The organism is Aeromonas sp. S13(2024) (genome assembly GCF_041402405.1).
GTDB lineage: Bacteria > Pseudomonadota > Gammaproteobacteria > Enterobacterales > Aeromonadaceae > Aeromonas > Aeromonas veronii.
The window spans coordinates 1-57671 of record NZ_JBGLRA010000008.1 but is presented as its reverse complement, the minus strand read 5'-3'; the positions used below and the strand labels follow the sequence as shown (position 1 = coordinate 57671).

The 57671-nt window shown below is 59.7% G+C and carries 51 protein-coding genes and 1 pseudogene (1 of these 52 running past the window's edge); 23 read left to right on the top strand and 29 right to left on the bottom strand.

Translation table 11 applies throughout. The features are described from left to right. From ACB042_RS12310 to ACB042_RS12240, 15 genes are all read left to right on the top strand, one after another. A protein-coding gene (locus ACB042_RS12310; protein WP_005344917.1) for an NADH-quinone oxidoreductase subunit B family protein crosses the window boundary here: on the top strand, positions 1 to 295 show its 3' end. It extends 380 nt beyond the left edge of the window; only the last 295 of its 675 coding nucleotides appear in the window; the start codon falls outside the window, past its left edge; its stop codon occupies positions 293 to 295. 2 nt (positions 296 to 297) lie between these two features. Beyond that, on the top strand, positions 298 to 2103 hold the full coding sequence (nuoC, locus tag ACB042_RS12305) for an NADH-quinone oxidoreductase subunit C/D (protein ID WP_005337234.1): 1806 nt from the start codon (positions 298 to 300) through the stop codon (positions 2101 to 2103). 80 nt (positions 2104 to 2183) lie between these two features. Further along, entirely contained in the window at positions 2184 to 2726 is a 543-nt protein-coding gene (nuoE, locus tag ACB042_RS12300; RefSeq protein ID WP_005337236.1) for an NADH-quinone oxidoreductase subunit NuoE, read from the top strand. After that, positions 2723 to 4108 (top strand): NADH-quinone oxidoreductase subunit NuoF, encoded by a 1386-nt coding sequence (nuoF, locus tag ACB042_RS12295; RefSeq protein WP_371178492.1) that lies wholly within the window; start codon positions 2723 to 2725, stop codon positions 4106 to 4108. Before nuoE ends, nuoF begins: the two co-directional genes overlap by 4 nt. A 41-nt stretch (positions 4109 to 4149) precedes the next feature. Continuing rightward, positions 4150 to 6906 (top strand): NADH-quinone oxidoreductase subunit NuoG, encoded by a 2757-nt coding sequence (gene nuoG / locus ACB042_RS12290; RefSeq protein WP_371178491.1) that lies wholly within the window; start codon positions 4150 to 4152, stop codon positions 6904 to 6906. Then, positions 6903 to 7871 carry an NADH-quinone oxidoreductase subunit NuoH gene (nuoH, locus tag ACB042_RS12285; RefSeq protein ID WP_193859416.1) on the top strand — a complete coding sequence of 323 codons (969 nt, stop codon included), beginning with the start codon at positions 6903 to 6905 and terminating at the stop codon, positions 7869 to 7871. Before nuoG ends, nuoH begins: the two co-directional genes overlap by 4 nt. A gap of 10 nt (positions 7872 to 7881) precedes the next feature. Beyond that, positions 7882 to 8424: an NADH-quinone oxidoreductase subunit NuoI gene (nuoI, locus tag ACB042_RS12280; protein WP_005337245.1), complete on the top strand. Its 543-nt coding sequence runs from the start codon at positions 7882 to 7884 to the stop codon at positions 8422 to 8424. Between the two features lie 10 nt (positions 8425 to 8434). Continuing rightward, positions 8435 to 8986, top strand: a complete 552-nt coding sequence (nuoJ, locus tag ACB042_RS12275; RefSeq protein ID WP_005337246.1) for an NADH-quinone oxidoreductase subunit J — start codon at positions 8435 to 8437, stop codon at positions 8984 to 8986. Next, on the top strand, positions 8983 to 9291 hold the full coding sequence (gene nuoK, locus ACB042_RS12270) for an NADH-quinone oxidoreductase subunit NuoK (protein ID WP_005337247.1): 309 nt from the start codon (positions 8983 to 8985) through the stop codon (positions 9289 to 9291). Before nuoJ ends, nuoK begins: the two co-directional genes overlap by 4 nt. Then, the gene (gene nuoL / locus ACB042_RS12265; RefSeq protein WP_371178490.1) at positions 9288 to 11135 is read left to right on the top strand and encodes an NADH-quinone oxidoreductase subunit L; all 1848 of its coding nucleotides are present in this window, start codon (positions 9288 to 9290) and stop codon (positions 11133 to 11135) included. Before nuoK ends, nuoL begins: the two co-directional genes overlap by 4 nt. A 98-nt stretch (positions 11136 to 11233) precedes the next feature. Beyond that, positions 11234 to 12778, top strand: a complete 1545-nt coding sequence (nuoM, locus tag ACB042_RS12260) for an NADH-quinone oxidoreductase subunit M (protein WP_371178489.1) — start codon at positions 11234 to 11236, stop codon at positions 12776 to 12778. Beyond that, positions 12775 to 14238 (top strand): NADH-quinone oxidoreductase subunit NuoN, encoded by a 1464-nt coding sequence (gene nuoN / locus ACB042_RS12255; protein WP_069527999.1) that lies wholly within the window; start codon positions 12775 to 12777, stop codon positions 14236 to 14238. The genes nuoM and nuoN overlap by 4 nt, the downstream gene beginning before the upstream one ends. A 232-nt stretch (positions 14239 to 14470) precedes the next feature. Further along, positions 14471 to 15607 carry an FIST signal transduction protein gene (locus ACB042_RS12250; protein ID WP_371178488.1) on the top strand — a complete coding sequence of 379 codons (1137 nt, stop codon included), beginning with the start codon at positions 14471 to 14473 and terminating at the stop codon, positions 15605 to 15607. Next, the gene (locus ACB042_RS12245) at positions 15604 to 17061 is read left to right on the top strand and encodes an HD domain-containing phosphohydrolase (protein ID WP_371178487.1); all 1458 of its coding nucleotides are present in this window, start codon (positions 15604 to 15606) and stop codon (positions 17059 to 17061) included. Before ACB042_RS12250 ends, ACB042_RS12245 begins: the two co-directional genes overlap by 4 nt. A 1-nt stretch (position 17062) precedes the next feature. After that, positions 17063 to 18607, top strand: a complete 1545-nt coding sequence (locus tag ACB042_RS12240; RefSeq protein ID WP_371178486.1) for an HD domain-containing phosphohydrolase — start codon at positions 17063 to 17065, stop codon at positions 18605 to 18607. 64 nt (positions 18608 to 18671) lie between these two features. On the opposite strand, the gene purL is transcribed toward ACB042_RS12240, so the two are convergent. Continuing rightward, positions 18672 to 22595, bottom strand: coding sequence for a phosphoribosylformylglycinamidine synthase (purL, locus tag ACB042_RS12235; protein WP_371178485.1), 3924 nt, complete (start codon positions 22593 to 22595; stop codon positions 18672 to 18674). A 149-nt stretch (positions 22596 to 22744) separates the two neighbouring features. On the opposite strand from purL, the gene mltF reads away from it, so the two are divergent. Then, the gene (gene mltF, locus ACB042_RS12230) at positions 22745 to 24229 is read left to right on the top strand and encodes a membrane-bound lytic murein transglycosylase MltF (protein ID WP_005344877.1); all 1485 of its coding nucleotides are present in this window, start codon (positions 22745 to 22747) and stop codon (positions 24227 to 24229) included. Positions 24230 to 24602: 373 nt separating this feature from the next. Here the strand turns inward: mltF and ACB042_RS12225 are convergent, their stop codons facing one another. The 20 genes from ACB042_RS12225 to trmJ form a co-directional block, all read right to left on the bottom strand. After that, positions 24603 to 24827, bottom strand: coding sequence for a zinc ribbon domain-containing protein (locus ACB042_RS12225; RefSeq protein ID WP_005344872.1), 225 nt, complete (start codon positions 24825 to 24827; stop codon positions 24603 to 24605). 123 nt (positions 24828 to 24950) lie between these two features. After that, complete coding sequence (der, locus tag ACB042_RS12220; protein ID WP_005333794.1) at positions 24951 to 26447, bottom strand: ribosome biogenesis GTPase Der; 1497 nt, start codon at positions 26445 to 26447, stop codon at positions 24951 to 24953. Positions 26448 to 26521: 74 nt separating this feature from the next. Continuing rightward, positions 26522 to 27706: an outer membrane protein assembly factor BamB gene (gene bamB / locus ACB042_RS12215; RefSeq protein ID WP_005333796.1), complete on the bottom strand. Its 1185-nt coding sequence runs from the start codon at positions 27704 to 27706 to the stop codon at positions 26522 to 26524. Continuing rightward, complete coding sequence (locus ACB042_RS12210) at positions 27699 to 28349, bottom strand: tetratricopeptide repeat protein (protein ID WP_021229680.1); 651 nt, start codon at positions 28347 to 28349, stop codon at positions 27699 to 27701. Before ACB042_RS12210 ends, bamB begins: the two co-directional genes overlap by 8 nt. Before the next feature lie 3 nt (positions 28350 to 28352). Next, complete coding sequence (gene hisS / locus ACB042_RS12205) at positions 28353 to 29630, bottom strand: histidine--tRNA ligase (protein ID WP_005351051.1); 1278 nt, start codon at positions 29628 to 29630, stop codon at positions 28353 to 28355. Between the two features lie 138 nt (positions 29631 to 29768). Beyond that, positions 29769 to 30884 carry a flavodoxin-dependent (E)-4-hydroxy-3-methylbut-2-enyl-diphosphate synthase gene (gene ispG, locus ACB042_RS12200; protein WP_005333801.1) on the bottom strand — a complete coding sequence of 372 codons (1116 nt, stop codon included), beginning with the start codon at positions 30882 to 30884 and terminating at the stop codon, positions 29769 to 29771. 10 nt (positions 30885 to 30894) lie between these two features. Next, a complete protein-coding gene (gene rodZ, locus ACB042_RS12195; protein WP_042080125.1) occupies positions 30895 to 31863 on the bottom strand; it encodes a cytoskeleton protein RodZ in 969 nt (322 codons plus the stop codon). Continuing rightward, positions 31853 to 32644, bottom strand: coding sequence for a PilW family type IVa pilus biogenesis/stability lipoprotein TapF (tapF, locus tag ACB042_RS12190; protein WP_085943024.1), 792 nt, complete (start codon positions 32642 to 32644; stop codon positions 31853 to 31855). The genes rodZ and tapF overlap by 11 nt, the downstream gene beginning before the upstream one ends. A gap of 11 nt (positions 32645 to 32655) precedes the next feature. After that, positions 32656 to 33759, bottom strand: coding sequence for a bifunctional tRNA (adenosine(37)-C2)-methyltransferase TrmG/ribosomal RNA large subunit methyltransferase RlmN (locus ACB042_RS12185; RefSeq protein WP_005344856.1), 1104 nt, complete (start codon positions 33757 to 33759; stop codon positions 32656 to 32658). 167 nt (positions 33760 to 33926) lie between these two features. Further along, the gene (gene ndk, locus ACB042_RS12180; RefSeq protein ID WP_005333805.1) at positions 33927 to 34355 is read right to left on the bottom strand and encodes a nucleoside-diphosphate kinase; all 429 of its coding nucleotides are present in this window, start codon (positions 34353 to 34355) and stop codon (positions 33927 to 33929) included. A gap of 267 nt (positions 34356 to 34622) precedes the next feature. Beyond that, positions 34623 to 35906 carry an aminopeptidase PepB gene (gene pepB, locus ACB042_RS12175; protein ID WP_335874584.1) on the bottom strand — a complete coding sequence of 428 codons (1284 nt, stop codon included), beginning with the start codon at positions 35904 to 35906 and terminating at the stop codon, positions 34623 to 34625. Next, a complete protein-coding gene (pepB, locus tag ACB042_RS12170; RefSeq protein WP_371178484.1) occupies positions 35903 to 37207 on the bottom strand; it encodes an aminopeptidase PepB in 1305 nt (434 codons plus the stop codon). Before pepB (ACB042_RS12170) ends, pepB (ACB042_RS12175) begins: the two co-directional genes overlap by 4 nt. 173 nt (positions 37208 to 37380) lie before the next feature. Beyond that, a complete protein-coding gene (gene fdx / locus ACB042_RS12165) occupies positions 37381 to 37719 on the bottom strand; it encodes an ISC system 2Fe-2S type ferredoxin (protein WP_005333808.1) in 339 nt (112 codons plus the stop codon). Between the two features lies 1 nt (position 37720). Further along, positions 37721 to 39568 (bottom strand): Fe-S protein assembly chaperone HscA, encoded by a 1848-nt coding sequence (gene hscA, locus ACB042_RS12160; protein ID WP_371178483.1) that lies wholly within the window; start codon positions 39566 to 39568, stop codon positions 37721 to 37723. 28 nt (positions 39569 to 39596) lie between these two features. After that, a complete protein-coding gene (gene hscB / locus ACB042_RS12155) occupies positions 39597 to 40115 on the bottom strand; it encodes a co-chaperone HscB (RefSeq protein WP_042013204.1) in 519 nt (172 codons plus the stop codon). A gap of 118 nt (positions 40116 to 40233) precedes the next feature. Next, positions 40234 to 40557 carry an iron-sulfur cluster assembly protein IscA gene (gene iscA / locus ACB042_RS12150; protein ID WP_371178482.1) on the bottom strand — a complete coding sequence of 108 codons (324 nt, stop codon included), beginning with the start codon at positions 40555 to 40557 and terminating at the stop codon, positions 40234 to 40236. Between the two features lie 15 nt (positions 40558 to 40572). After that, on the bottom strand, positions 40573 to 40956 hold the full coding sequence (gene iscU / locus ACB042_RS12145; RefSeq protein WP_005333813.1) for a Fe-S cluster assembly scaffold IscU: 384 nt from the start codon (positions 40954 to 40956) through the stop codon (positions 40573 to 40575). Positions 40957 to 40997: 41 nt separating this feature from the next. Then, positions 40998 to 42212: an IscS subfamily cysteine desulfurase gene (locus ACB042_RS12140; RefSeq protein ID WP_371178481.1), complete on the bottom strand. Its 1215-nt coding sequence runs from the start codon at positions 42210 to 42212 to the stop codon at positions 40998 to 41000. Positions 42213 to 42265: 53 nt separating this feature from the next. Further along, on the bottom strand, positions 42266 to 42769 hold the full coding sequence (iscR, locus tag ACB042_RS12135) for a Fe-S cluster assembly transcriptional regulator IscR (RefSeq protein ID WP_026035025.1): 504 nt from the start codon (positions 42767 to 42769) through the stop codon (positions 42266 to 42268). Between the two features lie 92 nt (positions 42770 to 42861). After that, positions 42862 to 43584, bottom strand: a complete 723-nt coding sequence (trmJ, locus tag ACB042_RS12130; protein ID WP_005359790.1) for a tRNA (cytosine(32)/uridine(32)-2'-O)-methyltransferase TrmJ — start codon at positions 43582 to 43584, stop codon at positions 42862 to 42864. A 187-nt stretch (positions 43585 to 43771) separates the two neighbouring features. Between trmJ and ACB042_RS12125 the strand changes: the two genes are divergently transcribed. Further along, positions 43772 to 44188, top strand: a complete 417-nt coding sequence (locus tag ACB042_RS12125) for a hypothetical protein (RefSeq protein WP_075115866.1) — start codon at positions 43772 to 43774, stop codon at positions 44186 to 44188. Here ACB042_RS12125 and ACB042_RS12120 read toward each other — a convergent pair. After that, complete coding sequence (locus tag ACB042_RS12120; protein ID WP_042080117.1) at positions 44141 to 44674, bottom strand: SCP2 domain-containing protein; 534 nt, start codon at positions 44672 to 44674, stop codon at positions 44141 to 44143. The two genes, ACB042_RS12125 and ACB042_RS12120, sit on opposite strands and share 48 nt — an antisense overlap. 189 nt (positions 44675 to 44863) lie before the next feature. On the opposite strand from ACB042_RS12120, the gene ACB042_RS12115 reads away from it, so the two are divergent. After that, positions 44864 to 45859: a peptidase U32 family protein gene (locus ACB042_RS12115; protein WP_040066524.1), complete on the top strand. Its 996-nt coding sequence runs from the start codon at positions 44864 to 44866 to the stop codon at positions 45857 to 45859. Positions 45860 to 45870: 11 nt separating this feature from the next. Continuing rightward, positions 45871 to 46743, top strand: coding sequence for a U32 family peptidase (locus ACB042_RS12110; RefSeq protein ID WP_371178480.1), 873 nt, complete (start codon positions 45871 to 45873; stop codon positions 46741 to 46743). Positions 46744 to 46808: 65 nt separating this feature from the next. Here ACB042_RS12110 and nlpI read toward each other — a convergent pair whose 3' ends face one another. The 7 genes from nlpI to queA all read right to left on the bottom strand — a co-directional run bounded on the left by nlpI (position 46809) and on the right by queA (position 53778). Next, positions 46809 to 47753 carry a lipoprotein NlpI gene (gene nlpI / locus ACB042_RS12105; protein ID WP_005351017.1) on the bottom strand — a complete coding sequence of 315 codons (945 nt, stop codon included), beginning with the start codon at positions 47751 to 47753 and terminating at the stop codon, positions 46809 to 46811. Between the two features lie 90 nt (positions 47754 to 47843). Continuing rightward, on the bottom strand, positions 47844 to 48212 hold the full coding sequence (locus ACB042_RS12100; RefSeq protein ID WP_019446086.1) for a rhodanese-like domain-containing protein: 369 nt from the start codon (positions 48210 to 48212) through the stop codon (positions 47844 to 47846). An 84-nt stretch (positions 48213 to 48296) separates the two neighbouring features. After that, positions 48297 to 49244: a protein translocase subunit SecF gene (secF, locus tag ACB042_RS12095; RefSeq protein WP_005337322.1), complete on the bottom strand. Its 948-nt coding sequence runs from the start codon at positions 49242 to 49244 to the stop codon at positions 48297 to 48299. Positions 49245 to 49254: 10 nt separating this feature from the next. Beyond that, positions 49255 to 51108, bottom strand: a complete 1854-nt coding sequence (gene secD / locus ACB042_RS12090) for a protein translocase subunit SecD (protein ID WP_005337324.1) — start codon at positions 51106 to 51108, stop codon at positions 49255 to 49257. An 18-nt stretch (positions 51109 to 51126) separates the two neighbouring features. Further along, the gene (gene yajC / locus ACB042_RS12085; protein ID WP_005337327.1) at positions 51127 to 51462 is read right to left on the bottom strand and encodes a preprotein translocase subunit YajC; all 336 of its coding nucleotides are present in this window, start codon (positions 51460 to 51462) and stop codon (positions 51127 to 51129) included. A 52-nt stretch (positions 51463 to 51514) separates the two neighbouring features. After that, positions 51515 to 52651: a tRNA guanosine(34) transglycosylase Tgt gene (gene tgt / locus ACB042_RS12080; RefSeq protein ID WP_005337329.1), complete on the bottom strand. Its 1137-nt coding sequence runs from the start codon at positions 52649 to 52651 to the stop codon at positions 51515 to 51517. Positions 52652 to 52725: 74 nt separating this feature from the next. Beyond that, a complete protein-coding gene (queA, locus tag ACB042_RS12075) occupies positions 52726 to 53778 on the bottom strand; it encodes a tRNA preQ1(34) S-adenosylmethionine ribosyltransferase-isomerase QueA (protein ID WP_005344678.1) in 1053 nt (350 codons plus the stop codon). 212 nt (positions 53779 to 53990) lie between these two features. Here queA and ACB042_RS12070 point away from each other — a divergent pair, with 212 nt between their 5' ends. The 4 genes and pseudogenes from ACB042_RS12070 to ACB042_RS12055 all read left to right on the top strand — a co-directional run. Beyond that, entirely contained in the window at positions 53991 to 54437 is a 447-nt protein-coding gene (locus ACB042_RS12070) for a CBS domain-containing protein (RefSeq protein WP_013723842.1), read from the top strand. A gap of 705 nt (positions 54438 to 55142) precedes the next feature. Then, complete coding sequence (gene ahpC, locus ACB042_RS12065) at positions 55143 to 55709, top strand: alkyl hydroperoxide reductase subunit C (RefSeq protein ID WP_005337335.1); 567 nt, start codon at positions 55143 to 55145, stop codon at positions 55707 to 55709. A 124-nt stretch (positions 55710 to 55833) separates the two neighbouring features. Next, positions 55834 to 57414: an alkyl hydroperoxide reductase subunit F gene (gene ahpF, locus ACB042_RS12060; RefSeq protein WP_088869229.1), complete on the top strand. Its 1581-nt coding sequence runs from the start codon at positions 55834 to 55836 to the stop codon at positions 57412 to 57414. A 120-nt stretch (positions 57415 to 57534) separates the two neighbouring features. After that, a pseudogene (locus tag ACB042_RS12055) lies at positions 57535 to 57671 on the top strand (IS3 family transposase); the annotation flags it as partial.

Genomic DNA, 57671 nt, shown 5'->3' with positions numbered 1-57671 from the left:
GATCTCCATGGGGGCCTGTGCCAACTCCGGGGGCATGTATGACATCTATTCCGTGGTGCAGGGGGTGGACAAGTTCCTGCCGGTCGACGTCTACATTCCGGGTTGCCCGCCCCGTCCCGAAGCCTTTTTGCAAGCCCTGATGCTGCTGCAGGACTCCATCGGCAAAGAGCGCCGCCCCCTCTCCTGGGTGGTGGGCGATCAGGGGATCTACCGTCCCCAGATGCAGGCCGAAAAAGAGCGCAAGCGCGGCGAACGGATCAATGTGACCAACCTGCGCACGCCGGATGAGATCTGACCATGAAACTGACTCGTGATTTTCCCAGCAATTACGCCATGGCCCAGTGGCAGCCCAGCGACCACAAGGATGCCAAAGTCATTGGCGAACTGTTTGCCCACTTCGGGGCCGAGCACTTCACCGTGCAGACCACACGCACCGGCGTGCCGGTGGTCTGGCTTCCCCGCGAACTGCTGCAGGATGTGATGGGCTTTTTGCGCAAGGTGCCCTCCCCGTTTGTGATGCTGTTTGATCTCAGCGCCACCGACGAGCGGCTGCGCAGCCATCGCGACGGTCTGCCCCAGAGCGATTTCACCGTCTTCTATCACCTCATCTCCATCGACCGTAACGCCGATGTTATGTTGAAAGTGGCGCTGGCAGAAAGTGACCTGCATCTGCCCACCATCACCAACCACTTCCCCAATGCCAACTGGTACGAGCGGGAAGTGTGGGATCTGATGGGCATCACCTTCGATGGCCACCCCCATCTGACCCGCATCATGATGCCCAAGAGCTGGCAGGGTCACCCGCTGCGCAAGGATTACCCGGCGCGCGCCACCGAATTCGATCCCTTCATGCTCGATGCCGCCAAACAGGACATGGAGCAGGAGAACCTGCTGTTCAAACCGGAAGAGTGGGGGCTGGCCCGCGGCAACGAGAACGAGGACTACATGTTCCTCAACCTCGGCCCCAACCACCCCTCTGCTCACGGCGCCTTCCGGCTGGTGTTGCAGCTCGATGGCGAGGAGATCCGCAACTGCGTGCCCGACATCGGCTATCACCATCGCGGTGCCGAGAAGATGGGTGAGCGCCAGTCCTGGCACAGTTACATCCCCTATACCGACCGGGTCGAGTATCTGGGCGGGGTGATGAACAACCTCCCCTATGTGCTGGCGGTCGAGAAGCTGGCCGGCATCAAGGTGCCGCAGCGGGTCGACATGATCCGGGTGATGATGGCAGAGCTGTTCCGCATCCAGAGCCACCTCTTGTTCCTCGGGACCTATATCCAGGACGTGGGGGCCATGACCCCGGTTTTCTTCACCTTCACCGACCGGCAGAAGATCTACACCATCATCGAAGCGATCACCGGTGCCCGCATGCACCCGGCCTGGTTCCGTATCGGCGGTGTGGCCCACGACTTGCCGAAGGGATGGCAACGGCTGGTGCAGGACAACCTGCTGAGCTGGCTGCCCAAGCGGCTGATGGATTACGAAAAAGCGGCGATGCGCAACAGCATTCTTCGCGGTCGAACCATAGGCGTCTCTGCCTACACCACCGAGCAGGCGTTGTCCTGGGGCACCACGGGGGCCGGATTGCGCGCCACCGGCCTCAACTTCGACATACGCAAGTGGCGCCCCTACTCCGGTTACGATCAGTTCGACTTTGAAGTGCCGGTCGGCAGCAATGGCGATGCCTACGACAGAGCCACCGTGCGGATCGAGGAGATCCGCCAGAGCATGTCGATCATCGAACAGTGCATGAAGAACATGCCGGAGGGGCCGTTCAAGGCGGATCATCCCCTCACCACCCCGCCGCCCAAAGAGCGCACCCTGCAGCACATCGAGACCCTGATCAACCACTTCCTGCAAGTGTCTTGGGGCCCGGTGATGCCCGCTGCCGAGTCGTTCCAGATGATTGAGGCGACCAAGGGGGTCAACAGTTACTACCTGACCAGTGACGGCTCCACCATGAGCTACCGGACCCGGATCCGCACCCCGAGCTTTGCTCACCTGCAACAGATCCCCTCGGTGATCAAGGGCAGCATGGTGTCGGACCTCATCGTCTATCTGGGCAGTATCGATTTTGTTATGTCGGATGTGGACCGTTAAGTGATCCCGCCTCCCGGCCATGGCCGGGAATTGGGATCGCCGGACGAGCAGTAAAAGGACAAGCCACCAAAGGTCAAGTCATGAGCCAGCAATGTCAGTGTCACAATAATCAGACCCCACAGGGGCAAGGGGCATGCAGCAGCAAACAGGACGACTTCGTTCTGAGCCAGGCTGAACGCGATGCCATCGAACACGAGAAACACCACTACGAAGATCCCCGCGCCGCCAGCATCGAAGCGCTCAAGATCGTGCAGCAGGCCAGAGGCTGGGTTCCCGACGGCGCCATTCATGCCATCGCGGCCGAGCTCGGCATTCCCGCCAGCGACGTGGAGGGGGTCGCCACCTTCTACAGCCAGATCTTCCGCCAGCCGGTGGGGCGTCATATCATCCGCGTCTGCGACAGCATGGTCTGCTACATCAATGGCCATGAAGATCTGCTGGCCGGTCTCAAGGAGGTGATGAACCTCGGCCCCGGTCAAACTACCCCGGATGGCCGCTTCACCCTGCTGCCGGTCTGCTGCCTTGGCAACTGCGACAAGGGGCCAGCGATCATGATCGATGACGACACCTATGGCGGCCTCGATCCGGTGACCTTGCTGAAAACCCTGGAGGCTTACCCATGAGCCTGCCGCAAAACAAGATCCTCGCCTCTCTTGGCACCGCCAATCGCACCCCGCGAGCCCCCGAGACCCACCCGCTCACCTGGCGGCTGCGGGATGACGGCCAGCCGGTGTGGCTGGAGGAGTATCAGGCCAAACAGGGGTATGACGCCGCCCGCAAGGCGCTCGGCCAGATGAGCCCGGACGAGATCGTCAGTACCGTCAAGGATGCCGGTCTCAAGGGGCGTGGCGGCGCGGGCTTCCCCACTGGTGTGAAGTGGGGGCTGATGCCCAAAGACGAGAGCATGAACATCCGTTACCTGCTCTGCAACGCCGACGAGATGGAGCCCAACACCTGGAAAGATCGCCTGCTGATGGAGCAACTGCCCCATCTGCTGATCGAGGGGATTATCATCAGCGCCCGGGCGCTCAAAGCCTATCGCGGCTACATCTTCCTGCGCGGCGAATATGTGGATGCTGCCATCCACCTGCGCCGTGCGGTGGAAGAGGCCAAGGCCGCCGGTCTGCTGGGCAAGAACATTCTGGGATCCGGTTTTGACTTCGAGCTGTTCGTCCACACCGGCGCCGGCCGCTACATCTGTGGTGAAGAGACGGCGTTGATCAATTCGCTGGAAGGGCGCCGCGCCAACCCGCGTGCCAAACCCCCCTTCCCCGCCGTTTCCGGCGTCTGGGGCAAACCCACCTGTGTCAACAACGTCGAAACCCTCTGCAACGTGCCCGCCATTATCGGCAACGGGGTGGCTTGGTATCACGCTCTGGCGCTGCCGGGCTCGGAAGATCACGGCACCAAGCTGATGGGCTTCTCCGGCAAGGTGAACAACCCCGGGGTCTGGGAGCTGCCCTTTGGCATCACCGCCCGCGAGCTGTTTGAAAATTACGCCGGCGGCATGAAGAGCGGCTATCGCCTGAAAGCCTGGCAACCGGGCGGCGCGGGCACCGGCTTCCTGCTGCCGGAGCACCTCGATGCCCAGATGTATACCGCCGGTATCGGCAAGGTAGGTACCCGGATGGGGACTGGCCTCGCCATGGCGGTGGATGACTCCATCAGCATGGTCTCCCTGCTGCGCAACATGGAGGAGTTCTTCGCCCGCGAATCGTGCGGCTGGTGCACGCCCTGCCGCGACGGCCTGCCCTGGAGCGTCAAGCTGCTGCGGGCACTGGAGCGTGGCGAAGGGCAATCCGGCGATCTGGCGACTCTGGAGCAACTCTGCGGTTTCCTTGGCCCGGGCAAGACCTTCTGCGCCCACGCGCCGGGCGCCGTCGAGCCGCTGGCCAGCGCCATCAAATATTTCCGCTCCGAATTCGAGGCCGGGATCAAAGGCAGCGGTGATAACCGCAAGCCGGTCAAAGGGATCCAGCCCAATCTGCTGGGCGAGCGCTGGTAACGACACCACAGATTTCACAAAACAGGTTTCAGGGAAGTTGTATGGCAACCATTTATGTAGACGGCAAAGAGTACGAGGTAGACGGAGCAGATAACCTGCTGCAAGCCTGTCTGTCGCTGGGTCTGGACGTCCCCTATTTCTGCTGGCATCCGGCGCTGGGTAGCGTTGGCGCCTGCCGCCAGTGTGCGGTCAAACAGTATCAGAATGCCGATGACAAACGCGGCCGTCTGGTCATGTCCTGCATGACCCCGGCCACCGATGGCAGCTACATCGCCATCGAGGATGAAGAGGCTAAAGAATTTCGCAAGAGCGTGGTGGAATGGCTGATGACCAACCACCCCCACGACTGCCCGGTGTGTGAAGAGGGCGGCGCCTGCCACCTGCAGGACATGACGGTGATGACCGGCCACAACAGCCGTCGCTACCGCTTCACCAAACGCACCCACCAGAATCAGGAGCTGGGCCCCTTCATCGGTCACGAGATGAACCGCTGCATCGCCTGCTACCGCTGCGTCCGTTACTACAAGGATTATGCCGGTGGCGAGGATCTCGGGGTATATGGTGCCCACGACAACGTCTATTTCGGGCGGGTCGAGGATGGCACCCTGGAGAGTGAATTTTCCGGCAACCTGGTGGAGGTCTGCCCCACCGGCGTCTTCACCGACAAGACCCACTCCGAGCGCTACAACCGCAAGTGGGACATGCAATTTGCTCCCAGCATCTGCCAGCAATGCTCCGTGGGTTGCAACATCAGCCCGGGTGAGCGTTATGGCGAGCTGCGCCGCATTGAAAACCGCTTCCACGGCAGCGTCAACCACTACTTCCTCTGTGACCGTGGCCGCTTTGGCTATGGCTACGTCAATCTGGCCGACCGCCCGCGCCAACCGCTGCTCAAAGATGGCAACGACCAGCTGGCCATCACAGTCGATGGCGCCCTCAACCGCGCCGCCGATGCCCTGCGCACGGCCCGCGACCTCATCGGCATCGGATCGCCGCGCGCCTCGCTGGAGAGCAACTTTGCCCTGCGCGAGCTAGTGGGTGCAGCCAACTTCTACGCTGGCGTCGAGCAGGCCGAGTGGGCCTGTCAGCTGAAGATGCTGCAGATCCTGCAACAGGGCGGCGTGCCGACTCCGAGCCTGCGGGACATGGAAGAGGCCGACGCCATTCTGCTGCTCGGCGAGGATGTCACCATGAGCGCAGCCCGTATCGCGTTGGCGCTGCGCCAAGCCGTCAAGGGCAAGGCCCGCGAGCTGGCCCGCAAGATGAAGGTCGACCTGTGGCAGGTTGCCGCGGTGCAGACTCTGGGTCAGAACGAGCGCTATCCGCTGCTCATCACCAGTCTCGACACCACCCGTCTGGACGATGTGGCGGCCGACAAGCTGCACGCCCCCTATGCCGATCAGGCGCGCATTGGCTTTGCCATCGCCAACCTGCTCGACCCGGCCGCACCGGCCGTGAGCGACCTCTGCCCCGAACAGCAGCTACAAGCGGCTCGCTGGGCCGAACTGCTCGGCAACGCCAGGAAGCCGCTCATCATTGCAGGCTCCACTGCCCGCGAGGTGGCGCTGCTTGAGGCGGCCAGCAACATTGCCCGCGCCCTGAAAGGCCGAGGTCTGGATGCCAACATCGCGCTGGTTGGCCAGGAGGCCAACTCGCTGGGTCTGGCCATGCTGGGCGCTCAAACCTTGACAGACAAGCCACTCGAAGCCGCCCTTGCGCGTATCGAGGCCGAAGAGGGGTTGGCGCTGGTCACCCTGGAGAACGATCTCTACCGCCGCGCGCCGCGCAACCGGGTGGATGCTGCACTGGCACGGCTGCAGCACCTGCTGGTCATCGACCATCAGGCGACCCCGACCGCCAACAAGGCTGATCTGGTGCTGCCAGCGGCCAGTTTTGCCGAAGCCGATGGCACCCTGGTGAACATGGAAGGGCGCGCCCAGCGCTTCTTCCAGGTCTATGCACCCACCTTTTACAACGCCGATATTCAGGTGCGTGAAGGGTGGCGCTGGCTAGCGGCGCTGCAAGGGGCGATCGAACGCAAGCCGCTGCGCTGGCAGAACTTCGACCAGGTCAACCATGACTGTGCCACCAGCAATCCGCTGCTGGCTACCATGCTGGAAGCGGCGCCCAACGCAGGCTTGCGGATCCGTGGCATGCGACTGGCCCGTGAGCCGCATCGTTACAGCGGTCGCACCTCCATGCTGGCGGATCAGAACGTCAGCGAGCCACGGGTAGCGCAAGATCCCGACTCCCCCTTCAACTTCTCCATGGAAGGGTATGCCGGAGCCCGTCAGCCGCTGCCGCAAGTACCGTTCGCCTGGGCGCCGGGCTGGAACTCTCCCTCCGCCTGGAACAAGTTCCAGGATGAAGTGGGCGGCAAACTGCGTGCTGGCGATCCGGGTCGCCGTCTGCTGGAAGCAACAGACCCGCAGGCAGAAGGCAAGGAGCTGCTCGGCTGGTTCACCACCATCCCCGCCCCCTTCAAGGCCGCAGAGGCGCTGCAAGTGGTCAATTATGCCCAGCTGTTTGGCGGCGAGGAGCTCTCCGCTCGCAGCCCGGTCATTCAGGCCCGGATGACCGAACCCGAGCTGGTGCTCAATCCCCTTGATGCGCAGCGTCTGGCCCTCCACGGGGGCAGTCAGGTCTCCTTCTCCTGGGGCGGTAGCCACTGGCAACTGCGCCTGCGCCTGAGCGAACAGCTGAGCGCCGGTCTGGTGGGGCTCCCCCTTGGGGTGAACGGCCTGCCGACAGCCCTGCAACAAGCCTCAATCACTAACCTGCAGGAGGTGATCGCATGAGCGAGTCGCTGATCGATCTGTTGCTGGAGGTGGGCAAGGCACTGGTCGTGCTGGTGGGGATCGTGGGGGCTGGCGCCTTCATGAGCTTCATCGAGCGCCGTCTGCTGGCCCTGTGGCAGGATCGCTACGGCCCCAACCGGGTGGGGCCGTTTGGTCTGCTCCAGCTGGCCGCCGACATGATCAAGATGTTCTTCAAGGAGGACTGGATCCCGCCGTTCGCCGATCGGCGGATCTTTATCCTGGCCCCCATCATCGCCTTCACCGCCTTTATTCTGGCGTTTGCGGTGGTGCCCATCACCCCCACCTGGGGCGTGGCGGACCTCAATGTGGGGCTGCTCTACATCCTGGCCATCGCGGGGCTGGCGGTCTATGCGGTGCTGTTCGCCGGCTGGTCGAGCAACAACAAATACTCATTGCTCGGCAGCTTGCGCGCCTCGGCCCAGACCCTCTCCTACGAGGTGTTTCTCGGGCTATCCCTGATGGGGATTGTGATCCAGACCGGCAGTTTCAACCTGCGGGATATCGTCGAGGCACAGGCAGACTTGTGGAACGTGGTGCCCCAGATCCTGGGCTTTGTCACCTTCCTGTTTGCCGGTGTCGCCGTCACCCACCGTCACCCGTTCGATCAGCCAGAAGCCGAGCAGGAGCTCGCCGATGGCTATCACATCGAGTATGCGGGGATGAAGTGGGGTCTCTTCTTCGTGGGCGAATATATCGGCATCGTGCTGATCTCCTCGCTCATCGTGACCCTCTTCTTCGGTGGCTGGCACGGCCCCTGGCTGCCCCCCTTCATCTGGTTTGCCCTGAAGACCGCCTGTTTCATGGTGTTCTTCATCCTGCTGCGGGCCTCCCTGCCTCGCCCGCGCTTTGACCAAGTGATGTCGTTTGGCTGGAAAGTCTGCTTGCCGCTGACCCTGATCAATATGCTGGTCACCGCGGCAGTTGTACTGATAAGTACGCAGTGAGGCACTCAATATGAAAATTGTTAGCATTATTCAGGGTGTCGGCACCCAGTTACGCAGTCTGGCCATGGTCTTCTCCCATGCCTGGCGGCCCCGTGAAACCCTCAACTATCCGGAGCAGGCAGTCTATGCGGCCCCCCGCTACCGCGGTCGCATCGTGCTGACCCGCGACCCCGACGGGGACGAGCGCTGCGTGGCCTGCAACCTCTGCGCAGTTGCCTGCCCGGTCGGCTGCATCTCGCTGCAAAAATCCGAGCGGGAAGATGGTCGCTGGTATCCGGAGTTCTTTCGCATCAACTTCTCTCGCTGCATCTTCTGCGGCCTGTGTGAAGAGGCTTGCCCCACCACCGCCATCCAGCTGACACCGGATTTCGAGATGGGTGAGTATCGCCGCCAGGATCTGGTGTACGAGAAGGAGGATCTGCTGATCAGCGGGCCCGGCAAATACCCGGACTACAACTTCTATCGCATGAGCGGGATGGCCATCGACGGCAAGCCGAAAGGGGATGCCGAAAACGAAGCCAAGCCCATCGATGTCAAGAGCCTGCTGCCCTGAGGAGTCAATCATGGAACTGGCATTTTATGCCTCGGCCCTGGTGGCCATTTACAGCACGCTGCGGGTGATCAGCACCAGCAATCCCATGCATGCGCTGCTCAATCTCATCATCTCCCTCATCGCCGTGGCCATGATCTTCTTCTGCCTGGGTGCCGCCTTTGCGGGAGCCCTGCAGGTGATCGTCTACGCCGGCGCCATCATGGTGCTGTTCGTGTTCGTGGTGATGATGCTGAACTTGGGGAGTGCCCAGGCACAGGAGAAAAAGTGGCTCACCCCCATGACCTGGGGGGGCCCTGCCCTGCTCTCGCTGATCCTGCTGGGCTTTCTGGCCCACGGCATTCTCGGGGTGACCGGGGGCCTGATCGGAGTGACCGAGGTGACCGCCAAGCAGGTGGGTGTCGAGCTCTTTGGCCCCTATGTGCTGGCGGTAGAGCTCGCCTCCATCCTGCTGCTGGCGGGTCTGGTAACCGCCTATCACCTGGGTCGGGAAGAGAAGAGCGGTGAAGTGCTCTCCGTCCCGCGCTCTGCTTCCCGCTCTGCACAAGAAGGAGGTCAGCAATGAATGGAATCCCTATGGAGCACGGCCTCCTGCTGGCCGCGGTGCTCTTCTGCATCGGCTTGTGCGGTCTGCTGATCCGCCGCAACCTGCTCTACATCCTGATGAGTATCGAGATCATGATGAATGCCTCGGCACTGGCGTTTGTGGTGGCGGGTAGCCGCTGGGCCCAGGCCGATGGCCAGATCATGTATATCCTGGTGATTTCTCTGGCGGCAGCGGAGGCCAGTATCGGCCTTGCCCTGTTACTGCTGCTCTATCGTCGTTACCACACCCTGAACGTGGACACTGTGAGCGAGATGCGCGGATGAGCCTCTTATATCTGACTTTTCTATTTCCGCTGCTGGGATGGCTGGTGTTGGCCTTCTCCCTCGGCCGGTTTGGTGAGCGTACCTCGGCGCTGATCGGGGTTGGCTCCATTGGCCTGTCGGCCCTCACTACCCTGTGGGTCGGCATCGACTTTCTGGGCAACCCGCCTGAGGGAGGCGTCTATATCCAGCGCCTGTGGCAATGGATGGCGGTGGGCAACTTTACCCCGAGCTTCTCGCTGGCACTGGATGGCCTGTCGCTGACCATGCTGGGGGTGGTGACCGGGGTCGGTTTCTTTATCCACCTGTTCGCCTCCTGGTATATGCGCGGGGAAGAGGGTTACTCCCGCTTCTTCACCTACACCAACCTCTTTATCGCCAGCATGCTGTTTCTGGTGCTGGCCGATGACCTGCTGTTTGTCTACCTCGGCTGGGAAGGGGTAGGGCTGTGCAGCTATCTGCTGATCGGCTTCTACTACAAGGATCGCAAGAACGGAGCGGCGGCCCTCAAGGCATTTGTCGTGACCCGGGTGGGTGATGTCTTCCTCGCCATCGGCCTGTTTATCCTCTATCGGGAGCTGGGCACCCTCAATATCCACGAGCTGCTGGTTCGTGCCCCGACCCTGTTTGCCGAGGGCTCCCCTGCCCTGTCGCTGGCCTGCCTGATGCTTTTGGGCGGCGCGGTCGGCAAATCGGCCCAGCTGCCGCTGCAAACCTGGCTGGCGGATGCGATGGCAGGCCCGACCCCGGTCTCAGCGCTGATCCACGCCGCCACCATGGTGACCGCCGGTGTCTACCTGATTGCCCGTACCCACGGCCTGTTCCTGCTGGCGCCAGAGCTCCTCCATCTGGTCGGGCTGGTTGGCGCCATCACGCTAGTGCTGGCAGGCTTTGCCGCGCTGGTTCAGACCGATATCAAGCGGATCCTCGCCTACTCCACCATGAGCCAGATTGGCTACATGTTTCTGGCACTGGGTGTCGGCGCATGGGAAGGGGCCATCTTCCACCTGATGACCCACGCCTTCTTCAAGGCGCTGCTGTTCCTCTCCGCCGGTGCCGTTATCGTTGCCTGCCACCATGAGCAGAACATCTTCAAGATGGGTGGCCTGCGCAAGAGTCTGCCGCTGGTCTATGCCTGCTTCCTGGTGGGTGGTTCGGCGCTGGCCGCGCTGCCGCTGGTCACTTCCGGTTTCTACAGTAAGGACGCCATCCTGTGGCAAGTAGCAGCCTCTGGCCAAACCGCAATGCTGTGGGCAGGTCTGGTAGGGGCATTCCTCACCTCGCTCTACACCTTCCGGCTGATCTTTATCGCCTTCCATGGCAAAGAGAAGACCAAAGCCCATGCGGGCCACGGTCTGGCTCACCATCTGCCGCTGCTGGTATTGCTGGTGCTCTCCACCGGCATAGGCGCGCTGATCACCCCGCCACTGGCAGGTGTACTACCCGCAGGCCCTGGTGACCATATCGAAGAGGGTCGCCATGCACTGGAGGTAGCCTCTGGCATCATCGCCATCGCTGGCATTGTGCTGGCTGCGTTTCTGTTCCTTGGTGAGCGCCGTCTGGCCACCTCCATTGCCAACAGCGCGCCGGGCCGCCTGCTCAGCACCCTCTGGTTCAACGCCTGGGGCTTTGACTGGCTCTATGACCAGCTGTGGGTCAAACCCTATCTGCTGGCGACCCGTCTGGTCGGGCAGGATCCGCTGGACTGGATGATGGGCCTGCCCGCCTGGTTTGCCCTGCGTGGCAACCAGCTGCTGGCCTGGACCGTGACCGGCAAGTTGCGCTGGTATGCCGCCTCCATGGGGATCGGCGCCGTGCTGGTGCTGGCGCTGTTGCTGCTGGGGTAACGCGATGAACAACCGGACAATCATACAGCTAGGCTGTTTGCTCTCCCTGATGGAACAGGGAGCGCAATCTCATATGAACTTGAACGAGAGCTGATACCGTGACCTTACTCTGGATCTTGCTAATTCCTTTTATCGGCGGCTTGCTCTGCTGGCAGATGGAGCGTCTCGGCGGGCAGTTTGTCCGCTGGGTAGCCCTGCTCTCCATGAGCGCCAGCCTGCTGCTCTCCTGTGCCATCTGGCTAAGTGGTGATTTCTCCCTTGCCACCACGGGCCTAGACAGCGCGGGCGTCTCCGGTGCTGCCTCCGCCTGGGCCGCCGAGTGGCGCCTGCCGTGGATCCCCCGCTTCGGCATCTCTTTGCATCTGGCGGTGGATGGCCTGTCGCTCTTGATGGTGATCCTCACCTGCTTTATCGGGGTGCTGGCCATTCTCTGTTCGTGGAAAGAGATCGTGCAGCGCATCGGCTTCTTCCACCTCAACCTGCTCTGGATCCTGGGCGGCGTGCTCGGGGTCTTTATGGCGCTGGACCTGTTCCTCTTCTTCTTCTTCTGGGAGATGATGCTGGTCCCCATGTACTTCCTGATTGCGCTCTGGGGCCACTCGGTCACTGACGGCAAATCACGGATCAACGCCGCGACCAAGTTCTTCATCTACACCCAGGTGAGCGGCCTTATCATGCTGGTGGCCATCATCGGGCTGGTGCTGACCCACCAGCATGCCACCGGAGTCTTCACCTTCAACTATCTGGAGCTGCTCAATACCCCGATGAGCAAGGGCGTTCAGTGGCTGCTGATGCTGGGATTCTTTATCGCCTTCGCGGTCAAGATGCCGCTGGTACCGCTGCACGGCTGGCTGCCGGATGCCCACAGTCAGGCGCCGACCGCAGGCTCGGTGGATTTGGCCGGTATTTTGCTCAAAACCGCCGCCTATGGTCTGCTGCGCTTTGCCTTGCCGCTCTTCCCCGAGGCCTCAGCCGAATTTGCTCCCTACGCCATGGTGCTTGGCCTGATCGGGATCGTCTACGGTGCCATCTTGGCCTTTGCCCAGACCGACATCAAACGGCTGGTAGCCTACACCAGCATCTCCCACATGGGCTTTGTGATGATCGCCATCTACTCGGGTAGCGAGCTGGCCCTGCAGGGCGCCGTGGTGCAGATGATCGCCCACGGTCTCTCGGCTGCCGGCCTCTTTATCCTCTGCGGTCAGCTCTACGAGCGGTTGCACACCCGGGATCTGCGCCAGATGGGCGGCCTGTGGGGACGCCTGCGCTATCTGCCCGGCGTGATGCTCTTCTTCTCGGTAGCGTCGCTCGGCATGCCGGGCACCGGCAACTTTGTCGGCGAGTTCCTGATCCTGGTCGGCAGCTTCCAGGTTGCCCCTGTCATCACGGCGGTCGCCACCTTCGGTCTGGTGCTGGCCTCGGTCTACTCTCTCATCATGTTGCAGCGTGCCTGCTTTGGCCCCGCCAAGGATGAGAGCATGCTCAAGGGGCTGGATCGCCGCGAGCTGACCATGATGATGGTGATCGCGGGCCTGCTGGTTCTGCTTGGCCTCTATCCCCAACCCGTGATTGACACCGCCAGCAGCAGCCTTATCAACGTGCTGCACTGGTATCTGCTGCCGACTGCTGGAGCCCTGCAATGACTTTCTCCGCTTCCCAACTGCTGGCACTGCTTCCCCTGCTGTTGACCACCGGGGCCATGGCGGCCCTGATGCTGGCCATCGCCTGGCGCCGCTGTGTCACTACCGCCTTTACCGTGACCATTGTTGGCCTCAACCTTGCTCTGTTCTCGCTGCCCATCGTGATGGCGCAAGGGGATCAGGGGGTCACCCCGCTGCTGCAAGTGGACAGTTACGCCGTCTTCTACATGGGTCTCGTACTGATCGGCGCCCTGGCCACCTGCACCTTCGGTCAATCGTGGCTGAAAGCCTACCCGGACAACCGGGAGGAGTTCTTCCTGCTGCTGCTGATCGCCACCGCTGGTGGTCTGGTGCTGGCCTGCTCCCGTCACCTCGCCTCTCTCTTTATCGGGATCGAGATGCTGACCCTGCCAATGTTCGGTCTGGTGGGTTACGCCTACCGCGAGCGCCACTCGCTGGAAGCTGCGGTGAAATACATGGTGCTCTCTGCCGCCGCCACCGCCTTCCTGCTGTTTGGCATGGCGCTACTCTACGCACAGGCGGGCAGCCTGAGCTTTGCCGCCCTGGGGCAGACCCTGGCCGAGAGCCCGGCTCACCATCCGCTGCTGATGGGCGGTTTGGGGTTAATGCTGGTCGGTTTCGCCTTTAAACTCTCCCTGGCCCCCTTCCACCTCTGGACCCCGGATGTCTACGAAGGTGCCCCGGCACCGGTCGCCACCTTCCTCGCCACCGTCAGTAAGGTGGCGGTCTTTGCCGTGCTGCTGCGCTTCTATCTGGCGGTACCGGCGGCGAGCGATCCCATGATCCACTGGCTGCTGGCAGCCATGGCGGTCATCTCCATCATGGTCGGCAACCTGCTGGCCCTGGTGCAGACCAACGTCAAACGGATGCTGGGTTACTCTTCCATCTCCCACTTCGGTTACCTGCTGGCGGTGATCGTGGCGAGCCGATTCGGCCAGATGCCGGTGGAAGCAGCCGGGGTCTACCTGCTGATGTATCTGTTCACCAGCCTGGGTGCCTTTGGGGTGGTGAGCATGATGTCGAGCCCCTATCGCGGCAAGGATGCCGACTCCCTGCACAGCTATCGTGGTCTGTTCTGGAAGCGCCCCTATCTGACTGCCGTACTGACAGTGATGATGTTGTCACTCGCGGGCATCCCGATGACCCTCGGCTTTATCGGCAAGTTCTACCTCATCGGTGTCACCGTCGAGGCGCAGCTCTGGTGGCTCTCCGGTGCCATCGTGCTCGGCAGCGCACTGGGTCTCTACTACTACCTCAAGGTGATGGTGACCCTCTATCTGCGCGAACCAGGCATGCAGCAGCGGGATGCCAGCGCCGACTGGGCGCTCTCCTCCGGTGGAGTGGTAGTGCTGCTCTCTGCAGCGCTGGTGGTGTTGCTGGGGCTCTATCCCCAGCCGGTCATCAGCCTGGTACAAGGGTTCCAGCACGTGGTATTGCAGTAACCTTTACCGTCGCTACCCCTCATTACCCGCAAAACCGGCAGCCTTGGCTGCCGGTTTTCTATTTGCGTAACAACAGCATCGCGCACTCCACAGGCCAGCAAATGACAGATCAGTCAGCGAGGGTGATTCCCATCATGGTTTTTGCCATACAACCAGAACCGGGCGAGATCCTCATACCCTCTTGAATTCCTTATTGATATATTGGTTATATTCTGGAATGGAGTTCAGATTGATGAAGCAACACTACGTTTGCCAATTTAACCCGACAGAACTGGCCGCCACGCTGGCACCCTTGCAAGGAGGCAAGCTGACCATACTGCTGGCCGAACAGGATTGCGCACAGGTTCCCCTGTTGCAGCAGTTGTGCCGCGACTTCAACATCGCCCTGGATGGCGCCATTTTCCCCCAGCTGATCGGTGCGCAAGGATTGTTGCCGCAAGGGGCCTGGCTACTGCCCAGAGCCAACCCCTATCACGCCACACTGCTGCCCCTGACACCGCAGGCCAGCGCAGTATCCCTTGCCCACCGGATTGCGGAACAGGTGGAGAACATGCTGGCCACCTGGCCAACCCCTTCGCCGCCACCAACCCTGTTTCTGACCTTCGACAACCTCATTCCCAATATCGCCTCCATTCTGGATGCGCTTTATCTGCAACTGGCCAATCGCGTCAACTATGCCGGCGCCAACGCAGGCAGCGGCAGCTTCACCCCCCTTGCCTGCCTGTTCGACAATCAACGGCAACTTGCCTACGGGGTCAACTGCACACTGCTGCCCAGCAACAGCTTTCCCTTTCTGGAACATGGATACCAACTCTCGGCCCAACCGATGCTGGCCACCAGCAGTGAAGCGAACAAGATTGCCTACATCGATTGGCAACCGGCCTTTCAAAAATATCAGGGGCTGATCCGCCAGCAATTCCAGCACACTATGGTGCGCGAGGAGCTCTACCGTTTCGTGGTGCACATGCCACTGGGCCTGCTGCGGGCCAACGGTGATGTGATTGTCAGGATCCCCGTCGAGGCAAACGATGACGGCGCCCTGCTCTGCGCCGGCGAGGTCGCGGAGCACAGCATCCTCACTCTGCTGAAGGCGCCAGAGAGTGCCACCGAACATGCCTGCTCACTGGCCAGGCGCCTCAACCAGCAACAAACCCTCACCCGGGCACACTTGCTGGAGGTCTACTACTGCGCAGGACGCCAGCTGCACTTCGACCAGCAGACAGTGACCGAGCTGCACACCCTGCTGACCCACTCGGGGGCCGGCGATCTGGCAGGAGCCCTTTCCCTTGGCGAAATTGGCAGCGTGCGCCGCGGGGATTACCCCCAATTTCATAACGGCGCCATTCTCTGTAACGGGGCATTGATATGAACAACGACCACGCCATGGCCATCGTCTGCGATCTGGCGCTCTGCATCGGGCGTGAAGTGACGCTGGATGCGCTGCTCACCAAGGTACTGCAACGTTTTATGCATCACTGCGCCACGCCGGTTGGTGCGGTATTGCAGCAACAACGGGAGGGATACAAGCTGCTCAAGGTGATCGGCGACGAGCAGCTGCGCCAGCACACCGGCACCACCCTGCCCCTGCCTGGGTGGGTCAGCGAGGAGGAACACTGCCTGCTGCAACATACGCTCCCCCTGCCGGGCAGCCGCCCCTACCAGTTTGCCTATCGGCTCAAGGTTGAAGGGGGTTATCTCATCTTGCTGCTCGCCCCCCAGCCACATCAGCAGATCGTACCCGTCTGCCATCTGTTCAGCCCGGTGCTCGGCAACCTGGCCCGCGCCATTTCCCTCTGCAAAGACAGCGAGCTGCTCGCCCTGCGTCAGCAGGCCGAACTGAAGGATCTGAAACACTTCAACGAATCCCTGCTCAAGGCCATCCCGATCCCGGTGTTCTACAAAGATATCGAAGGGCGATTTCTGGGCTGCAACCAGGCCTTCAATCAGGTGATCGGCCTCGGCAAGGAGGCGCTGCTGGGTCGACGGGTCGAGGAGCTGCTGCCAGTCGGGCTTGCCGAAGCCTACAGCATGCGGGAAGCCGAGTTGCTGCGCAGTCGCCAGCCCCAGTGCATCGAACAGCAGTTGCATGATCGCAATGGCATGCGCTATCAGGTCATCTGTTTCAAGGATCTCTTCTATGACCATCAGGGGATGGTTGCCGGCATCATCGGCACCCTGGTCGACATCACCCGCCTCAAGGAGAGCGAGCGTCACCAGCGTGACCTGCTGTTCCAGACCATCAGTGCCCTCGCCAGCGCCATCAGCCACAAGGATCGCAACAGTGCGGGCCATGAGCTGAGGGTGCGCGATTTGGCACTGGCCATCGGGCAGGCCATGCAACTGCGGCAAGAGCGGCTGGATGCGCTGGGACTGGCGGCCATGGTGCACAATATCGGCCTGCTGCAGATCCCCACCGAGATCATCACTCGCCCCCGTGAATTGCGGCCGGTGGAGTTCGAACTGATCAAGCAGCACCCCCAGGCCGGCCACGATATTCTCAAACAGATCGACTTCCCCTGGCCCATCGCCACCATAGTGCTGCAGCACCACGAAAACCTCGATGGCAGCGGCTATCCGCAGGGGCTGGCGGGCAACGCCATTACCCTGGAGGCGCGCATTATCCGGGTGGCCGACTCGCTGATCGCCATGACCTCCCATCGCCCGTTCCGCCGGGCCATGCCCCTGAGTGACGCCTTTGCCGAACTGACCCGCTATGCCGGGATCCATTACGATGAAAAAGTGGTCAATAGCTGTATCGTGCTCTGGCAGACCGGCTACCACTTCGGTCCTCCCATCAGTCAACTTGCAGACAAGGCGGGATAAGATGTCCGAACTCCTCACCTCCTGTGCACTCCCCCACCCACTGACCGATGCGCTCCCCTCCTCGGCACTGTTGCTGACCCAGGTGATGGATCAGCTTCCCTATCGGGTGCTGCTCAAAGACACCCGATTCAGCTACATCGCGGGCAACCGCCTGCTGGCGGCGGATCTAGCTCTCTCACCAGAGGCACTGGTGGGCAAGAATGACTGCGACTTCTTTCCCCCCGAACTGGTACAGCGCTATCGGGAGGATGACGCCCGAGTCATGCGCGAGGGGATACACCAGCACATCGAAGAGCCCTATCTGAAGGGGGGAGAAGCCCGCTGGCTCAGCACCACCAAGTTTCCCCTGCGTGATGAGGCGGGGGTCATCGTGGGGGTCGGCGTCTTCTTCGAAGACATTACCGAGCAGAAGTGGCAGCAGGAGAAACTGCAACAGTACACCTGGACCCAGCAAGCGATCAGCCGCGCCCACCACGCCCTGCTCAAACCGGGCGATGAGCCACAACTGCTGCAGGATATCTGCGATGCCATCGCCGTCGATGACCGTTTTCCGCTGGTGGCAGTGCTGCAAGGCCAGCCCGAACTCGCCCAACCGCCGAGGATCGTGGCGCAGGCAGGCAGTGCCGATGCCTCGGAACAAACGCTGTGGTTGAACGATGAGGCCCTCACCCAGGCCATCCTCCACCAGCGGCGCCTCAATCAGGTGATCTTCCACGAGCGGCCCCATACCGGCCGCCACCCGTTGCGATCCCGCCTGCTGATCCCCTTGCAACTGCAGGAGGATCTGGCCGGTGCGCTGGTCATTCACAGCGACCAGCCACTGTTGTTCAGCCAGGAGGAGGAGCAACTCTTCATCCAGCTGACCGACTACCTCACCTATGGCCTGCAGGCGCGCCATACCCAGCAGGCTTATCTGCGCTCGCAACAGGAGAAGATCTTCCATGCCCGCCAGCTGGAGCTGGCACTGGAAGATGCGCTGGGTGCCATCGCCGCCGTGCTGGAGCAGCGCGATCCCTATACCGCTGGCCATCAGAAACATGTGGCCAAGCTGGCCCAAGCCATCGGCCGGGAGCTCAGGCTGGAAGAGAAGCGGCTGCGGGGGATCTATCTGGGCGCCATGGTGCACGATATCGGCAAGATCCAGGTACCGGCTGAAATTCTCACCAAACCGGAACGCCTCACGCCACTGGAGTTCGAGCTGGTCAAGGAACACCCCGCCATCGGCTATCTGGTGCTCAAGGATATCGACTTCCCCTGGCCCATCGCCCGGATGATCCACCAGCACCACGAGTATCTTGATGGCTCCGGCTATCCGCAGGGGCTCAAGGGGGATGAGATCCTGCTGGAGGCCCGCATCCTCACCGTCGCCGATATCGTCGAATCCATGTCCTCGGATCGCCCCTATCGCGCCGCCCTCGGCATTCCCCAGGCCAGGGAGCAGATCATCCAGATGCGCGGCCATCAGCTCGATGCGGATGTGGTGGATGCCTGTCTGCGGATCCTCGACCGGGGAGACTTTATCCCCCAACCGCTCGGCAAGCCGTAACGACACGGATAAAAAAACCGGCCAATTGGCCGGTTTCTGTTTTTATGCGCTGGTGCTGTCTCTATTAACCCAGACGAACCCGGGCGTTGCGGAACATCCGCATCCAGGCACCATCCTCGCCCCAGTTGTCAGGGTGCCAGGAGTTGGCCACGGTGCGGAACACCCGCTCCGGGTGCGGCATCATGATGGTGGCGCGACCGTCGGTGGTAGTCACTGCGGTGATGCCGTCCGGCGAGCCGTTGGGGTTGGCCGGGTACTGCTCGGTCACGCTGCCGCGGTTATCGACAAAGCGCAGCCCTACCAGACCGCTCTGCTGCAGTGCGTTCAGGTGAGCGGCATCGCGCACCTCCACTCGCCCTTCCCCGTGGGAGACGGCAATCGGCATCACTGAACCCGCCATGCCGGCGAAGAAGGCCGATGGGGACTCCTGCACCTGCACCAGGCTGAAGCGGGCCTCGAAGCGCTCGGAGCGGTTGCGCACAAAGCGCGGCCAGAGATCGGCGCCCGGGATGAGGTCGCGCAGGTTGGACATCATCTGGCAACCGTTGCAGACACCCAGAGAGAGGGTATCGCCGCGCTCGAAGAAGCGCTGGAACTGCTCGCGGGCGTTGTCATTGAACAGGATGGACTTGGCCCAGCCTTCCCCCGCCCCCAGCACGTCACCGTAGGAGAAGCCGCCACAGGCCACCAGGGTCTGGAACTCCTCCAGCTTGATGCGACCGGAGAGAATGTCGCTCATATGGACATCGACCGCCGCGAAACCGGCACGATCGAACGCCGCTGCCATCTCTACATGAGAGTTGACCCCCTGCTCGCGCAACACCGCCAGACGGGGGGAGACCCCGCGGGCAATGTAAGGTGCAGCCACATCCTCGGACGGGTTGTAAGTCAGCTTGGCATGCAGACCCGGATCGGTGGCGTCCTGACGGGCCGCGTGCTCACTGTCGGCGCACTCGGGGTTGTCGCGCAGGCGCTGCATCTGCCAGCTGGTCTCGCCCCAGATGGTGCGAAGAGCGGTACGGCTGGCACGATAGACCTCCTGACCGCCCCGCTGCAAGGTGATGAGATCCCCTTCGCGCACGGTACCGAGCACATGGGAGCAGGCTGCAAGACCGTGACCGGCCAGCAGGGTCATCACCGCCTCTTTGTCTTCACGGCGTACCTGAATGACGGCGCCCAGCTCTTCGTTGAACAGCGCCGGCAGCAGCTCGCCGCCGATGCGATCGAGCTGGATGTCGAGACCGCAGTGACCAGCAAACGCCATCTCCACCAGAGTGACAAACAGGCCGCCGTCGGAGCGGTCGTGATAGGCGATCAGCTTGCGATCGGCCACCAGCGCCTGAATGGCGTTGAAGAAGCCTTTGAGCTGGACCGGATTGTCGAGATCCGGCGCCTTGTCACCCAGCTGGCGATAGACCTGCGCCAACGCCGAGGCGCCGAGGCGCTGCTTGCCATTGCCAAGGTCGACGAGGATAAGGTCGGTTTCACCGAGATCGGTACGCAGTTGCGGAGTAACCGTGTTGCGCACATCCTCGACCCGGGCAAAAGCGGAGATGAGCAGGGAGAGCGGCGAGGTGACGCTGTGCTCCTTGCCATCCTGCTGCCAGCGGGTCTTCATGGACATGGAGTCCTTGCCCACAGGAATGGTGATGCCCAAGGCCGGACAGAGCTCCTCGCCCACCGCCTTGACCGCCTCATAGAGCCCGGCATCTTCCCCCGGGTGACCGGCAGCGGCCATCCAGTTGGCGGAGAGCTTGACCCGCTTCAGCGACCCGATATGGGCCGGCGCTAGGTTGGTGAGCGCTTCCGCCACCGCCATACGAGCGGAGGCGGCGTGGGAGAGCAGCGCCACCGGGGTTCGCTCGCCCATGGACATGGCTTCGCCGTGATAGCTGTCATAGGTGGCAGCGGTGACGGCGCAATCGGCCACCGGGATCTGCCAGGGGCCAACCATCTGGTCGCGATTGACCAAGCCAGTCACGCTGCGATCGCCGATGGTGATAAGGAAGGACTTCTCCGCCACGGTCGGCAGACGCAGAACCCGCTCGGCCGCGTCACTCAAAGTGATGCCATCGAGCTGGAGCGCTTTGCCCTGTGCTGGCAGGGTCACCACGTCACGGTGCATCTTGGGGGCCTTGCCCAGCAGCACGTCCAGCGGCAGATCGATGGGTTGGTTGTCAAAGTGGCTGTCAGAGAGGGTCAGATGCTTCTCTTCGGTCGCGGTACCGATCACGGCATAGGGTGCGCGCTCACGCTCGCACAGCGCCTTGAACAGCGGCAACTTGTCCTGCGCTACCGCCAGCACGTAACGCTCCTGGGATTCGTTGCACCAGATCTCCAGCGGGCTCATGCCCGGCTCGTCGCTCTGGATGGCGCGCAGATCGAAACGACCGCCACGCTCACCGTCGTTGACCAGCTCCGGCATGGCGTTGGAGAGACCACCCGCCCCCACATCGTGGATAAAGACGATAGGGTTGTCGTCCCCCAGCTGCCAGCAGCGATCGATCACCTCCTGGCAACGGCGCTCCATCTCGGGGTTATCACGCTGCACCGAGGCAAAGTCGAGATCTTCGGCTGACTGGCCGGAGGCCATGGAGGATGCGGCACCACCGCCCAGACCGATGTTCATCGCCGGACCGCCCAGCACGATAAGCGCCGCGCCGACCGGGATCTCCCCTTTCTGGACATGTTCGGTGCGGATGTTGCCGATGCCGCCTGCCAACATGATGGGTTTGTGGTAGCCACGCACCTCGACGCCGTTGTGGCTCGGCACCTCCTCTTCGAAGGTACGGAAGTAGCCGAGAATGGCCGGACGGCCGAACTCGTTGTTAAACGCGGCGCCGCCGAGCGGCCCCTCCTGCATGATGTCGAAGGCACTGACGATACGGCTCGGCTTGCCGAAATCCTGCTCCCAGGGCTGTTCGAAACCTGGGATGCGCAGGTTGGAGACGGAGAAACCGACCAGACCCGCCTTGGGCTTGGCACCGCGACCGGTGGCTCCCTCGTCGCGAATTTCGCCGCCGGAGCCGGTGGCTGCGCCCGGGAACGGGGAGATGGCGGTCGGGTGGTTGTGGGTCTCCACCTTCATCAGGATGTCGACCTGTTCCTGGTGATACTGGTATTCGCCGTTGGCCGGGCTCGGGAAGAAGCGGCCACCCAGGCTCCCTTCCATCACGGCGGCGTTGTCTTTATAGGCAGAGAGGACATGATCCGGCGTCTGCTCGAAGGTGTTCTTGATCATCTTGAATAGCGACTTGGGCTGCTGCTCGCCATCGATGGTCCAGTCGGCATTGAAGATCTTGTGACGGCAGTGTTCGGAGTTCGCCTGGGCGAACATGTAGAGCTCGATGTCGTTGGGGTTGCGACCCAACTTGGTGAAGTTCTCCACCAGATAGTCGATTTCGTCGTCGGCCAGCGCCAGACCGAGCGCCACGTTGGCTTCGGCCAGGGCTGCGCGACCACCGCCCAGCACATCCACCTGGGTGAAGGGGCGCGGCTCGTGGTGAGCAAACAGGGCGGCAGCTTCGCTCATCTCGGCAAACACCACTTCCATCATCCGATCATGGAGCACAGCGGCAATGGCGCTACGCTGGGCGGCACTCAGCTCACCCTGCCCCTTGATGGTCAGGTAATAGGCAATACCACGCTCCAGCCGCTTGACCTGTTTCAGGCCGCAGTTGTGGGCGATGTCGGTTGCTTTGGAAGACCAGGGGGAGATAGTGCCGGGGCGGGGGGTAACAAGAAACAGCTGACCGCTGGGGGTGTGTTCGGGGATGGTCGGGCCGTAGCGCAAGAGCTGGCCCAAGGTCGCTCGCTCGGGGGGAGAGAGGGGGCTTGTCAGCTCGGCAAAGTGCACATACTCGGCATAGACATCCTCTATCTCTACTCCGCTCTCTACTCCACTCTCGTTTCTCATCTGTGCGAAGCGTTGCAGCAGTTTTTGGACACGAAAATCAGACAGTGCTGGGGCACCACGCAAGATATCCATATGACCTTTCTCACCAAGTTTTAAAGTGGGGGGGAATTGAGACGCGCGTATTATAGGGATCTGGCTCACAGCGGACAAACGTTTTTCTCACTTCGTGCAGTGTGACTCTGCGCACACTCTCTGGTATAAAGGTGCCTCTTTTTTGACAAATGCCGATTTTTTCAACAAAGGTACTCACCTACTTGCGCTGCATTTTTCGACTGTTTATCGGGCTGTTGTTGACGCTGACACTGGTTGGCTGCGACTTCTATAGCCCCTCCAGCCAGCTGGAGCAGATCCGCCAGCGAGGCGAGATCCGGGTTGGCACCATCTATGGTCCCACCTCCTATTACCAGCGTGACGACCTCGCCCAGGGGTTCGATTACGAGCTGGCGCAAAATTATGCCGATTGGTTGGGGGTGAAACTCACCATCATCCCGGTCGACACCACTGACCAACTGGTCACCCTGCTGAAAAAGGGCAAACTCGATCTGGCGGCTGCCGCCATCATGGTCACCCCCGAGCGGCGCGAGCTGTTTCGCTTCGGCCCGGGCTTCTATCAGGTCTCTCCCAAACTGGTCTACCGCAACGGCAAACCCAAGCCTGCCTCGTTAAACGATATCAAGGGCAAGCTGGTGGTGGCCGCCGGCTCCACCGGTGAAGATCTGCTCAAAGAGATGAGCAAAGAAAATCCGAAACTAGCCTGGAGCACCAGCGACAACGCCGATGTAGAGGAGCTGCTCAAGCAGGTGGTGGATGGCAAGATTGACTACACGGTGGTGCAGGATACCGTGCTGGCCCGTACCCAGCGCTACTACCCGGAGCTCACCGAGGGGCTGACCCTGGCCCAGAAGCAGACCGTTGCCTGGGCCATGAGCAAGCTGCCCGATGACAGCCTCTATGCCAGCGTGATCGACTTCTTCGGTCAGCGCTTTATGGATGGTGCCATCGCCAAGCTGGACGAGAAGTACTTCGGCCACGTGCAGAACTTCGACTTTGTCGATACCCGCACCTTCCTCAAGCGCGCCAAGAGCCTGCTGCCCAAGTACCAGCCGCTGTTCCAGACTCACGCCAAGAATATCGACTGGCGTCTGCTCGCCGCCATCAGCTATCAGGAGTCCCACTGGGACCCGCAGGCCCGCTCCTACACCGGCGTGCGCGGCATGATGATGCTGACCGAGCCCACCGCCAAGGCGATGGGAGTCAACGACCGGCTTCATCCGGAAGAGAGCATCAAGGGTGGCTCCCTCTATCTGCAACAGATGATGGAGAAGGTGCCGGATTCTGTGCCCGATGACGAGAAGGTGTGGTTTGCCCTCACCGCCTACAACATCGGTTACGGCCACATGATGGACGCCCGCCGCCTGACCAAAGAGCTCGGCAAGAATCCCGACGCCTGGAGCGACGTGAAAGAGGTGCTGCCGCTGCTGCAGCAAGCGCGCTGGCACCGCAAGGTGCGTTATGGCTATGCCCGTGGCAGCGAGGCGCGCAACTATGTTAACAACGTGCGCCAGTATTACCAGAGTCTGCTCTGGCTCGACAACGAGCAGCAGAAGGCACATCAGCGGGAGAGTCTCGACAACGACAGCGAGCCCGAGCTGGCCGAGCGCCCCACCGCCATCGCCGAAGTGGTTAATCAGATCACCATGCGATAACCAGCCATTATTCGGCTGTTTTCACGCAAACTTCTCTGTTACCATCGATTCATATCGGAGCCTATCCGAAATCGCATTGTTTTCATTATGTTGAGAGATTAAATAACAGCAATTTCGGATGGGCTCCATCAATGACCCAAGGCCGGGATGGCCACCTGAGTTGGGAGGAGACCAAGATGCAAAAACGTAAAAAAATCAGTCTGGTCAGAAAAGCGAAGTGCAGCTGGAGCCCCAGACGCAAACTCAAGCTTAATGACATCAAGCGCAATCTGTGGCGCAGAAATCGATCCTATACCCTGCTTATTGCAGAGCACACAGCATAAACCCGGCATTCGCCGGGTTTTTTTATCTTCTTTCTCACCTGATTATCGTCTTACACCAGCGCCGCCTTGAACTGTACCGTCCGCTTGGAGATCAGCGAGTTGCAGTGGTTGCAGAAGTAATCCACTGCGCCGCACGCCTTGAGACGCTCCAGCTCCTGTTGGCAGGTGGGGCAAATGGCAGTAACCCGAACAGGGGCCTGGCACTGGCCACAGGTTTGCTCCTTGCTGCGGGTATCCAGTTCAGCCTGGCATGATGGACAAAGCAGGGCTTCCATAATCAACTCCTCGAAAGTGGATCTGCCATGGTCTTGTTCCATGGCAGATCCCCCTCCCCTTATTCCTCACCTTAACATGGCGAGGATAACAAAGCGGCTGCCGGTGAGGGCAGCCGCAAGGACTTATTTCTTCTTCATTTTCAGCAGGCGTTTGCGCTGACGTTCCTGACTCAGGGTCATGGTGTTCTTCTTGCCTTCAAACGGGTTGACCGACTCCTGGAACTCGACCCGGATCGGCGAGCCCATGATCTTGAGGGACTTGCGGAAGTAGTTGATCAGATACCGCTTGTAGGAGTCCGGCAAGTCGTTCAGCTGGTTGCCGTGGATCACGATGCGCGGCGGGTTGTAGCCACCGGCGTGGGCATACTTGAGCTTGACGCGGCGACCATTGACCATCGGCGGCTGGTGATCTTCCTGCGCCATCTGCATGATGCGGGTCAGCATGGCCGTGCTGGTACGACGGGTGGCGGACTGGTAAGCCTCCTGAATGGATTCAAACAGATGGCCGACACCGCTGCCGTGCAGGGCGGAGATGAAGTGAACGCGGGCGAAGTCGATGAAGCCCAAGCGACGATCCAGCTCGTTCTTCACATCCTCTTTCACCTTCTGATCCAGACCATCCCACTTGTTCACCACCAGCACCACGGAGCGACCGGCGTGGAGCACATAGCCAAGGATGCTCAAGTCCTGATCGGTGATGGTCTCCTGGGCGTCGATCACCAGCAGGCAGACGTTGGCATCTTCGATGGCTTTCAGGGTCTTGATAACGGAGAACTTCTCCACCGTCTCGTGCACCTTGCCACGACGACGTACACCGGCGGTGTCGATGACCACATACTTCTGCTCGTCACGCTCCATTGGAATGTAAACGGAGTCACGGGTGGTGCCGGGCATGTCATAGACGATGACCCGATCTTCACCTAGCATGCGGTTGGTCAGGGTAGATTTACCGACGTTGGGACGACCAACGATGGCGAACTTGATGGGCAGGTCGGCGAACGGGGTCTCCTTGGTGTCCTCTTTGGTATCGAGTTCACCGGCAGCCACCATGCGCAGCAGGGCTTCTTCGTCGAAGTCCTCCTCTTCCTCATCCTGCGCATCTTCATCGGTAGCGGAGTCCACCAGGGTCTCCAGATGGGGAGCCAGGGCCAGTTCCAGCAGGCTCAGCACGCCACGACCGTGGGCGGCCGCGATCTGGTAGACCTCGCCCAGCGCCAGACCGTAGAACTCGGAGACCGCGGAATCACCGTCGATACCGTCGGTCTTGTTGGCCACCAGAAATACCTTCTTGTGGGCCTTGCGCAGGTGCTCGGCGATGGCTTGATCCGCCGCGGTCAGACCGGCACGGGCATCCACCATGAACAGCACGACGTCCGCTTCTTCGATGGCCAGCAGGGATTGCTCGGCCATCTTCAGCTCGATCCCCTCTTCGGTGCCATCGATACCGCCGGTATCGACCACGATAAATTCCAGCTCGCCCAACTTCGCCTGACCGTATTTACGGTCCCGGGTCAGACCGGGAAAATCGGCAACCAGGGCATCCCGAGTACGGGTCAAGCGGTTAAACAGGGTGGATTTCCCCACGTTGGGGCGGCCCACCAGGGCTACTACAGGAGTCATAAAAGCCTCATTCTCAAGACGACAAAGGCTCCGGGTCCGAAGACCAGGAGCCGGATATTCACATTATCGGACGATCAAGGACGCTTGAGGGCGTACAACTTGCCGTCACGGCTCTGCACATACAGGGTCTCGCCATCCACCAGCGGGGCGGCATAGAGACCACTGCTATCGAGCTGCTGCATCGCCTTGATGGTACCGTCGGTACGATCAAGCCAATACAGGTATCCTTCCACATCACCCACCACCACATAGTCACCGAAGATGACAGGTGCAGTGACGGTACGATTTTCCAGCTGGGTGTTGGACCACAGCTCCAGACCGTTGCGACGGTCGATGGCAAACAGATGGCTGCGGCTGTCGGTCAGCACGATGGCATTGCCAGTCATCGCCAGATCGCGATAGCCGGAATACTTGCGCTTCCACACTTCATCGCCGGTCATCAGTTTGCGCGCCATCAGCTGACCGTTGTAGGCGATGGCATAGAGCTCATCACCAGCAATCAGCGGGCTGGCATCGACGTCAACCATGCGGTCCAGCTCGGTAGCACCGCGCGGATCAGCCACCTTGGACTGACGCACAGGCTGGCCGTTGCTCAGCAGGGCGATGCCCACCTTGCCATCGGCACGACCGTAAATCACGGCGCCGTTGGTGATCACCGGTGCACCGGCACTGCGCAGGGTCAGCGGCGGCTGCTCTTCGGAGAGCGACCACTGCATCTTGCCTTCATCCGTGTCGAGGGCGATCAGGCGACCGGAGGTGGTCAACACCACCACGCGGCCATCTTCCACCGCGGGGCTTGCCACCACTTCGCCGGGCACATTGGTCTGCCACAGCACTTCGCCATTCTCTTCGTTCAGGGCGTAGACCACCCCGTTCTCGGAGCCGAGGAACAGCTTGCCGTAACGGGAAACCAGGCCACCGGAGAGACGAGCGCTACGCTTGTCGGCGTTGACCGGCAGGTCGGCCAGATCGACGGTCCAGAGGCGATCGCCACTGGCACGGTCAAAGGCGCTGACATCGCCGTCGCGGGCCGCCGCGTAGATGCGATCCTCTTCCACCACCGGCTTGAGCTGGGAGTAGAAATCACCGATACCATCACCCACAGTAGATGACCATGCGGTGTCGGCAGTGAAGGCAGATTCAACCTTGGGCAGCGGCGCCATCGGGTTGAGATCCTCTTCGGAACTGAACAGGGAGCAACCCTGCAGAGCGAAGGAGACCGCAGCCCCCAGCGCCACCATCTTGAATAGATTACGCATCCGGTGCCTCACCAGTCGCAACGGCCGGCAGGGCCAGATCGTCCATTTTCAGCTTGAGCTCGGCGCTACCCTGCAGGCCGCCGGCATCGGCCGCGGCCTGATAGGCATCACGAGCCTCTTCGGTCTTGCCCTGCTTTTGCAGCACATCGCCACGGGCTTCGGCTACCTGCGCCTTGAAGGCCTCATTCTGGATGGTTGCCAGCTTGGCCAGCGCTTCATCTGCCTTGCCCTGATCATTCAGCACACGGGCCAGACGCAGCGCCGCGATGGGACGAATGCTCTCGTCACCCGTGGTCGCCACCAGCTCCAGCTGCTCGGCAGCCAGATCCAGCTTGCCCGCCTTGACGGCAGCGGCAGCCAGTTGCAACGCAGCCAGTTCACCGTAGGAGTCACCCTTGTTGGCGGTAACAAACTGCTGTGCCTGCTCGAAACCGGCGGCATCGCCCTTGGCCAGCTGCTCAATCACCTGGTTGTAAGAGTGGGAGGAGGCCTCCATGGTCTCTTGCTGGTGCTGGTTGTAATAGCGCCAGCCGAACAGACCGACCAGACCGATCACGGTCCCGGCAATCACCGAGGTTCCGTTCTCTTTCCACCACTCCTTGATAACCTCAACCTGTTGTTCTTCGGTGGTATAGACTTCCACAGCTTACTCTCCTTTGGCTGCCAGCAGGGCAATGGCGGCGTCAACCTTGACGGTCTGTTGCTCGGCCTGACCACGCAGATATTTGATAGTGATCTCCCCGTTTTGCACCTCGGTCTCACCAAGGATCAGGGCGATTGCCGCGCCGCTCTTGTCGGCACGTTTGAGTTGTTTCTTGAAGTTGCCACCACCGCAGTGGCTCATGAGGCGCAGGTCCGGCAGGGCATCGCGCAGACGCTCGGCCAGCTGGAAGCCAGCCTGTTCGGTCCCCTCGCCCACCATCGCCAGATAGACATCCACTGCCGGGCGGATATCGGCGTTGAGCTCGAGAGTTTCCAGCATCAGCACCAGACGCTCCATGCCCATGGCAAAGCCCACGGCCGGGGTCGGTTGACCACCGAGCTGCTCTACCAGACCATCGTAGCGGCCACCTGCACAGACGGTGCCCTGGGCACCCAGACTGCTGGTGACCCACTCGAACACGGTCAGGTTGTAGTAGTCAAGACCACGCACCAGACGCTCGTTCACTTCGTATTTGATACCGGCAGACTCGAGCAGGCGCTTGAGCCCCTCGAAGTGGGCCAGGCTCTCTTCGCCCAGATGGTCGAACAGACGCGGGGCACCCGCCAAAATGGCCTGCACCTTTTCATCCTTGGAGTCGAGCACCCGCAGCGGGTTACTGTACATGCGGCGCTGGCTCTCTTCGTCCAGCTGCTCCTTGTACTGCTCCAGATAGGCCACCAGCGCATCGCGATAAGCGGCACGCTCGGCGCTCTGACCCAAGGTGTTGAGCTGCAGGGTGACATGCTCGCTGATGCCAAACAGACGCCACAGGCGGTGGGTCAGCATGATCAGTTCAGCGTCAATGTCCGGCCCGTTGATGCCAAACAGCTCGACACCGAACTGGTGGAACTGGCGATAACGGCCCTTCTGGGGACGCTCGTGACGGAACATGGGGCCCATGTACCACATCCGGCGTTCCTGGTTGTAGAGCAGACCGTGTTCGATACCGGCACGGACGCAGCTGGCGGTCCCTTCCGGACGCAGGCTCAGGCTGTCGCCGTTACGGTCTTCAAAGGTGTACATCTCTTTTTCGACCACGTCGGTCACTTCACCGATGGCGCGCTTGAACAGATGAGTCTGCTCGACAATCGGCATGCGCACTTCGCTGTAGCCATAGCTGGCAACGACCTGGCGCAGGATCTGTTCAACCTTCTGCCATACCGGGCTCTGCTCCGGCAGGCAATCATTCATACCGCGAATAGCTTGGATCTGTTTTGCCACGTTGATACTCGAGAAAAAGAGGTAAAATTTGGCCGCATTATAGGGATTTTCCCCCCCAAGGTAAAATCAGGGAATCCGGATGCGGGATTTAAAATCAGTCACCTGGAAAAAGGGCCACCCAATGTGGCCCTGTTTCGCTCACTCCTTGTCCATCGGGATCCGGTTAGCGGGATCCAGCATGGCGGCGCGGGCACGAATGCGGCGCTCCAGAGTTGGAATGAGATCCTTGTTGTCGAGCCGATCGACCCGCTGGCCCCCTTCATAGAAGGCACTCTTGTTGGCGGCACCCGCCAGACCAAGGTCGGAGACCAGCGCTTCGCCCGGGCCATTCACCACACAGCCGATGATGGAAACATCCATCGGGGTGATGATGTCTTCGAGCCGTTCTTCCAGCGCGTTGACAGTGGCGATCACATCGAACTCCTGCCGTGAGCAGGATGGGCAAGCGATAAAGTTGATGCCACGGGAGCGAATACGCAAGGATTTGAGGATATCGAAACCGACCTTCACCTCCTCCACGGGATCCGCCGCCAGCGAGATCCGCAGGGTATCGCCGATGCCGTCGGTGAGTAGCATACCCAGACCGATGGCAGACTTCACCGCGCCGGCACGGAAACCGCCCGCTTCGGTGATGCCAAGGTGCAGCGGCTGTTCAATCTGCTTGGCCAGCAGGCGATAGGCACCGACTGCCAGAAACACATCGGAGGCCTTGACGCTCACCTTGAAGTCCTGGAAATCGAGACGATCGAGATAGTCCACGTGACGCATGGCGGACTCCACCAGCGCCTCTGGGGTCGGCTCGCCGTACTTCTCCTGGATATCTTTCTCCAGCGACCCGCCATTGACCCCGATACGGATCGGGATATTGAGGTCGCGCGCGCAATCGACCACCGAGCGCACCCGCTGCTCGTTGCCGATGTTGCCCGGGTTGATACGCAGGCAATCGGCACCGTACTCGGCCACTTTCAGGGCGATGCGATAGTCGAAGTGGATATCGGCAACGATGGGAATGCGGGTTTGCTGTTTGATGAGCCGGAAGGCTTCCGCCGCTTCCATGGTGGGCACGGAGACACGGACGATATCGGCACCGACCCGCTCGATCCGCTGGATCTGCTCGATGGTGGCGGCGACATCTGTGGTCTTGGTGTTGGTCATGGTCTGCACGGTAATAGGGGCATCGCCCCCAACCGGTACATTACCAACCATGATCTGTCTGGATTTACGACGAATGATGGGTGATTCGTGAGAAGACATGGGAAACAGATTACTCCTGCGGCAGTGAGAAGCGGGCTGTACGACCGTTGTTGTAACGGCTCATATCAAACGACTGCCCCTTGTAGTCAAGCTTGACGGCCATGGGCGCGCCAATGATGAACTTCAGGGGCTCGGCGCCTTCCAGCACCAGCTCGTCGTTGGCCTTCTTCAGACCACTGAACAGGGTCTTGCCGTTGGCATCCTTCACATCCAGCCAGCAATCGGCGGTGAAGCTCATCTTCAGTTGCGGCGCAGTCGCCGGATCAACGACAGCCTCTTCAGATTCAGTGCCATTGGCACCGGATACTGCAGCATCGGTTGCAGTGCCAACAGCCGCACTGACATCGGTCGGGGCAACAGCCGCAGAAGCAGGCGCCAGGGTAGCAGACGCATCAGAGACCACTACAGGGGCAGCCACATCCGTGGCGGCCGGTGCGATGGCTGCGCCTTCCACCGGGGCGGTGTTGATCGCATCGGGCGGCGTGATAGCAGGTTCAGCCGGAGTCGAACCGGTTGCACTCATCTCGGTGGCTGCCAGCGCTTCATCACCGGCGGAGCGACGGGAAGTACTCTGCCACCACCAGGCGACCGAGAGCGCAATCAACACCAGGATCACCAGCCAGGTCACCACCTTGAGCCGACTGTCGTTGGCTTGCTGGCGGGAGCGACGGGAGAAGCTCTGCATGTCGATATTGTCGGGAGGAGTCAGACCCAGCTTGTCGTAAGCGGCCAGAATGGTCTCATCGGGGATCCCGACCAGCTTGGCATAGGTACGCAGATAGCCCCGAATAAAGGTATGGGAGGTGTGCTTGTCGTAGGTATCCGATTCGATAGCGGCGATCAGGGTCAGACGAAGGTGAATGCGGGACGCAACTTGTTCTCGTGTCCAGCCAAGCTGTTCACGGGCGTTGCGCAGCAATTGGCCTGGGCCTACTGCCTGGGAGTCGTCTTGGAAATCGTGTTGCTGTTCAATAGTCATTGGCTAAATAACGCTTGGCTTGTTGCGAAGTGGGATATTGCCTTACCAGCTCAGTCCCGAATTGGTGAAGTAATGCCGGCTTGTCCATCGCCTGTGCCAGCCGAAGTCTCAACCAGAGACTCTCCTCGTTCTCGTCTGACACATCGGCAAAACGGGCGAGGTAGGATTGCACATCAGGCAGCTTGCCATCTTTCATGGAAAGCTCGGCCAAGTCCAGCAATAACCCTGGATTGCGGGGATTATACCCCAAGGCCAGGCGATAGTACTCGCCTGCTTTATCATTTCTGCGATTTTGCAGCGCACAAAGTGCCGCATTTTCATAGGTATCGGCAATTTTTACGTAACCTGGCTGAATAACAGCCTGGTTGAACGCCTGATCTGCCTCGGCATACCTGCCGCGATCACAGAGGAAGGCACCATAGTTGTTCATTGCGTCAGCATTGGACGGATCCATGGCAAGGGCGTTCTTGTAATGGGTCTCGGCTGCCTTGAAATCTCCTACCTTCTGGTAAAAGTAGGCAAAACCGATCTGGATCTGGGGGTTGGAGGGGTCATACTGGAGGGCGCGGTCAAGATTGAACTTGGCCTGCTCGGCATTGCCCTGACGCAGGTACTGGATACCCAGGTCGAGGCGGGTTTGGGCAGCCGCCTTGAGGTCAGGACCCACTTCACGCTGGGTCGAGTTCTGGCCAGCGTAAGTGGTCTCGGTCACACAGCCTGGCAGCGCGCAGAGCGCTGCCACTACGATCAATGTACGTGTATCCATTCCCTGTCTATACAATGGCTTAGCATTTAAACCATTTTGACGGAAATCCCATCCTGTTGCATCCGATTTTTGATAGTTCGCTTGGTACGGTCAATCACGTCACCCACCAGCTGACCACAGGCAGCGTCGATGTCATCACCACGGGTCTTGCGGACAATTACGGTGAAACCGTACTCCATCAGCACCTTGGAGAAGCGATCGATACGGCTGTTGCTCGGCTTGCCGTAAGGGTTGCCCGGGAAGGGGTTGAACGGGATCAGGTTGATCTTGCTCGGAGTGTCCTTGAGCACCTTGGCCAGCTCGTGCGCATGCTGCATATCGTCATTGATATGATCGAGCAGCACATACTCGACGGTCACCCGACCACCGTTGGCATTGGATTTGGCCAGGTAACGACGGACACCGGCGAGGAACTCCTCGATGTTGTACTTGTCGTTGATCGGCATGATCTCTGAACGCAACTTGTCGTTCGGAGCGTGCAGGGAGATAGCCAGCGCCACGTCGATCTGGTCGCCCAGCTTGTCCAGCGCAGGTACCACGCCAGAGGTGGAGATGGTCACCCGGCGCTTGGAGATACCAAAGCCGTAGTCATCCATCATCAGACGCATGGCGGGTACCACGTTGGCGAGGTTGAGCAGCGGCTCGCCCATCCCCATCATCACCACGTTGGTGATGGGACGCTTGCCACCGACCACGCGGGCCGCACGCCACACCTGACCGATGATCTCGGAGACTTTCAGATTGCGGTTGAAGCCTTGTTGAGCCGTGGAGCAGAACTTGCACTCCAGCGCACAGCCAACTTGAGAGGAGACGCAGAGGGTCGCGCGGTCATCTTCCGGGATGTAGACGGTCTCGACCTCCTGATCGCCCACCTGCAGAGCCCACTTGATGGTGCCATCGGCAGAGCGCTGCTCGCGGCTGATCTCGGGCGCCTTGATCTCGGCGATCGCCTTGAGGCGCTCTTTGAGCACCTTGTTGACGTTGGTCATCTGATCGAAATCATCACACCCAAAGTGATAGATCCACTTCATGACCTGATCTGCCCGGAATGGCTTCTCGCCCAGTTCGACGAAAAAGGCACGCATGGCATCCCGATCAAGATCCAGCAGGTTGATTTTTGTTTCGCTCATCAATGGCCTCAGTTCAAACACTTCATCAATTATTGGCTGACGACGTCAGGGGGCGGCATTGTACAAATAATGGGTCTGGCTTTCCACCTGGAGAATAGAGGGATATTGCGTAAACGGCGAAAACAACAAAGGGAGCCGAGGCTCCCTTGGGTCATCATCCACAAAAATCAGCCGCGCGGGCAGATCTCGTTGTCAGAGAAGAAGTAGGCAATTTCGCGGGCAGCGGATGCCGGTGCATCGGAGCCATGCACTGCGTTGCGATCGATGCTCTCGGCATAACAGGCACGCAAGGTACCAGCCAGCGCCTCTTTCGGGTTGGTAGCACCCATGATCTCGCGATTGCGACGGATGGCGTCTTCCCCTTCCAGCACCTGCACCATGACAGGGCCAGAGGTCATGAAGCTGACCAGATTGTCATAAAAAGGCTTGCCCTGATGCTCGGCATAGAAACCGGCAGCCTGTTCACTGCTCATGTGCAGCATTTTGGATGCCACCACTTTCAAGCCTGCGCTTTCGAAACGGCTATAGATGGCACCGATCAGGTTCTTGCTGACAGCATCCGGTTTAACGATAGAGAAGGTACGTTCGATGGCCATTGATATCTTTCCTTAACTACAGAGTTTTATTGTTAGAATCCATGTTCGCTGGCGATTATACGTAAACAAAAACCGGAAAAACACACAAACGAGCAACTTTTTATTAAACATCACTCCCTTGCAATCAACATCCACACTCATCTTGACCGAGCAGAGCCGGAAAATATGTGCGCTTGCGCACGATAGTTACCTTAAGCCGCCAAAACCCCATCTTTTGTTCACAATTCGAACAGCATGAAAAAGGCACCCGAAGGTGCCTTGTCTCGCCTATTTGGCTTCCGCCAGCAAGGCCCGCGCTATGGTGCGCATCCCCAGAGTATTAGCTCCCGGCGCCCAGAGGGCATCGCCGTTGTCACTGAAGCAGGCGGCCAGATCGATATGCAACCAGCCCATCCCTTCGTTGGCAACGAAACGGGAGAGGAAACCCGCCGCGTTGGAGGCGCCACCCGGCCCGCCCCCCTTCACCGGACGGCTGTTGGCCGTGTCGGCGTAATGGGAGGGGCACTGCTGGCGGTGCCAGGGCTCCAGCGGCAGCGGCCAGGCAGGCTCATGCTCAGAATCGGCATAGGTCATTGCGCGGCTTACCAACCCTTTGTCGAGGCCGAACAGAGCATTGTAGCGCCCACCCAGCGCCATCACGGCTGCGCCGGTCAGGGTCGCGGCATCGATGATCAGCGGTGCGCCGGACTCGCTCGCCAGTTGCAGGCCGTCGGCCAGCACCAGCCGCCCCTCGGCATCGGTATTCACAATCTCGACCGTGGTGCCGTTCTTGTAGGTGAGGATGTCGCCCAGCTTGTAGGCGTGGCCGGAGACCAGGTTCTCGGCGCAGCAGAGGATCAGCTTCACCCGCTTGTCGAGCCCGCGCAGCATAGCCAGCGCCAGCGCACCGGTGACAATCGCCGCACCACCCATGTCGCACTTCATGGTGAGCATCCCCTCGGAGCTCTTCATGGAGTAGCCGCCGGAGTCAAAGGTGATCCCCTTGCCCACCAGCGCTGCCGCCACCGGCGCCTTGGGGTCACGCCCCGGGTTGAAGTCGAGCTCCAGCAATACCGGTTCGCGCGCACTGCCGCGACCCACCTGATAGAGGCCGACCCAGCCCGCCTGTTGCAGCGCTTCGCCTTTCAAAATACGATGACTCACCTTGTCCGGCGCCAGCTCGGTTATAAAGGAGGCAGCTTCCACCGCCAGCTCCAGCGGGCCCAACTGCTCCGGGGTGGCATTGGTCATCTCGCGCACCCAGCGGCCGCAGAGCCAACGCGCTTCCAGCTCCTCTCTGTCCTCTTCCGAGGACATGGCCCACTGCAGTTGCACCTCCGCCTTGGGGGTTTGCAGCCCTTGGGCAAAGGCCCACTGCTGTTCACGCTCCCAGTGACCAGCCAGGGTCACTTTCTGGATCCCCTGCTGGCAGAGGCGACGGGCCGCCTGCTGGATATCGAGCAGCGGATTGGCCGTCACCAGATGGATCACCATGCCGTCGGCACGGTGAGAGAGCAGCGCCCCCTCCCCCCACTCGGCCGGTGCAAATTCACGACTTAACCAGACATTCATGCGGTCACCTCCTGCAGCCAGCGTGCGATGGTGCGCAGACCGTGGCCCTTGGCGCCGGTTGCCCAGAGATCGTTGCCCGATTTCTGATAGGAGGCCGCCAGATCCAGGTGCACCCAGCCCTTGCCCTCATCGCGCACGAAGCGGGAGAGAAACGCAGCAGCCGTGGTGGCACCGGCTGTGCCCTCTGCCGAGGCGACGTTGCCCAGATCGGCAAAGGCCGAGGTGAGCTGGCTGGCATGCCAGGGCTCCAGCGGCAGCGCCCACGCCTGCTCGTTTTCCACCTTGGCGGCGGCCAGCGCACGCTGCTGTTCGGTCTCATCGAGGGCAAACACCGCATTATAATCGCGCCCCAGCGCCATCTTGGCGGCGCCGGTCAGGGTGGCTGCGTCAAGGATATAAGCTGCACCGCTATCGGAGGCTGCCATCAGGCCATCGGCCAGTACCAGACGACCTTCCGCATCGGTATTCTGGATCTCGACCGAAACCCCATTCTTGTAAGTGAGGATGTCGCCCAGCTTGAAGGCGTGGCCGGAGACCAGGTTCTCGGCGCAGCAGAGAATGAGCTTCACCCGCTGGTTCAGGCCGCGGCTGATAGCCAGAGCCAGCGCGCCGGTCACCATGGCCGCGCCGCCCATGTCGGACTTCATCAGCAGCATGTTGTCAGAGGACTTCATGGAGTAGCCACCGGAATCAAAAGTGATCCCCTTGCCCACCAGCGCCGCCACCACGGGCGCATTGCGATCACCGGTCGGGTTGTAGTCTAGCTCCAGCAGCACAGGCTCGCGCTCGCTGCCACGGCCAACCGACCAGATCCCGATATGGCCGGACTCGCGCAGCGCTTCACCGGCGGTGATGCGGGCAGTAACCTGATCCCCGGCCAGACCACGAATGAGCAACAGGGCCGATTCCGCCAGACTCATGGGGTAGATCTCTTCCGGACAGCCATTGGTGATGTCACGTACCCAGCGAGCCGCCTTGAGCAGCGCATCCAGTTCACGGGCTTCCGCGTCGCTCTGCTGGCCAAAATCCAGTTCACGCGCTCCCTTGGCGGCGTAGAACCCCTGGGCGAACGCATAGCGACGCTCCAGATCCCAGCCTTCACCGACCAGCGTCACCCGCTTGATCCCGCTCGATTCGAGGCGACGGGCGGCGCGCTGAACGGTGCGCAGAACATCCTTCTCCTGACCGGCGGCACCAAGATGGATCAGTGCCTCGTCGCCATTGAAACTGAGCTGGGCGCCCTCGCCCCAATAGGCGGCCGCAGCCTGGGTGGATAACGCTACCTTCATCATGTCAGCCATCGTGTTTGCTTCCTTTTTACTGGCACTATGTATAAGCACTCTTTATGGGAAAGAGCTTATTGGCAAAGAGAGAATAACGAATACAAAAAAGGCCGTGCCCACGAGGGTCACGGCCTTCCACCATATCACTGAAGCACCACAGGATGCTGCACGTGCAATTCACTCATGTGTAATTAATGGCGTTCAGAGGCAAGGTTCAGGGTGTACTTGGGCAGTTCCACCACCAGATCCTCGTCCGCCAGTTTTGCCTGGCAGCTGAGACGGGATTCCGGCTCCAGCCCCCACGCCTTGTCCAGCATGTCGTCTTCCAGCTCGTCACTTGGCTCGAGCGAGTCAAAGCCCTCGCGCACCACGCAGTGGCAGGTGGTGCAGGCACAGGATTTCTCGCAGGCGTGCTCGATTTCGATACCGTTGCGCAGCGCCACATCCAGAATGGTCTCGCCGCTTTGCCCCTCGAGGGCGGCGCCATCCGGACAGAGTACGGGATGAGGAAGAATGATCAGTTTTGGCATATTACACCTTGTTGACGTTTTGTCCGGTCAGCACCTTGCGGATGGAGGCGTCCATCCGGCGGGCTGCAAACTCGCCACTGACAGCATCGGCTGCCTCAATGGCTTCTTTGATTTGATGGGTTGCGCCGCTGTTGCGTATGGTCAGCAGATGGGCGATGGCGGCATCAATCTCGGCACGCTCGGCAGCATTGAGCAGGGCATCGCCATCGGCGGCCAGCGCCGCATTGAGACTCTCGACCACCCGGTCGGCTTCAACCTGCTGCTCGGCCAGCATGCGGGCATCCATATCCTGCTGGGCGTTCTCGATGGAGGCACTCAGCATGTTGAGGATATCCTGCTCCGCCAGCCCGTAAGAGGGCTTGACCTGGATCTCGGCCTGCACGCCGGAGGATTTCTCCATGGCGCTGACCGAGAGCAGACCATCCGCATCCACCTGGAAGGTGACGCGAATATGGGCGGCGCCGGCTGCCATCGGCGGAATACCGGTCAGGGTAAAGCGGGCCAGGGAGCGGCAATCGGCTACCAACTCGCGCTCACCCTGTACCACGTGAATGGCCATGGCGGTCTGACCATCCTTGAAGGTGGTAAACTCTTGGGCGCGGGCAACCGGAATGGTGGTGTTGCGCGGGATCACTTTCTCGGCGAGGCCACCCATGGTCTCCAGACCCAGTGATAGCGGGATAACGTCCAGCAGCAGCATCTCGGCATCGGGCTTGTTGCCCACCAGAATATCGGCCTGGATGGCGGCGCCAATGGCGACCACCTTGTCCGGATCGATGCTGGTCAGCGGCGTACGCTGGAAGAACTCGCCCACCAGTTCACGCACCAGCGGCACCCGGGTGGAGCCACCGACCATCACCACTTCCAGCACTTCCACCTGCTCGAGACCGGCATCGCGCAGGGCGCGGCGACAAGCCAGCAAGGTCCGTTTCACCAGCGGGGTGATGAGTTCATCAAACTGGCTACGGCTCACTGAACCCTGCCAGCCAGCAAAGGTGCACGCCACCTGCTCGGCATCGGTCAGGCCGTGTTTGACGGCAGCGGCCACATCCAGCAGCTCGCGCTGCAGATGGGCATCCAGCTCGCCGGAGAGGCCCGCTTGCTCCTTGATCCAGTCCGCCAGCAGGTGATCAAAATCATCACCGCCGAGGGCGGAATCGCCGCCGGTCGCCATCACTTCAAACACACCGCGGTGCAGACGCAGGATGGAGATATCGAAGGTGCCGCCCCCCAGATCGTAAACCGCGATCACCCCTTCCTGACCGGAGTCAAGGCCATAGGCAATCGCGGCCGCGGTCGGCTCGTTGAGCAGTCGCAGCACGTGCAGACCGGCCAGACGGGCCGCATCCTTGGTGCCCTGACGCTGGGCATCATCGAAATAGGCGGGCACGGTAATGACCACGCCATCGAGATCGCCCCCGAGTGTCTGGGCGCCACGCTCGGCCAGCTTTTTGAGAATTTCGGCAGATACCTGCACCGGATTGACCAGCCCCTGACGGGTTTGCAGTTGCGGCATGCCATTGTCGGCGGCAACAAACTGGTAAGGCTGCTGGCGGGTATCGATATCGGCCAGCGCCTTGCCCATCATCCGTTTGACCGAGACGATGGTGTTGTGAGGATCGAGCGCAGCTTCGCGCTTGGCATCAATCCCGACTCGAATGGCGTCGCTTTGATAGTGCACCACTGACGGGAGCAGGTCGCGCCCTTGCTCATCGCAAAGGGTATCGGCGTGACCACTGCGAACCGCAGCGACGAGAGAGTTGGTGGTGCCGAGATCGATCCCGACGGCACGTTTGTGCTGATGAGGAACAGCGCTCTGGCCGGGTTCGGCGATTTGCAGTAATGCCATGGGTAATGAAACTTCCAGCGTTAAAGGATCAAGACTCGAGAAGCGAGTCTTCGAATCGTTCCAGCTCTTCGAGGAGCTTGTCGACAAACTTGAGTTTGCGAACGCAATCAGCGGCAACGAGATCTTTGCCAGCGGCAAGAGACTCGGTCAGCTGCTGCATCAACATCTGGTGATCATGCCTGATCTCGCTGCGAAAATCCTTGATGGCGCGCTCAGGGTCGGCGTCATCTTTCAGATCGGCCAGACGCTCGCGCCACTCCAGCTGCTGCATCAGAAACGCGGTATCTTGCAGAGTCTGCTGTTCACCACGGATATCAGTGCCACGCAGGGAGAGCAGATATTCGGCACGGCGCAGCGGCGCCTTGAGGGTGGTGAATGCTTCGTTGATCTGGGCGGCACGTTGCACCGCAGCCAGCTGCTCCCGTTCGGGGGCGGTGGCAAAACGATCAGGATGGAATTGGGTTTGCAGCTGGCGGTAGGTATCAGCCAACTGACGGGTATCGAGCTCGAAGCCTTCAACCAGCCCAAACAGCTCGAAATGATTCATGCAAACCTCTTGGAAACGTTCGCCACTACCTCACTCGCCCCAGGCAAATGAGATGTGGTTGAACGGGTCATGGACAACCCGCTCAACCACAGACGAAGGATCATTGACGTCAAACATCTCAGACACTGAAGCTTTCGCCGCAACCACACTCGCCCTTGGCGTTGGGGTTGTTGAACTGGAAGCCCTCGTTGAGGCCCTCCTTGACGAAATCCAGCTCGGTGCCATCCAGATGGATCAGGCTCTTGGCATCAACAATAATCTTGACGCCATGCTGCTCGAACACCTGATCCTCATCGGTCAGTTCATCAACGAACTCAAGCACGTAGGCCAGACCGGAGCAGCCGGTGGTTTTGACGCCGAGGCGCAGGCCAATGCCCTTGCCCCGGTTAGCCAGAAAAGAGGAAACCCGTGCCGCGGCGGCATCTGTCATGGTAATAGCCATACTGCTCTCCGGCGCTTAGAGACCTTTCTTCTGCTTGTAATCGGCGATGGCGGCCTTGATGGCGTCCTCAGCCAGAATGGAGCAGTGGATCTTCACCGGTGGCAGGGCCAACTCTTCAGCGATATCTGTGTTCTTGATGCCAGCCGCTTCGTCCAGGGTCTTGCCCTTGACCCATTCGGTCACCAGGGAGCTGGAGGCGATGGCGGAACCGCAGCCGTAGGTCTTGAACTTGGCATCTTCGATGATGCCTTCGTCGCTGATCTTCAATTGCAGCTTCATCACGTCGCCACAAGCGGGCGCACCGACCATGCCGGTTGCAACGCTGGGATCATTCTTGTCAAAACCACCGACGTTGCGAGGATTCTCGTAGTGGTCGATTACTTTTTCACTGTAAGCCATATCTCACTCCTGCTAATTCTGTTGCTCACTGACCCGGTGGATCAGTGATGAGCCCATTCGACCGTGTTCAGATCGACGCCGTCTTTGTACATCTCCCACAGGGGGGACATCTCGCGCAGACGACCGATGGAGTCACGAATAAGCTTGACCGCGTAGTCAATCTCTTCCTCGGTGGTGAAGCGACCCATGCTGAAACGGATGGAGCTGTGTGCCAACTCATCGTTCAGACCCAGTGCGCGCAGCACATAGGAGGGCTCCAGGCTGGCGGAGGTACAGGCCGAACCGGAAGAGACCGCCAAATCTTTCAGCGCCATGATGAGGGATTCCCCTTCCACATAGGCAAAGCTGACGTTGAGGTTGCCCGGAACACGCTGATCCAGATCGCCATTGATGTAGACGGCTTCAATATCCTTGATGCCATTCCACAGACGCTGGCGCAGAGCAAAGATGCGCTCGCCTTCACTCACCATCTCTTCTTTGGCGATGCGGAAAGCTTCGCCCATCCCGACGATCTGGTGGGTCGGCAGAGTACCGGAACGCATGCCGCGCTCGTGGCCGCCACCGTGCATCTGGGCTTCCAGACGAACGCGGGGTTTGCGGCGAACAAACAGTGCACCGATCCCTTTCGGACCATACACCTTGTGTGCTGAGACGGAGAGCAGGTCCACTTTCAGTGCTTCCACATCTACCGGGATCTTGCCCACACTCTGAACGGCATCCACGTGCAGCAGGATCTTGCGGGAGCGGCACAACTCGCCGATGGCGGCAATGTTCTGAACCACGCCGATTTCGTTGTTCACATGCATGATGCTGACCAGGATGGTGTCATCACGCATGGCATTCTCGATCATCTCGATAGTGAACAGGCCGTTGGGCATCGGCTCAAGATAGGTCACCTCGAACCCTTCACGCTCCAGCTGGCGACAGGTATCGAGCACCGCCTTGTGTTCGGTCTTGGAGGTGATGATGTGTTTGCCCTTGCTGGCATAGAAGTGGGCAACACCCTTGATGGCCAGGTTATTGGATTCGGTCGCACCGGAAGTGAAGACGATCTCGCGGGGATCGGCACCGATCAGATCTGCCACTTGATTACGGGCCAGATCCACCGCCTCTTCGGCTTGCCAGCCAAAGCGGTGAGAACGGGAAGCCGGATTGCCGAACAGGCCATCCATGGTGAGACACTGCATCATTTTTTCTGCGACACGCGGGTCCACCGGACAGGTTGCCGAATAATCAAGGTAAATAGGCAGTTTCATGTTTTTCTCCGTCACAGTCCGGGTCATACAGAGTCCCGCTGTGGAAAGCACGTTTATAGTTGGACTTTCAAGCTCACATCGCCGTGTTCTGCCCGATCAACCAGGGACAACACGGTCTTCATTTGTTCATCTTGCTTGCCGGCAATCCGGCGCACATCGGCCTGGCGTACCAGCTCGGCCAGGGTAATATCCCCGAGGAAGCTGGAGATCCGCTCGCTCAGGTCGCGCCACAGGGAGTGAGTCAGGCACTGGGTACCACCGTGGCAACCGCCCTTGCCGAGGCACTTGGTGGCATCGACCGACTCATCGACCGCAGTGATCACCTGACCAACCGAAATCTCGCCTGGGGCCAACCCGAGGCGATAACCACCGCCCGGGCCACGCACGCTGCTCACCAGACCATGTTTGCGCAGGCGGGCAAAGAGCTGCTCGAGATAGGACAACGAGATGCCCTGGCGCTCGGAAATATCGGCAAGGGGGACGGGCCCCTGCTCTGCATGCAGCGCCACGTCGAGCATGGCGGTTACAGCGTAACGTCCTTTTGAAGTCAGTCTCATGTGCCTTACCGTCTTGCGAAGCAATTTAATGGGGCACATGGTCACATACCCGACCAAATCAGTCAAGTATATGGTTGAGTAAATCAGTCGGATTAATCCGGTACGCGCGCTTTCTGCACCGAGGTCAGAATACCGCGCAGGATGTTGAGCTCAGCTGCTTCCGGCCGAGCCCGATTGAACAAGCGACGCAGCTTGCTCATCACGTGACCCGGATGGTCATCGGCAATAAAACCGGTCTTCATCAGGGTTTGTTCCAGGTGCTGATAAAACCCTTCCAGCTGGGCGGCACTCGGATAGGCCATCTCATCTTCAGGCTCGGCGGCCTGCCCCTGCAGCCAGCGCATCCGCACTTCGTAACAGAGGGTCTGCACCGCCATGGCCAGATTGAGAGAGCTGTAATCAGGATTGGCCGGAATGGCCACGTGGTAGTGGCACTTTTGCAATTCGTCGTTGGTGAGACCGGTGCGCTCACGACCAAACACCAGCGCGACCGGGTGCTGCATCCCCTCAACCACCGACTTTTCGCCGGCCTCACGGGGATCGAGCATGGGCCAGCTCAGGGTTCGAGAGCGGGCGCTGGTGCCAATCACCAGACCACAATCGGCGATCGCGTCGTCCAGAGTCGGGACGATACGGGCATTGGCAAGCACATCGCTGGCACCAGCCGCCAGGGCGAAGGCATTGTCATCCGGCAAGGCTTGCGGATCAACCAATACCAGCTGGGTCAACCCCATGGTCTTCATGGCGCGTGCCGCAGACCCCATGTTGCCGGTATGAGAGGTGTTTACCAAAACGATACGAATCTGATCCAACATGCCCAGTCAATCTTCAGTCAAAAATGGCGCGCAATTGTAACATAAGAGAACACCATGTTGGCACCGTAAAAGCCGAGCCATTTCAGAACAAAACCACCCGTTTGTATAACAAACCAGCATGAGGGAAGTGAGAGGGGGGGACTAAACTTGATGGATATCCGATAAACGGCACAGGAGACACAACGCCATGCTTCCTCCCTTTATCTATGAGAGATTACCCAGCCTCTACCTGCTGGCAGCCATTGCCATTATTACGTTGAGTGATCAGCCCCTGCTCTGGTTTGCAGGCGCCTTGCTGTTTATCGCCGGAGCGGTGACCTGGATGATGCGCTCCAGCTACCGGCGTACCGACCTGATTATCTTTCCGAGCAAACGCTGGCTGCAGCCGGAGTGGCTGTATGAAGCGCAGCCCTTCATCTGGCTGGCTGCGGGGCTGGCCATGTCACAGCTGCCCGCCCCTGCGGCACTCATCGCCTTGGTGCCCTGTCTGTGGGCCTGTCGTTGCCTCTGGGCACGGCACCATTATCGTCGCCATGCCCATGGGGTGATTGTCCACTTAAGACGGGATCCCGCCCGGCGCCGTCTGCACCGGAACCTGCGCTGACTCGGTGCGGGCGCGTTCGATAAACGTCGCCAGATCCATCAGGGGATACTTCATCAGGCTCGGCAAGCCATCGAGATCCAGACTGTCCATCAGGTTTTTCACCTCAAGGCCCAGTTCTGTATCCCCTTCTATCTTCAGCTTGCGCTGGAAAAAGAGCGAGTCAGGATCCTCTTTGCGACCAGCGATGAGGATCAGGTCGTTGGCCGTACCGCTGAAGCAGACATCGGCCTTGTCACACTCGCGAGCCACCACCAGCTGGCCATTCTGCTCACTGATAAACCAGCACAACTCCAGATCAGAGACTTCGACTTTCAGCCACTTGTCTGCCAGAAACTCGAAATCACCATCTTCGATAGCCTCTTTGAAAACCCGGGCCAGCAAACTCTCCATCAGCTGCTTTTGCAGATTGAACGGAACCAGCTTGAGGGGATGGCGCAAGAAGCGCGGAGCCTGTTCGACCAGGCGGCGTTGCAGTTGTTGAAACACGATAGACTCCCTTTTTTGCGCATTCAAACACAGGGAGAGTGGCAAGATCCTGTTGGAAATCAAACTTGTGCAGGGTTACCTCAAGAAGGGTAAAGCCACACAAAGCTGCCTCAGGTCAAAAAGCGGGAGTGCATGGCTGCATACAATCAGGGCTCGTTTGCCCTTCATATGCACTCTCGGAGCGTACCAATGGAATTACTCTGTCCGGCAGGCAGTTTGCCGGCACTGAAAACCGCCGTGGATAACGGGGCCGATGCCGTTTATATCGGTTTCAAGGATGACACCAATGCCCGCCACTTTGCCGGTCTCAACTTTACCGACAGCAAACTGGAGAAGGCGGTAGATTATGTGCATCAACATGGTCGCAAGCTGCATATTGCCATCAATACCTTTGCCCATCCCGGGGCCGATACTCGATGGAAACAGGCGGTTGATCGCGGGGTGGCCCTCGGCGCCGATGCGTTAATCATCGCCGATCTCGCCGTGCTGGAATATGCCAGCCGCCACTACCCCGAGATGGAACTCCATGTCTCGGTGCAGGCCAGCGCCACCAATACCGCCGCCATTCGCTTCTATCAGCAGCAATTCAATGTTACACGGGTGGTGCTGCCCCGGGTGCTCTCCATGCATCAGGTCAAGCAACTGGCCCGCGAAACCGATGTTGGCCTTGAGGTATTCGCCTTTGGCAGCCTCTGCATCATGGCCGAGGGGCGCTGCTATCTCTCCTCCTACATGACTGGCGAGAGTCCCAACACCGTCGGCGCCTGCTCACCGGCCAAGTTCGTCCGTTGGGAAGAGACCCCGAATGGTCTCGAGTCGCGGCTCAACGAGGTGCTGATCGACCGCTATGGCCCGGGCGAAAATGCTGGCTATCCGACCCTGTGCAAGGGGCGTTTCGACGTGGATGGCCAGACCTACCACGCGCTGGAAGAGCCCACCAGTCTCAATACCCTGGGTCTCCTGCCCGAGCTCTTCAAGACCGGGATCCAGTCGGTCAAGATTGAAGGGCGCCAGCGCAGCCCCGCTTATGTGGAGCAAGTGACCCGGGTCTGGCGTGCGGCCATCGATGCCTATCAGGCCAATCCCGAGGCCTATCAGGTTAAAGCTGAGTGGGATGCCCAGCTCGCCCGCGTCTCCGAAGGTAGCCAGACTACCCTCGGCGCCTACCATCGTCAGTGGCAATAAGGAGTCCACCCATGCAATTTTCTCTCGGGCCTCTGCTCTTCTACTGGCCCAAAGCCGATACCGAAGCCTTTTACCATGCCGCCGCCGATAGTCAGGCCGACATCATCTATCTGGGAGAGACCGTTTGCAGCAAGCGGCGCGAACTCAAAGCCGATGACTGGATTGCGCTGGCCCGTCAGGTCGCCAGCTCCGGCAAGCAGGTGGTGCTCTCGACCCTCGCCCTCATCTCGGCCCCTTCCGAGCTCAAGGAGGTGAAGCGGCTGGTCGACAATGGCGACCTGATGGTCGAAGCCAACGATCTCGGTACGGTGCAACTCGCCTGGGAGGCAGGTCTCCCCTTCGTCTGTGGCCCCGCCATCAACGCCTATAACGCCGATGTGCTGCGCATGCTGCTTAAACAGGGGATGAAACGCTGGGTCATGCCGGTTGAACTGTCCCGTGACTGGCTGATCCAGCTCAATCAGGATCTGGGCACCCTGCGCGACCAATTTGAGGTCGAGGTGTTTGCCTACGGCCATCTGCCGCTCGCCTATTCGGCGCGCTGCTTCACCGCCCGCTCCCTCGACAAACCGAAAGACAACTGCGAGCTCGCCTGCATCAACTACCCCACCGGACGACTGGCCAACAGCCGCGAGGGGCAACGGGTGTTCAATCTCAACGGGATCCAGACCCAGTCCGGTTACTGCTACAACCTGGGTAACGAGCTGGCTGGTATGGAAGGTCTGGTAGATGTGGTCAGGCTTTCGCCGCAAGGGATGGAGACGCTGGAGATGCTGGCCCGCTTCAAAGCCAACCGGCAGGGCCAGGCTCCCCTCCCCTTGCAGCAAGGAAGCGACTGCAACGGCTACTGGCGCCAGATCCCCGGCATGAGCCTGGTGGAGTAAACCCGCCATACGCCCAACAAAAAGGCCTCATCGCGAGGCCTTTTTTACCACTATCTGGCAGTAGATCAGGAGGGCTGATCACCCTTGTTACGAGCGCTCTGGGCACCTGGCGGCAAGGGCTTGCGCGCCATCAACTCCAGCTCCAGCAACGCATAGCGGTGCTCGATGAAGTCATAGACGTTGTTGGATAATGCCAGCTTGAAGTAGCTGATGGCTTCCTTGCGGTTACCTTTGCCCAGCTCGAACTTGCCCAGATAGAAGTAGGTTTCACACAGGCGCTCGGCAAGCTCCCGGTTATCCTTCACCCCTTTCACCACGTTGCCCATCAGCTGGGAAGCGTTGATCTCGCCGGTATAGAGGCGAACCAGATCCCAGTTCCAGGCATCGTCATCGTACTTGTTGAGACGCTCGCGCATCCGGCTCATGGCGGCCGACGGGTCGAGTTTCTGCTCAGCCAGATAGAGCCAGATCACCCGATAGGGGTCTTCCGGCTGCGCCTCGTAGAAACGCTTCATATCGGCCGCGGCCAGCTCGGGACGGTTACCGTAATAGAGGGCGATGCCACGGTTGAGATAGGCATAGTCATAGTCCGGCGCCAGTTCGAGGGCGGAATCGAACGCATCATAGGCTTCGTCGTAATTCTGCTGCTGTACCAGATAGACGCCGATGAAGTTGTAGGCTTCGGCGAAATCCGGTTTCTCCCGCAGGGCACGGTTGAAATCGAGCCGCGCGAGGGAACGCAGACCAACCCGATCAAACACCACGGCACGCTCATAGAACAACTCTGCCCGTTGCTCGGTGGTCAGTTCCATTTCACTGAGCATCTGCCCGAGTCGGGCGAGCGCCAGCTCACTCTGGTAGGAGACCTGCAGGGGGGTCGCCAACACCAGTGAAGCAGGCTGCGGCTTGGGAACCTTGGGGGTGTTAACCTGACTGCTACTGCTGCAACCCCACATGGGAAGCAACAACAGGATACCGAGGAGGTATCCAATCCCTTTCCTGACGTTCAATGAACACTCCGACGCTTACGCTTGACCCCGCATATGGTAAAGGTCAACTGCCGCTTTGTCATGTAGCTGTGCCCCTCTACCTCAAATAAATCAGGATTCGACAGGGTATCCGGCATCGCACCAACCGCGAAACCCGCCGTCGACGCTGATCACCTTGCGATAACCCATCTGTTGCAGGTTGTCCGCCGCCAGAATGGAGCGAAAACCACCACCACAATAGAGGTAGAGCTCGGTCTCGAGATCCGGGAACTGGGTCTCGATATCCCGCTCAATCACGCCACGACCCAGATATCGGGCACCGGGCAGATGGCCTTTGGCCCACTCGCTCTCTTCCCGCACGTCGATCAGGTGAAACGTGCGCCCTTCATCCTGCCAGCGCTTGATCTGGTGAACATCGGTTTCGGTGATGCGGGAGCGGATCCCGTCAACCAGCGCCAAAAAACGGGGATTGTGATGCATGACAAACTCCTGTTGTTTAAATCATGTGCGTCAGCAAACGACACGCAGAGATAAGAAAAGAGCGCCATGAGGCGCTCTTCACTGTTACGGCAGGATTTCCTGTTGGTCCGCACCCTCTTTCTCTACCTGGGTTGGCAGCATGTGCTCGCGCTTGACGCCGAGGAACATGGCAAACGCACTCGCCACATAGATGGAGGAGTAGGTACCGAACGCCACACCGATCACCATGGCCACGGCAAAACCGTGGATCAGCGCACCGCCCTTGAGCAGCAGCGCCAGCACCACTATAAAGGTAAGGCCGGAGGTGATAATGGTACGACTCAGGGTCTCGGTCATGGAGAGATCCAGGATGTATTCGGTATCCCCTTTACGCACCTTGCGGAAGTTCTCCCGCAAGCGGTCGAACACCACGATAGTATCGTTCAGGGAGTAACCCACCAGGGTCATCAGCGCCGCCAGTACGGTCAGGTCGAACTCGTACTGGAAGTAGGCAAAGACCCCCAGCGTGATCACCACGTCGTGCACCAGAGAGAGAATCCCCCCCAGCGCCAGACGCCATTCGAAACGCACTGCCACGTAGGCCAGGATACAGAGGATGGAGGCCAGCATGGCCAGCGCACCGTCTGTCGCCAGTTCATCACCCACGGAAGGGCCGACGAACTCGACGCGTTTGAGCACTGCGCCCTCGTCGAGCTGCTTGGCCGCCGCCAGCACTTCGTTACCCTGTTGTTCTACCTTGACCCCCTCTTTCGGGGTCAGGCGGAACAGCACGTCACGGCTGGAGCCAAAGTGTTGCAGGGTTGCCCCTTCAATCTTCTGCTCTTCCAGAGCGTCATGGATCTTGTCCAGGCTCACCGACTGCTGGAACCCCACCTCGATGGTGGTACCACCGGTAAAGTCCAGACCCCAGTTCAGACCCCGATCAAACAGGAAGAACAGGGCTACCACCATCAGCACGGAAGAGAAAACCACACCCGGCTTGGCATAGCGCATAAACGGGATCGGTTTTTCAAAATGTAGAATCTGAAACATCTCTCTATCCTCAGATGGGCAGCTTGTCGATACGCCGTCCACCCCAAGCCAGGTTGATAATGGCACGGGAAACTGTGATGGCAGTAAACATGGAGGCGGTCAGACCAATGCCCAGCGTCAGGGCAAAGCCCTTGATGGCGCCGGTGCCGATACCGAACAGGATCACGCAGGTGATCAGCGAGGTCACGTTGGAGTCGGCGATGGTGGAGAATGCCCGATCAAAGCCCAGATGGATGGCTTGCTGAACACCCCGACCGTTGCGGATCTCTTCACGAATACGCTCGTAGATCAGTACGTTGGCATCCACCGCCATACCCAGCGTCAGGACGATACCGGCGATACCCGGCAGTGTCATGGTGGCCCCCGGGATCATCGACATGATGCCGACAATCAACACCAGGTTCATACAGAGCGCCAGGTTGGCAACCCAGCCAAACGCGCGGTAGTAGATCCCCATGAACAGCACGATCACCAGCATGGCCCAGCCGATGGCTTCCATACCGCTGTCGATGTTCTGTTGACCCAGGCTCGGGCCAATGGTGCGCTCTTCCACGATCTGGATCGGGGCGATCAGGGCACCGGCACGCAGCAGCAGCGCCAGGTTGTGGGCTTCGTTGGCGTTGTCGATACCTGTGATACGGAACTGGCTGCCAAGACGCGACTGGATGGTGGCGACGTTGATCACCTCCTCCTGCTTGCGGAACTTGCGCTTGCCATCCGGACCAGGTTGACCGACCGGCTTGTACTCGATGAAGACGGTCGCCATCCCTTTACCGACGTTGTCCTTGGTAAAGTTGGCCATCTTGTTGCCACCCTGGCCATCCAGCTTGATGTTGACCTGGGGACGGCTGTACTCGTCGAAACCGGACTGGGCACCCACGATGTGGTCACCGGTCAGGATCACCCGCTTTTGCAGCACCACGGGACGACCGTTGCGATCGTTATAGACCTTGGAGCTGGGCGGGACACGGCCGTCGGCCGCAGCCTGGATGTCGGCAGTCTCATCGACCATGTGGAACTCCAGGGTCGCGGTTGCCCCCAGGATCTCCTTGGCGCGGGCGGTATCCTGAATACCGGGCAGTTCAACGACAATGCGCTCGGCGCCTTGCTGTTGTACCAGCGGCTCGGCCACACCCAGTTCGTTGACCCGGTTACGGATGATGGTGATGTTCTGCTCGAGGGCGTACTTCTTCACTTCCTTGATCTTGGCTTCGCTCAGACCAGCCAGCAGGATGAACTCATCCCCTTTCTGCTCGGTAGTGAAGGTCAAATCAGGGTTCTGACGACGCAGATGAGAAACGGCGCGTTCCTGATCGGCTTCGTCACGGAAGATCACCTGCACCTGATCACCGACCCGGCGTACGCCGGAGTAACGGATCTTCTGGGTGCGCAGCTCGGAGCGGAAATCCTGCACCATCTGCTCTTGCTGCTTGGTCAGTGCTTCGGCCATGTCCACTTCCATCAGGAAGTGCACACCACCGCGCAGATCAAGACCCAGCTTCAGAGGCGCCGCACCGATGGCTTCGAGCCAGGCGGGAGTGGAAGGTGCCAGGTTGAGTGCGGTAATGAAGTTGTCGCCCAGCTTGTTGGCAACGATATCGCGCGCCTTCAGCTGGTCTTCGGTGTTCTTGAAACGGATCAGGATAAAACCGTGCTCGAATGCAGCATGTTTGACCGGGATCTTGGCCGCTTCAAGGGTCTCTTTCACCAGATCAAGAGTATCTAGCTTGACTTCGGCACCACGGCTGGCAGAAACCTGCAAAGCCGGATCTTCGCCGTAAAGATTGGGGGCTGCATATAGAAAACCGATGGCGATCACCAGGATCACCATCAGGTATTTCCACAGCGGATAGCGATTCAACACGCTGTGCTCCTTGGGAGATTAAAGGGACTGGATAGAACCCTTGGGCAGAACGGCAGAGACGAAGTCCTTTTTGATGGTGACTTGTGTCTGGTCGTTCAGGGCGATCACCAGGTAATCGCTGTCTGCAGCCACTTTGGCAATTTTGCCAACCAGGCCACCGGAAGTGAGCACTTCATCACCCTTGGACAAGGAGCTCATCAGATTGCGATGATCCTTGGCACGCTTGGCCTGGGGACGATAGATCATGAAGTAGAAGATCAGGCCGAATACGGCCAGCATGATGATCATTTCCATACCACCACCCTGTGCACCCGGTGCTGCGCCTTCTGCATACGCCTTGGAGATAATGCTCATTTAACAACCTCTTATTGATGTAGATTTAAAAAAACAAAGTTATATGTTGTTGTTATTTAACGTCATTTTCAGCTAACGGAGGCACAGGCTTCCCTTGCCGACGGTAAAACTCTGTTACAAAGTCGTCTAATTTACCCTGCTCGATCGCGTCCCGCAAACCCTGCATCACACGCTGGTAGTAACGCAGGTTATGAATCGTATTCAGACGGGCACCGAGGATCTCGTTGCACTTGTCCAGATGGTGCAGGTAGCTGCGGCTGTAGTTCTTGCAGGTGTAGCAATCACACTCGGCATCCAGGGTGCTGGTGTCGTTGCGGTGCTGGGCGTTGCGGATCTTCACCACGCCATCGGTGGTGAACAGGTGGCCGTTGCGGGCGTTGCGAGTCGGCATGACGCAGTCGAACATGTCGATACCACGGCGCACCCCTTCCACCAGATCTTCCGGCTTGCCGACACCCATCAGGTAGCGCGGCTTGTCAGCCGGAATTTTCGGGCAGACGTGCTCGAGGATGCGGTGCATGTCCTCTTTGGGTTCACCCACGGCCAGACCGCCGACCGCATAACCGTCGAAACCGATCTCCAGCAGCCCCTTGAGGGAGACATCCCGCAGATCTTCGTAGACCGAGCCCTGAATGATGCCGAACAGGGCGTTCTTGTTGCCCAACGCATCAAACTTGTCGCGGGAGCGCTTGCCCCAGCGCAGGGACATCTCCATGGACTTGCGCGCTTCTTCATAAGTGGCCGGGTACGGGGTGCACTCGTCGAAGATCATCACGATGTCGGAGCCCAGATCGTACTGGATCTCCATGGACTTCTCGGGGTCGAGGAAGATCTTCTCGCCATTGATGGGGTGACGGAAGTGGACGCCCGCTTCGGTGATCTTGCGAATATGGCCCAGGCTGAACACCTGGAAACCACCGGAGTCGGTCAGGATCGGGCCCTGCCAGTTCATGAAATCGTGCAGATCGCCGTGGGCACGCATCACTTCCTGACCCGGGCGCAGCCAGAGGTGGAAGGTGTTACCCAGCAGGATCTGGGCACCGGTTTCACGCACTTCTTCAGGGGTCATCCCCTTGACGGTACCGTACGTCCCGACCGGCATAAAGGCCGGCGTTTGTACCACACCACGTTCGAAGACCAGTTGACCGCGACGGGCACGGCCGTCGGTGGTTTTCAGTTCAAATTTCATTGCTACCTCGGCTGCGTCAGATAAACAGTCTGACAATAGGAGGGCCGCTCACGGCCCGGTAAATAAGCTGAAGCTTATGCTTCAACCTGGCGACGGGTGACGAACATGGCGTCCCCGTAGCTGAAGAAACGGTACTGCCCGGCCACGGCTGCCTGATAGGCCGCCATCACGTTGTCATAACCGGCAAAGGCGCTGACCAGCATGATCAGAGTCGACTCCGGCAGATGGAAGTTGGTGACCATGGCATCGACAATCTGGAACTGATAGCCAGGGAAGATGAAGATATCGGTGTCACTAAAGAAGGGCGCTAGCGGTTTGCCCTGCGCCAGGGTGACCTTGGCCGCGCTCTCCAGCGAACGCACCGACGTGGTCCCCACCGCGATCACCCGACCACCACGGGCACGGGTGGCCGCGATGGCATCCACCACCTCTTGCGGCACTTCCGCATACTCGGAGTGCATATGGTGATCTTCAATCTTCTCAACCCGCACCGGCTGGAAAGTCCCCGCCCCTACATGCAGGGTGACGAAGGCCGTTTCAACCCCTTTGGCCCGAATTTTCTCAAGCAGCGGCTCATCAAAGTGCAGACCGGCGGTCGGCGCGGCAACGGCGCCCGGCTTTTGATTGTAAACGGTCTGGTAGCGCTCCTTGTCGGCATCCTCGTCGGGACGGTCGATATAGGGGGGCAGCGGCATGTGGCCGATGGCCTCCAAAATTTCCAGCACCGGACGCGGGTCGAGGAAGTGGATCTCGAACAGAGCGTCGTGGCGGGCGCGCATCTCTGCCTCCACACCACCATCCATGATCATCCGGGTGCCGGGCTTGGGCGCCTTGGAGGCCCGGACATGGGCCAGCACGCTGTGCTCGTCCAGAATGCGCTCGACCAGTACCTCCAGCTTGCCGCCGCTGGCCTTCTGGCCAAACATGCGCGCCGGAATGACACGGGTGTTATTGAATACCAGCAGGTCACCCGGATTGAGCTGATCCAGCACATCCACAAATTGACCGTGGCGCAGGGCGCCAGTTTGACCATCGAGCTGCAACAGGCGGCTGGCGGTACGCTCTGCCATCGGATAGCGGGCAATCAGCTCGTCTGGCAGATCAAAATGAAAATCGGATACTTGCATCTTTCACCTCGGGGGGAATCGGCGGCTAGTCTAGTTATCCCCATCTTCCAAGGCAACCCAAAAGACCAAAAACCCAAGAGAGACAAGGGGTAGCGAGCAATATTGAGACACACCTCCGGTTAATGATTCTTTAATGTTCTGTATTGACCCTGATCATGTTTTGCCAATGGGCGCTGGGCTAGGGTGAAAGCAGATACACAAGGAGGCCCACCATGATGACCCTATCCGAAATCATGACCGAACACCCCTTCACTCTGGGTCCGTCAAACAGTGTCAAACAGGCGATGGACCTGATGCAGCAGGAGCGGATCCGCCACATTCCCATCGTCGACGAGCAGCACCACCTGCTGGGGCTGGTGACCCTCACCGATATCCTGGCCACCCGGGAATCCAAGCTACTGCTCATCAGCCCGGAGCGGGAAGCAGAATTTACCGACAGCGTGCAACTCGACGAGATCATGACACGGCAAGTGGCGAGCGTAGATCCTCACGCCGGTATCAAGGAGGCGGCACTCTACCTGCAGCGCCACAGATATGGCTGCCTGCCGGTACTCAAAGGACGCAAGCTGATCGGCATTGTCACCGAGTCGGACTTCATTGCCGTGGCCATCAACCTGCTGGAATTGATGGAAGAGCAGGAACCACCTACCGACTTTTGACAGATCAGTATGTAATTAAATTACAATAAAAGCGTTTTCAGCCGTCTAAATAAGCTTAAATGATGAAACACTTTCATTTTGATTGAAAAATTACACCAAATGCTTGCCTTGTGATCTGCGTCACACTATCATCCCTCTCATGCAATAGTTGCCGAGGGGGAGACGAGGGATTGTGCACCCATTATCTTCCTCTCATATGTCTGCAAGTTTGCACACCCCGTAGTTAGTCTTTGCTGTAAAGCATTTGTTTATATAGCCATTCCTTGTTTGATGACCCGGCCCTGTCGTTGCGATAGCGCCGGGATTTTTTTATCTGCGCTTTTCGGCTTCCCCCTTACCAGCACATCCCCCATCGCTGCGAACAGCTGCCTCAACCTCCTGCACCATCTGTTTGCTCCATATCTTTGCACCACCGTTTATCTCATCGCGTCATCGTGGCTCTGCACACCCCTTCTTATGCCTTGAAAAGGCGATGTAGCGCACAGATATTGAACCACGACAAGGAGTTATCTCAGTAGGCCAGAGATATTCATGTTAGGTACAGCCATAGTGAGCTATCTAATAAGTAGATTCAAGTGATTCAAAATTGCGGCTTTTATCGATTAGCGGAAGCCCCTATGATGAATCCATCGAAAGTTAAGCGCCTCGTCTGGCAAGACTCTTCAACACCAGACCGGCATATGTACATCACCAAGGAGCAATTACATGTCTACCTACATCAACACTGAAATCAAGCCGTTCAATGCTACCGCCTACCACAATGGCAAATTCGTTCAGGTGTCTGACGCTGACCTGAAAGGCAAGTGGTCCGTGGTCTTCTTCTACCCGGCTGACTTCACCTTCGTTTGCCCGACCGAGCTGGGCGACCTGGCTGACAACTACGCAGAATTCCAGAAACTGGGCGTCGAGATCTACTCTGTCTCTACCGATACCCACTTCACTCACAAAGCATGGCACGACACTTCTGACACCATTCAGAAGATCCAGTACCCGATGATTGGTGACCCGACTGGTACCATCACCCGCAACTTCGGCGTGATGATCGAAGAAGCTGGTCTGGCTGACCGCGGTACCTTCGTAATTGACCCGCAGGGCATCATCCAGATCGTCGAGATCAACGCTGGCGGCATCGGCCGTGACGCACTGGAACTGCTGCGCAAAGTCAAAGCTGCCCAGTACGTTGCCTCCCACCCGGGTGAAGTGTGCCCGGCTAAATGGAAAGAAGGCGAAGCCACTCTGGCCCCGTCCCTGGACCTGGTAGGCAAGATCTAAGCCTCCCGCTTCCAAGACCGGCCCGCATAAGGGCCGGTTTTGTTTCCGGCCCCAAGCAAAGGCGCCGGTCTGCTTTACGGCTTACATCTCACGCCGACCCGCAATCACAAGAAGGAATTCGAAGATGTTGGATACCAACCTCAAACAACAGCTGAACACCTATCTGCAGTACATCGTCAATCCCATCGAGATCAGCGTGTCCGGCAACGACAGCGACAAATCTGCAGAGCTGCTGGCACTGGCCAGCGAGATCGCCGAGATGTCCCCCAAGATCACCCAGACCTCTGGCACTGCCGCTCGCAAGCCTTCCATGAGTGTCGCGCCGCAGGGCCAAGCCCCGCGCGTTCACTTTGCCGGCATCCCCATGGGTCATGAATTTACCTCTCTGGTGCTCGCCCTGCTGCAAAGCGGCGGCCACCCCTCCAAGGCCGATGCGGCCGTGCAGGAGCAGATCCGCAATCTCAAGGGTGAGTTCCACTTCGAGACCTATATCTCCCTCTCCTGCCACAACTGCCCGGACGTGGTGCAGGCGCTGAACCTGATGGCGACCCTGAACCCCGGCATCACTCACACCATGATTGACGGCGCCCTGTTCCAGGAGGAAGTTGCCGAGCGTCAAATCATGGCGGTACCGAATGTCTACCTGAACGGCCAACCGTTCAGCCAGGGCCGTATCTCGCTGGAAGAGATCGTCGCCAAACTCGACACCGGTGCCGCCGAGCGCAAGGCCGCCGAGCTGAATGAGAAAGCTCCCTACGATGTGCTGGTGGTAGGCGGTGGCCCGGCTGGCGCCGCAGCGGCCATCTATGCCGCCCGTAAAGGCATTCGCACCGCCATCGTTGCCGAACGTTTCGGTGGTCAGGTGATGGACACCATCGGCATCGAGAACTTTATCTCAGTGCCCTACACCGAAGGCCCCAAGCTGGCCGCCAGCCTGGAGCAGCACGTCAAACAGTACGGCGTGGAAGTGATAACCGAACAGCGCGCCGCCGCCATCAGCAAAGATGGATATGTGAACGTGGATCTCGCCTCTGGCGCCACCTTGAAGAGCCGCGCCGTGATCCTGGCTACCGGTGCCCGCTGGCGTGACCTGAACGTGCCGGGCGAGCTCGAGTACCGCACCAAGGGCGTGGCCTACTGCCCGCACTGCGATGGCCCCTTCTTCAAGGGCAAGCGAGTGGCGGTGATCGGTGGCGGTAACTCCGGCATCGAGGCTGCGATCGACTTGGCTGGCATCGTCGAACACGTCACCGTGGTGGAATTTGCCGATACCCTGCGTGCCGATGAAGTGCTGCAGAAGAAGGCTCGCTCCATGGGCAATATCGACATCATCATGAGCGCGCGCACCACCGAAGTGATCGGTGATGGCAGCAAGGTGGTCGGTATGGACTACGAAGATCGCACCACCGGTGAGATCAAACACCTGGCGGTGGCGGGGATCTTCGTCCAGATCGGCCTGGTACCGAACACCGAGTTCCTGAAAGGGAGCGAGATTGCCCTGACCCGCTTTGGCGAGATCGAGATCGATACCAAAGGGGCGACCTCCCTGCCCGGCGTCTACGCCGCAGGGGATGCCACCACGGTACCGTTCAAGCAGATCATCATCTCCATGGGTGCTGGCGCCACCGCCGCACTGGGTGCGTTTGATTACCTCATCCGCAACCCGGCGCCGGAAGCGACCAAGGCTGATGCTGTGACCGCCTGATAAACCCCGCCAACAAAAAGCCGACGCTCGATTAAGTAAACACGAGCGTCGGCTTTTTTATATCTGCTGTCCCGTCCTGAATATGGTTTACACCTTTCCCCCCAATAAATGGAGAACCCGATGGGACAAGGTGTGAAACGGACACTGCGCGATTACTCGCTGACTTTTAAACTGGCGCTGGTCGAGCAGATTGAAAAAGGCGAGCTCACCTACAAACAGGCTCAGGTGCGTTATGGCATTCAGGGCCGCTCCACCGT

Excerpts from the sequence above, each read along its gene's own strand:
- hscA (WP_371178483.1), bottom strand. The coding sequence starts at position 39,568 with ATGGCATTACTGCAAATCGCCGAACCCGGCCAGAGCGCTGTTCCTCAT.
- nuoG (WP_371178491.1), top strand. The coding sequence starts at position 4,150 with ATGGCAACCATTTATGTAGACGGCAAAGAGTACGAGGTAGACGGAGCA.
- ahpF (WP_088869229.1), top strand. The coding sequence starts at position 55,834 with ATGTTGGATACCAACCTCAAACAACAGCTGAACACCTATCTGCAGTAC.
- secF (WP_005337322.1), bottom strand. The coding sequence starts at position 49,244 with ATGTTTCAGATTCTACATTTTGAAAAACCGATCCCGTTTATGCGCTAT.
- ACB042_RS12115 (WP_040066524.1), top strand. The coding sequence starts at position 44,864 with ATGGAATTACTCTGTCCGGCAGGCAGTTTGCCGGCACTGAAAACCGCC.
- nuoC (WP_005337234.1), top strand. The coding sequence starts at position 298 with ATGAAACTGACTCGTGATTTTCCCAGCAATTACGCCATGGCCCAGTGG.
- mltF (WP_005344877.1), top strand. The coding sequence starts at position 22,745 with ATGCCGATTTTTTCAACAAAGGTACTCACCTACTTGCGCTGCATTTTT.
- ACB042_RS12140 (WP_371178481.1), bottom strand. The coding sequence starts at position 42,212 with ATGAAACTGCCTATTTACCTTGATTATTCGGCAACCTGTCCGGTGGAC.
- yajC (WP_005337327.1), bottom strand. The coding sequence starts at position 51,462 with ATGAGCATTATCTCCAAGGCGTATGCAGAAGGCGCAGCACCGGGTGCA.
- nuoK (WP_005337247.1), top strand. The coding sequence starts at position 8,983 with ATGAATGGAATCCCTATGGAGCACGGCCTCCTGCTGGCCGCGGTGCTC.
- nuoJ (WP_005337246.1), top strand. The coding sequence starts at position 8,435 with ATGGAACTGGCATTTTATGCCTCGGCCCTGGTGGCCATTTACAGCACG.
- nuoH (WP_193859416.1), top strand. The coding sequence starts at position 6,903 with ATGAGCGAGTCGCTGATCGATCTGTTGCTGGAGGTGGGCAAGGCACTG.
- ACB042_RS12185 (WP_005344856.1), bottom strand. The coding sequence starts at position 33,759 with ATGAGCGAAACAAAAATCAACCTGCTGGATCTTGATCGGGATGCCATG.
- ACB042_RS12245 (WP_371178487.1), top strand. The coding sequence starts at position 15,604 with ATGAACAACGACCACGCCATGGCCATCGTCTGCGATCTGGCGCTCTGC.
- nuoN (WP_069527999.1), top strand. The coding sequence starts at position 12,775 with ATGACTTTCTCCGCTTCCCAACTGCTGGCACTGCTTCCCCTGCTGTTG.
- nuoI (WP_005337245.1), top strand. The coding sequence starts at position 7,882 with ATGAAAATTGTTAGCATTATTCAGGGTGTCGGCACCCAGTTACGCAGT.
- der (WP_005333794.1), bottom strand. The coding sequence starts at position 26,447 with ATGACTCCTGTAGTAGCCCTGGTGGGCCGCCCCAACGTGGGGAAATCC.
- purL (WP_371178485.1), bottom strand. The coding sequence starts at position 22,595 with ATGGATATCTTGCGTGGTGCCCCAGCACTGTCTGATTTTCGTGTCCAA.
- rodZ (WP_042080125.1), bottom strand. The coding sequence starts at position 31,863 with ATGACTATTGAACAGCAACACGATTTCCAAGACGACTCCCAGGCAGTA.
- iscU (WP_005333813.1), bottom strand. The coding sequence starts at position 40,956 with ATGGCTTACAGTGAAAAAGTAATCGACCACTACGAGAATCCTCGCAAC.
- ACB042_RS12110 (WP_371178480.1), top strand. The coding sequence starts at position 45,871 with ATGCAATTTTCTCTCGGGCCTCTGCTCTTCTACTGGCCCAAAGCCGAT.
- fdx (WP_005333808.1), bottom strand. The coding sequence starts at position 37,719 with ATGCCAAAACTGATCATTCTTCCTCATCCCGTACTCTGTCCGGATGGC.
- pepB (WP_371178484.1), bottom strand. The coding sequence starts at position 37,207 with ATGGCTGACATGATGAAGGTAGCGTTATCCACCCAGGCTGCGGCCGCC.
- ACB042_RS12240 (WP_371178486.1), top strand. The coding sequence starts at position 17,063 with ATGTCCGAACTCCTCACCTCCTGTGCACTCCCCCACCCACTGACCGAT.
- hscB (WP_042013204.1), bottom strand. The coding sequence starts at position 40,115 with ATGAATCATTTCGAGCTGTTTGGGCTGGTTGAAGGCTTCGAGCTCGAT.
- ACB042_RS12100 (WP_019446086.1), bottom strand. The coding sequence starts at position 48,212 with ATGCATCACAATCCCCGTTTTTTGGCGCTGGTTGACGGGATCCGCTCC.
- ACB042_RS12250 (WP_371178488.1), top strand. The coding sequence starts at position 14,471 with ATGAAGCAACACTACGTTTGCCAATTTAACCCGACAGAACTGGCCGCC.
- iscA (WP_371178482.1), bottom strand. The coding sequence starts at position 40,557 with ATGGCTATTACCATGACAGATGCCGCCGCGGCACGGGTTTCCTCTTTT.
- ACB042_RS12070 (WP_013723842.1), top strand. The coding sequence starts at position 53,991 with ATGATGACCCTATCCGAAATCATGACCGAACACCCCTTCACTCTGGGT.
- trmJ (WP_005359790.1), bottom strand. The coding sequence starts at position 43,584 with ATGTTGGATCAGATTCGTATCGTTTTGGTAAACACCTCTCATACCGGC.
- ACB042_RS12125 (WP_075115866.1), top strand. The coding sequence starts at position 43,772 with ATGCTTCCTCCCTTTATCTATGAGAGATTACCCAGCCTCTACCTGCTG.
- bamB (WP_005333796.1), bottom strand. The coding sequence starts at position 27,706 with ATGCGTAATCTATTCAAGATGGTGGCGCTGGGGGCTGCGGTCTCCTTC.
- nuoE (WP_005337236.1), top strand. The coding sequence starts at position 2,184 with ATGAGCCAGCAATGTCAGTGTCACAATAATCAGACCCCACAGGGGCAA.
- queA (WP_005344678.1), bottom strand. The coding sequence starts at position 53,778 with ATGCAAGTATCCGATTTTCATTTTGATCTGCCAGACGAGCTGATTGCC.
- tgt (WP_005337329.1), bottom strand. The coding sequence starts at position 52,651 with ATGAAATTTGAACTGAAAACCACCGACGGCCGTGCCCGTCGCGGTCAA.
- nuoL (WP_371178490.1), top strand. The coding sequence starts at position 9,288 with ATGAGCCTCTTATATCTGACTTTTCTATTTCCGCTGCTGGGATGGCTG.
- ispG (WP_005333801.1), bottom strand. The coding sequence starts at position 30,884 with ATGTCTTCTCACGAATCACCCATCATTCGTCGTAAATCCAGACAGATC.
- iscR (WP_026035025.1), bottom strand. The coding sequence starts at position 42,769 with ATGAGACTGACTTCAAAAGGACGTTACGCTGTAACCGCCATGCTCGAC.
- nuoF (WP_371178492.1), top strand. The coding sequence starts at position 2,723 with ATGAGCCTGCCGCAAAACAAGATCCTCGCCTCTCTTGGCACCGCCAAT.
- ACB042_RS12225 (WP_005344872.1), bottom strand. The coding sequence starts at position 24,827 with ATGGAAGCCCTGCTTTGTCCATCATGCCAGGCTGAACTGGATACCCGC.
- pepB (WP_335874584.1), bottom strand. The coding sequence starts at position 35,906 with ATGAATGTCTGGTTAAGTCGTGAATTTGCACCGGCCGAGTGGGGGGAG.
- ahpC (WP_005337335.1), top strand. The coding sequence starts at position 55,143 with ATGTCTACCTACATCAACACTGAAATCAAGCCGTTCAATGCTACCGCC.
- ndk (WP_005333805.1), bottom strand. The coding sequence starts at position 34,355 with ATGGCCATCGAACGTACCTTCTCTATCGTTAAACCGGATGCTGTCAGC.